Raw genomic sequence first — 57,671 nt, forward strand, 5'->3', positions numbered from 1 at the left:
GCGTGGAGCGGTCGTCGCCCCGGCCGTCACGGTGCTGCGACGCGGACGCGTCGGCCGTGGACGGCGCGGCCGCGGAGGCGACCGAGGCGCCGCCCATCACGACGACCACTGCCACGCCGAGCGTGGCGGCAAAGCGGGAAACACGCATAGGAAATCTCCTGTCGGAGCAGGCGCGGTCGGCGCCTGTACGGGTCGAACACGCCAACCGTCCCGCCCGGTGGCTGCGTTGCCGCCGCGGCACGCCCGTAATGACACCTGTTGTGATGGAATATCGGCATCCGTGGAACCGAGGCGCTAGGCGATCCGTGGACCGGACACCCCCACCCGGCGCTGTGTACGGAGGGGCGGAGCAACCGTCAGGCAGCCGGGGGCGGTGGCCGCGGGCCGGAGGCGGGCAGCAGCCCATGAGGCAGATGGATTTCGCGCGGGTCAGCGGTGGAGCAGGGCTGACGCGCGGGCGGCGGCGCGGGCCGCGTCGCGAGGGCGACCGGCGGCTGTGTGCGCCACCGCCAGGGTGTTGAGCGCCATGGACCGGCTGAGCGCTTCGGGCGCCGTCGCTGCCGCCCGTGCGGCGAGCGTGACGGCCCGCTTGTAGTCCCCCTGGAAGTACGCCTCGCGTGCACCGAGGTCCGTTCGGCGGAGGACGGCAGGCGCTGCCTGCGCGCGCAGCGCGGCGGCGGCTGCCGTGAAGTGCGGCATGGCCTGGTCGGCGGGCCACAGCCCGGTGCGGATCCCGTCGCTGAGCGCGCAGGCGTAGAGGTGGAGTGCCTCCGCCCGCAGCGATGGTGCGGTGGACCGCCCGAGCAGGGCCACCGCCTCGTAGGTGGCCTCGCCGTACCGGCCCTCGGCCAGGGCGAGTCCGGCCCAGAGGGCCTGCCGCCGCGGGGAGCCGGACGGCGGCGCGGCCGTCAGGGCGGCACGCATCAGGTCGAGGCGTCCGCTGGACTGTGCCCGCGCGGCGGCCAGCGCGGCGGGGTCGCAGCGCCATTCGTCGAGCCTCGCCTCCTCCTTCCCGAAGGGCAGCCGCAGCAGCCGCCAGGCCGGAGAGGTGACGCGGTGCGGGCGGGAGGTGAAGGTGAGGAGGGTGACGGCGCCGAGACCCCAGCCGAGGGCCGCGGCGGGGCCGCCGGCCAGGACCAAGGCGGCGCTGATCGCGCTCTGGAGCAGGAACTGGACGGCCGTGGCCCGCCACAGCCGGCGCCGCAGGTCCGGCAGGTCGGCCACGGCCCGGCAAGGGGCGAACAGCACCAGCGGCAGGAGGCGGAAGACGAGCAGCTGCCCGCCGACCGTGAGCGACCCGATCCAGCGCCCCACGCCGACGTGGCTGTGGATGGACGCGAGGCCGGACCGGCGGGCCAGCAGGCCTGCCAGCAGGCCGTGCACGCTCACGGCGAGTACCGCACCCAGCGCGACGAGCGGCATCGCGCGGTCATCGAACGACAGCCCGCTGGCGGCCAGGAGAAGGCCGGCAGCGACGCCGATCAGCAGGGCGACCAGGTTCCGGGGCAGCCGGTTCCAGAGCCCGGAGGCGCCGGACGGGCCGGGCGGGAACGGTGCGAATGCGTCCTGGGGCAGGACGGGTGGCGGATACACGCCCCGGATCATGGCACACGCCCAGATCGCCCCCGACGCCGCAACCGCCCGACCCCCGACCTGCGCACCGGGCCGGCAGGCCCCTTGAGCAAGCGATCCCGCCTCAGCGGAACTCGTGCACCACCTGGATCTCGCGAGGTGGTCGCGGCCGTCCCCGGCGCGGGTCCCGACGCAACGCCGCCGGCCACGCCGAGGGTGAGGCCCGTGAGAAAAACGTGTCGAGGAGTCCGGCCCGGCCGCTCGCGAACCTCAACGCGACGGCGTGGACGGGGACCACATGCCGAGCCACTGCTCGGCGTCCCACGCCTCGAACCGCTCCACCTCGGTGAACCCCAGCTTCGCCGCGAGGCGCATCGAGCCGGCGTTGGCGGTCTGGGTGGCGAGCACCACCGGCTCGCCGGGAAAGACGCCGCCGAACCAGCCGAGTGCCGCCCCGCACGCCTCGGCGGCGTACCCGGATCCCCACGCCCGCGGCAGGAACAGGTAGCCGAGGTCGGCCTTCCCCGCGGCGGCCGGGCGCCGCTGCCCGGTGGCCCTCCTGAGCAGGATCTGGCCGATCATCGCCCCGTCGAGGTCGACGACGAAGCTCCCGGGCCACCGCTCCGGCACCTCGGGCGTCTCGCGCTCGACCTCGTCGCGCGGGCGGGGACCGCCGAGATAGGTGTTCACCTCCGGCGAGGTGAGCAGTTCGACGAACGCCGCACGGTCGCGCGCCTCGGACGCGCGGAGCACGAGCCGCTCGGTCCTGATCGGCTCGGGCGGCCAGGCCACCTCTCCCAGGTATTCCATCCGCGGCACGCTAACAGATGGTCAGATCAACCGAGGAAAGGGCTGCCCCGGCCGATGAGGGCCGCACGGCCATCGGCCGGGCGCGCCACCCCGGGCCGCGGTTGCGGCGCCCGGTGGGTGGACCGGACGCCGCAACCGTGTCCGTCAGGACGTCACCGCTCCGCCGAGGTGCCGGGCGAAGAACCGGACCGCGCTGTCCGCCTCGAACCTGGGCAGCTCCTTGTGCCTGCCCGAGTTCACGTGCAGCGACTTCTCCTTCGAGGCGAAGGCGTCGAACAGCGCGAGGCCCTCCTCGCGGGAGATGTGCTCGTCGTCCCACTGCAGGTCGAACTCGATCGGGACGGTGATCTGCTGCGCCTTCGCCGCCAGGACGTCGGGCCAGTGCTGGCCGAAGACCGCGGCGGTGACCCGGGGTTCGACGGCGACGAACGGTATGCCGATCGCGGTGCCCATGTTGATGCCCCAGAAGCCGACCGGCCCGCCGGTGCCGATCTCCGGGAGCGCCTGGAGCGCGTCCAGGGTCGCCCGGTACTCGGGGACGGCGAGCTCCGCCAGGTGGTCGTTGTAGCGGACGACGATCGGGCCTTCCGGCTCGCCCGCCGCCCGTGCCCGGAACAGCTCGGCGATCTCCGCCTCGTCGTGCCCGGTACGCGGCCGGTCGCCGTGACCGGGCGCGTCGATGACGGCGACGTGGTACCCGCAGCCGGTCACCAGGAGGCGGGCGCGCCCGGACATCGCCGGGTGCTTCTTGTGGTTGCCGCCGCCGTGGCCCATCAGGACCAGGGGCGCGCGATCGGCCGCGGTGGAGGCCGGGGACCAGAGGACGCCGGGGACACCGTTCACGGTGAAGTCCCGTTCGAGCACGCCGTTCGACGACGACTCAGCGGTGAACTGCACAGAATTCATGGGGTGTTGCCTTTCGGGAGTGCCTTGTTGTCGAGGCGCTCCCGGCGACACCTATGTCAGTCGCCGGCCGTGATCCGAAGGGGGAGCACCCACGTCGATACAGCGTTCATGGGTCTCACCTCCTCGGGCGGTGTCACGGGCAACTGCAAGGTAGCAGCCCTCATGATCGTCCCTCAACCTGTTTCTCCCGCCACGGGATCGCCGCCCTCGCGTCGTCGGCCGCCGTGCCTTCGCCGGGGGGCCTGGCCGCACGGGCCGGGGCAACCGGCCGCATCGCCTCAGCCAAGGCTCGGCACGGCGCCGCCCTCCACCCACGCCACCTGGACGTTCGGCAGGCCCCTGGCCCACGGGCGGGCGAGGTGGGCGAGGCGCTCGGGGTCGGGCGGGGCGGCGCCGAGGCCGATCGCGTAACGGGCCTCCTCCGGGGTGGTGCGGAAGGGGCGGGGCCAGGCGTGGGTGCCGGCGGTGCCGTCCTGGTCGAGGGCGGCGACCAGTGCCCTGACCCGGCCCCGGAAGCGGCCCTGCGCGGACGCGAAGTCCTCGCCCGCGCAGGCCCGTACGGTCAGCACCGCCCATGCCGCGTGCCGGCGGTGCAGCGGGGGAGGGGCGAGCAGCCGGGACCAGGGGGCGGTGCCGGACCGTACCGCCGTGTCCGTGACCTCCCAGGCCCGGTACAGCTCCTGCGCCAGCAGGTCGTGGAAGCCGGCGGTGACCTGCTCGGTGCAGGAGCGGACCGGCGCGGTCGGGGTCAGGACCGTCACCGCGGCGTGCGACGCGGGATCGGGGACGGGGCCGCCCGGCGAGAGCGCCACCGGGTCGCGCCAGTCCCAGGCCGCCCAGGTGCCGAAGAAGCGGCCGAGCAGCTCGGCGGCGGGCAGATCGCCGGCCTCCCGTACCGTGCGCGCCGCCAGGACCGTCCAGGCCAGGCCGGGGAGCCCGCCGAACGGTGCCGAGTCCAGGCCGCGGCACTTCGCCCACGCCTTCACCTGCCGGGCCAGCCGGTCGAAGGACGGGCGGACGCCCGCGGTCGCCGCGCGGACCGCCTCGGCGTCGCTCACCGCGCTCAGCGCGACCCCCGCCGCCTCGCCCAGCTCCGCACGCCGGGCGACCGCGTCGCGCACGGGCAGCCCGCCCGCGGCGACGACCACCACGTCCACGTCCAGGCCGTCCCGGGTGAACCGCAGGCCCGGCACCCGCGCCCCGCGTACCTGCCGCAGCCGGGCCGCGTCCGGCAGCGCCGCCGCCACCCGGGCCGTCACCTCCGCGACGCCGGTCCCGCCCGGTACGACGGCCACCAGGTCGAGGTCGGCGCCCGCTAGATGGCCGCCCATGGTGCGCGAGCCCACGACGTGCACCACCGCGTCGGCCTGCGCCCCGCTGACCAGCTCCGCGGTCCCGCGGGCGCGCGCGGCGAACGGGGCCTGCTCGGCGGCGGGCTCCGCGACCCGCGACGCGACCCCGGCACCGGCCGCGGGCCTGTCCCACTCCCGGCTGCCGCCGTCCAGCAGGCGCACCTCGCCCGTGCCCAGGGCGACGGTCGCCCGTACGGCCATCGGCCCGTCGCCCCGGCGGGACAGGAGGGCCAGCTCCCCGACCCGTACCGTCGCGCCCTTCCACCGCGCCGCGCACGCCGCGGCCGTACGCTCCGGGTCCCGGCCGCGGCCCAGCGTGAGATGGGGCGTGAAGCCCTCCGCACGTACCCGGCAGCCGGGGAACCGCAGGGCCAGGGCGCGGTGCAGCGCGGCCCAGGGCTCGCCGCCGTCCGCGGCCGGGTCGAGCCAGACGGTGCCGTCGTCCGCGTGCGCGAAGGTGCGCACGCCGTCGAGCAGGGCGGTGAACGCGGGGATCCCCGCGACCGCGGCGGCCAGCAGCGGCGCGGCCTGCTCGAACCGCGCCTCCGGCACGAAGCCGAAGAGCAGGTTGACGTGCGGCGGCCAGCGGTCCACCTGCGGGTCGTGGGCGCCCCGCAACTCCTGCAGCGCCGGCCACAGTTCGGCCGGCGGGATCCACGCCACCGCGGTACGGGCCGTGGGCCGCACGTCGAGGACGTCGAAGAGGGGCGCGTCCGGCACCTCGTCCCAGCACAGTTCGGCCTCGACCCCGTAGTGGTCGGAGGGGAACAGGCCGTCCGCGGCGGGGGAGTTGCCGCGCAGCGCCGCCCGCGTCACGCGTACGCCCGGCGCGCGCAGCAGGACCCGGTCGAGACGGGAGGCCCGGCCGGTCAGCGAGGAGACCGCGGCGAGCGGGTTGGCCGCCGGGTCGAAGGTGGGAGTGCCGTCCTGCGGACCGTTCGCGTCGTTCCAGGCGTCCCGCATCCCGAGCGCGGCCGCCGGTCCCTCGGGTCCTTCGCGGCCGTCGTTGAAGTCCCCGAGCAGGGCGACGGGGGCGTCCAGGGCGGCGAGCCCCTCGGCGATGACCGCCAGTTCGGCCCGCCGGCGGGTTGCCCCGTCGGCGGAGTGGTCGCTGCTGAGGTGGGTCGCCGCGACCACCAGCGGGCCGGCCGCGGTGTCCACGGCCAGCGCGGACACCGCCTTGTGCGGCCCGAGCGGGTGCCACCCGGCCTCCCGCACCGGCAGCCGGCTGAGCAGCAGCAGCCCGTGCTCGTGGACGTCCCGGCCGGCCGGCGAGCAGTCCAGGACGTAGCGGTCGCGCACCCACGGCGTGTCCATGAGCATCCGCAGCAGCCCCGTCTCGACCTCCTGCAGCGCGACGACGTCGGCGTCGGCGTCCCGCAGCGCTGCCAGCAGCAGCGGGCGGCGCCGGGCGGTGTCGACCAGCGCGCTGTCGTAGCGGTCCCACAACGTGTTCCACGTCAGCACGCGCACCGTCCCCGCCGTGCCCGGTGCGGTCCCTGCGCCTGCCGCACCGTCCACCGGCTGCCAGGCGCCTGCCGCCGGGTCCCACGCGTACGGGGTGCGGGCCGTGAAGAACGGCGCGCGCAGCAGCCGGGGCCGCCGGGCACGGCCCGCCTGGCAGGAGTCGAGGCGGTCGGTACCCGTCGCCCGGTCCCAGACCACCTCCCCGTCCGCCTCGATGAACAGCACCCGGTGCCAGGGGACGTCGCCCCCGGGGACGAACGCGGGCAGCGCGATGCGCTTGGGCGTTGCGCCGCGCTGGTGGACGCCGATGACGAACCGGGCCGGGTCGAAGCGTGCGTCCCAGCGGACCCGGTGGTAGATCTCCTCGCTGGTACGCATCACACGCCGCCCTCGCTGCCCGTCCGGGCTGTTCCGTCCGTTCCGTACGCACCGTACGAGGCGGCGCCCGCCACGTCCTCGACCGTGCCGCTCGCGCCGACGTACCAGGTCCTGTGCGCCTCGCCCGGGTACGGCGGGTCGAACCGGCGCAGCTGCGCGCTCTGCACCTGCGGCGGCACCGGGTTCCGCCGTGCCGCGTTGCGCCGGGCCAGCTCCTGCCCGCCGGCCAGGAACACGGCATGGGTGACCAGGGCGTCGCGGCGCCGCGCCACCGAAGCGACCAGGGAGCGTTGCTGACCGTTGAGGGAGGTGGCGTCCCACACGACAGTGCCGCCCGCCGCGAGCGCCGCGTCCAGCCGCGCCAACCCCTCACGTAGAACAGCGGAGTTGGCGCTCTGGTTCGCGCGCGAGCCGCGTGCCTCGCGCAGGCCGTCCAGGGAGACCGCCGTGTCCACGCCGGGCAGGCCGGCGGTGAACGTGCTCTTGCCGCTGCCGGACGGCCCCACGAGGTGGAGTAGCCGGGGGAAATCCCCGCCCCGCCACCGCCAGGTCGCCGCGACCGCCTCCTCGACCGTCACGATCCGCCCCCTGGCGCACATCTCCCGCGCCTGCGCCCAGCACCGGTCGGCGACGTCGGAGCCGCCCGCGGCGCCGGGACCGAGAGCCTCGCCCAGCCCCCGGCGCAGCCCCTCCAGCGGCGCCTCGCCCAGCAGTCCCGCGTCCTCCGCGTGCAGCGCGGACCACTGGACCTGCTCGCGCGCCTCCGCGTCCTCCCGCCCCGCGCGCCCGACCAGCACCGCTCCCGCCACCGCGTGCAGGACGCCCAGGTCGGCCGCGGCGGCCATCCGGATCAGCCCGCCCGCACGCGCCTCGTCGGGAAGGGGGCGGTGCAGCCGGGGGTGCAGCCCGACCAGGTCGCCGACCCGCCGGGCCTGCCGCATGCCGAGCGGTGCGGCGAGCCGCGGCACCAGGGCGGCCCTGCGGCCCTGGTGGAGCACCGCGGCGAGCACGCCCTCCAGCCGTGCGTCCCCGGTCCGCCCCAGCACGTCCAGCCGCGCGGCCGCGTCGGCGGCGAGCTCCGCGACGACGTCAGCGGCCCCGACACCTGCGGCCACTGACGGCACGTCACGGAAGCCGGTGTCTGCCCGGTCCGCCAGGCCCACGGCCGCGAGCAGGGCCGGCACGTTCGCGTCGGCCCCGGACCGCACCGCCCACAGCGGTGCGGCCGGGCCGAGCCCGTTCTCCCGCACGGCGGCGTGCATCCAGTGCGTGTCGGTCTGTACGTGCCCGGGACGCACCCACTTGGCGACCCGCTCCCCGAACCGCCCGCCGTCGAAGCCCTCGACGGTGCGGACGACGTACCCCTCCCGCCGCGCGGTGTCCCACCGCTCGGTCAGGCGGCGCAGGGCACGCTCGTCGTACACCCCGCGCCACAGCACCCGCGGGACGGGGACGCCGAGCCGGCGCAGGAAGCGCACGGTGGGGTCCCAGTCGAGGCAGCGCCCGTCGGCGTCCCACACCGAGAAGCCGTAGAACCAGCTCTCCAGGTCGTCGTACGCGATCGAGTGGCGGGCGTGGACGTTCTCCCCGCACACCCGCCAGCCGACCGGAATCCGCGGGCCGACCCGCCCCTGGAGGGCCTTGACCCAGGTCCGCGACGGGTGGTGCGCCGAGTCGAGCGACCGGGCGTGCAGGCCGTCCGCGTAGAGCGTCGTGTTCTCGCCGTCCAGCTTCTCGGTGACGACGACCTCCCGCCCGTGCAGCCCGGCCAGACCGCCCGCGCGCACGTCGTCCGCCGCGACTCCCGGCGACCAGGGGAGGTGCGGTGTGCGGGGATAGTGCGTGCGCATGACCGGGCGGCTCTCCTGTGACGGCTGGGGGCTCCACCACTGTAGGAAGCCCGCGGGAGCCGGTACCAGTCGTTTACGGGTGGCGCCGTGCGAGCCGCGGGGCGGTGCGTACTTCGCAGGGGGCGTCGGCGGCCGGCCGGCCGGGGCTGAGCGATGCTCACCCCCCGATTGGTCCAGACCTATTGACGCGCCTTGCCGCCGCTCCTACGATCCCCGTCGGTCACAGCACCGGTCGTCCCGCGTCGCCCGGAGCCGGCCCCATCCCCCCACGACTCGCGTGTGCCCTCGGGCACGTGGCGAGAAGGGAGCACACCATGTTCCGTCACACGAGCCGTGCCCAGCACAGATCGACCGTCAGGAAACGGACCGTCGCCGGCCTGAGCGCCGCCGCCGTCATAGGTGCCACCGCCACCCTGGCCACCTCCGGCGCGGCCGGCGCCGCCACCACGAACCTGCTGGCCAACTCCGGTTTCGAGAGCGGGCTGTCCAACTGGACCTGCACCGGCGGCTCCGGCACGGCGGTCAGCAGCCCCGTGCACTCCGGCGCCTCCGCGCTCAAGGCCACCCCCGCAGGATCCGACAACGCCCAGTGCACCCAGACCGTCAGCGTGCAGCCCAACTCCCAGTACACGCTCAGCGCCTACGTCCAGGGCAGCTACGTCTACCTCGGCGCCACCGGTACCGGCGCCGCGAGCGAGCCGTCCACCTGGACGCCGGGCGCCACCTCGTACACCCAGCTCAGCCTGAACTTCACCACCGGTGTGAACGCCACCTCGGTGACCGTCTACCTGCACGGCTGGTACGGGCAGCCCACGTACTACGCGGACGACGTGTCGCTCACCGGCCCCGGCGGCAGCGGCACCACGCCGCCCACCTCGCCGACCACCACCCCGCCCACGACACCCCCGACCACACCCCCCACCTCGCCGACCACGACACCTCCCACCACCCCGCCGACGAGCACCCCGCCGGGTGCCACCTGCGCGACGAAGCCCAAGCCGTCCGGCAAGGTCCTCCAGGGCTACTGGGAGAACTGGGACGGCGCCGCCAACGGCGTCCACCCCGGCCTCGGCTGGACCCCCATCACCGACAGCCGGATCGCCCAGCACGGCTACAACGTCATCAACGCCGCCTTCCCCGTCATCCTCTCGGACGGCACCGTCGAGTGGCAGGACGGCATGGACAGCGGCGTCAAGGTCGCCACACCGGCCGAGATGTGCCAGGCCAAGGCGGCAGGCGCGACGATCCTGATGTCCATCGGCGGCGCGACCGCCGGCATCGACCTGTCCTCCAGTACGGTCGCCGACCGCTTCGTGGCGACCGTCGTGCCGATCCTGAAGCAGTACAACTTCGACGGCATCGACATCGACATCGAGACCGGCCTGTCCGGCAGCGGCAACATCAACACGCTGTCCGCCTCCCAGGCCAACCTGGAGCGCATCATCGACGGCGTGCTGTCGCAGATGCCCGCCGGCTTCGGCCTGACGATGGCCCCCGAGACCGCGTACGTCACCGGCGGCAGCGTCACCTACGGGTCGATCTGGGGCGCGTACCTGCCCATCGTGAAGAAGTACGCGGACAACGGCCGGCTGTGGTGGCTCAACATGCAGTACTACAACGGCAGCATGTACGGCTGCTCCGGCGACTCGTACCAGGCCGGCACGGTGGCGGGCTTCACGGCCCAGACCAGCTGCCTCAACAGCGGCCTGGTCGTACAGGGCACCACGGTCAAGGTCCCGTACGACAAGCAGGTCCCCGGCCTGCCGGCCCAGTCCGGCGCGGGCGGCGGCTACATGGCGCCCAGCCTGGTCAGCCAGTCGTGGAACTCCTTCAGCGGCTCGCTGAAGGGCCTGATGACCTGGTCGATCAACTGGGACGGCTCGAAGGGCTGGTCCTTCGGCGACAACGTCAGGTCCCTCCAGGGCCGCTGACCTCCACCCCGGTGCCCCGGCCCGCGTGACGGGCCGGGGCACCGGCGTGGGGCGTTCAGGTCTGCCCCGGGTGACCACGACGTTCCCGACGGCTGCTGGCACGGCTATCGCGGTTGACGCGGCACGGCACGCACCGGTTTGCTGAGCCGGTGACCGATCTGCGCATCCAACCGGTGGGCGACGACGCCTCGATCCGCGACTGGCAGTACGTCCACAACCTGATCATCCCCGGCGACGTGCTCTCGCTCGCCGACGTGCGCGAGCGCGCAGGCCGCAACCGTATGGAGGTCGCCCACCTCGGCGACGTCCTGATCGGCTGCACCACCGTGCGCCCGCCCAGCGAGGACAACGGCGCCACCGCCACGGTCATCGCCCGTGTCCTGCCCGAGCACCGCCGCAACGGCTTCGGCACCCGACTCTACGAGCGCGCCCTGGGCCAGGCCCGTGCGCTGGACGCCGAGGTGATCGAGACCGTGGTGCTGGCCTCCAATCCGGACGGGCTGCGCTTCGCCGAACAGCACGGCTTCGTCGAGCTCGAACGCTATCTCCTGCGCGAGGGCGACATCGTGCCCTGGATCGACCTGCGCCTCGCCTGATCCGTGCTGCCGACGGCCCCGGGCCTCCCGGTGCTGCTCGTGAACCTTCCGCACACGCCACCGCCTCCGCACCGGCCGGCGTGGGGCCGGTGACGTCCGGTATGGCGGGCGAGTGCCTGGACGACTTCGGGGGATCGCCCGCGAGCGGCACCACGGTCGAGCTGTGGGACGGCAACGGCGGCTGCAACCAGATCTGGCGCGTTTCCTGAGGTCAGCGATGACCCCTGGCTCGTTGCGTGCGCCCGTCTCGCGTGGTTCCATCGCCCGATGGAACTTCTGCTGACGGCGAGCGGCCTGCGCAACGAGACACTGCGGGACGCGCTGCGGGACATGCTGGGAAAGCCGTTCGGTTCGGCGAACGTCGTGTTCGTCCCCACGGCGTCCGTCGCCGAGCCCGGGGACCACGGGTGGTTCGTCGGGGACATGAACCGGCTGCACGGTCTCGGCTGGCGGGAGTTCGACGTCCTGGAGCTGAACGGCCTGCCCCGGCGTACGGTGCTCGACCGGCTGCAGCGCGCCGACGTCATCTACGCCGAGGGCGGCAACCAGTACCACCTCGCACGCAGCATCATCGGCAACGACCTGGCCGACGGCTTCCTGGAGGCGCTGGAGAGCCGGGTCTACGTGGGGGTGAGCGCCGGATCGATGATCTTCAGCCGGAACCTCACCACCGAGTCCGCCGACGTCATGGGGGACGCGAAGGACCTCCAGGTGCTCGACGCGACGACGGTGACGCCGCCCTTCGGCCTCTTCGACTGGTACCTCAAGCCGCACCTGAACTCGCCGGATTTCCCCGAACGGGACGACGCCTGGGCCGAACGCGTCGCGTCACGGGCGGACTTCCCGATCTACTTCATCGACGACGAGACAGCCGTCCGGGTCAGGGGCGACGCGGTGGACGTGGTCTCCGAAGGCCGGTGGCGGCTCCTTCCGTGACGGGGACGAGCGGCGGGGGAGCAGCCCTGCCCCCGGGGCTCGGACCCGCGCAGGTGAGCCACCCCTGTCACGGCCGGACAGGCGGCGCCAGGCGCGCAGGACGTGATCGATGAGCGCATCGAGCTCGGCGGCACTGTGCAGGTCGCCCTGGTGGAGCAGCAGCCCGTAGGAGACGGGTCCGTACAGGAGTTCCAGCTCCAGGTCGGCATCGGTGCCGGGTCCGGGCTGCCCGGCGTCGCGGGCCGCCGCCGGCCGGGCGCGACCGTCGTCGACGCGCGGCTGGAACACCACCTCTTCGAGGCCGTGCGCGAGTTCGACGCGCGGGCGCTCGGAGCCGGCCCGCTCGCCCCGGGCGAGAACGCGACGGGGCATCCGGAAGACACGAGCGAAGGAGTGTGCGCGAAGTGCCCATGCATGACGACCAGATCGACGTGACCGCCGAGACGGTCGCCGTCCTGGTCGGGGAGCAGTTCCCCCGATGGGCCGGCCTAGAGGTCCGGCCCCTGCGGTCGAGCGGAACGGTGAACGCCGTCTTCCGCCTCGGGGACGGCCTCGCGGTACGGCTGCCGCTGCGCCCGGCCGATCCGGCCGCGGTGCGCTCGGACCTGGAGCGCGAGGCGCGGGCGAGCGCGGAGCTGGCGCGGCTCTCCCCGTTCCCCGCCCCCGAGCCGGTGGCCCTGGGGGAGCCGGGAGCGGGCTACCCCCTGCCGTGGTCGGTGCAGACCTGGCTGCCGGGGACGGTGGCCTCCGACACGGACCCGGGCGGATCGGAGGCGTTCGCCCAGGACCTGGCGGCCTTCATCGCGGTGCTCCGCACGGCCGACACCGGGGGGCGGCGCTTCGAGGGCGAGGGCCGCGGTGGCGTGCTGACCGACCACGACGCCTGGATGGACAAGTGCTTCCGGCACAGCGAGGGCCTGCTGGACGTGGACCGGCTTCGCGGGGTCTGGAACGGCTTGCGCACGCTGCCGCGCGCGGGCGCCGACGTGATGAGCCACGGCGACCTGATCCCGGGCAACGTGCTGGTCGGCGGCGGCCGGCTCGGCGGAGTCCTCGACACCGGCGGCTTCGGTCCTGCCGATCCCGCGCTGGACCTGGTCGGGGCCTGGCACCTGCTGCAGCGCGGCCCGCGGGACGTCCTCCGAACTGCCCTGGGCTGCGGCGACGTGGAGTGGGAGCGGGGCAGGGCGTGGGCGTTCCAGCAGGCGATGGGCGCCGTGTGGTACTACGCCGAGAGCAATCCGGTGATGGCCCGGATGGCACGACTGACCCTCACCCGCGTTCTGGAGCCGGGTTCGTGAAGCCGCGGCCCCGGGGCACGGGTTCGTGAAGCCGTAGCCCCGGGACCTCCCGTCTGACGCGGCGTCACGCGACCCGCCTCACGGCCGGCGCGTCCCGTCGGCCGCCCCGGCCTCCCGGCGCTCGGGCCGGTCGCGGTCCCGGTGGGCGTCGACGTTGTCCGCCAGGGCGGTCAGGAGGCCGGGCAGGCCGGCCCGCAGCCGGCGCCCTTCACGGACGACCCGGCGGCGCCGGCGGCGGCAGAACGGGGGAGATTACCTCATACGATATATTCTGCGGCGCATACAAGAGTCCGGCTGCCGTCGGCCGTTCGAAGACCGCACCGAGGCCGGTGCGGGGACGTCCTAGTGGCGGATCTTCCTGCTTCCGGCGGCGGTGGCCTTGCCGTCCGTGACGGCCGTCAGTACCGCCAGCGCCTCAAGGGTGACCTTCTCGTTTTCCGACAGGTGTGCGCTGATGGCCAGTCGGGCCTCGGCCGGTGAGCCGGAGCGGGCGGCGGCGAGCAGCGGCCGGTGTGCGTCGGTGCGGGTGGCCAGGTCGTGCGGGCTGGCGGCGTACGGGTCGAAGACGATGCGGGTGTAGCGGTCGCAGGCGTACGAGAGCTGGCTCAGGATGCGCAGGTCCCATTCGGTGGCGGCGGGGCGGAGCAGGACCATGTGCAGGTCGCGGTGGGTCGCCCACAGCTCTTCTGCGTTCTGCGCGCCGGTGGCGTACGTCTCCAGCAGGGTCTCGGCGCGTGCCAGGTCGTCCGGGGTGAGCAGCGGGCAGGAGCGGGCGGCGAGGTCGGGCTCGATCAGCTGGCGCAGGTGGTAGATCGAGCGCAGCTCGTCGCGGTGCAGGGGGCTGACCATCGCGCTGCGGCCCGGCCGCAGCACCACCAGGCCCTGTGCTTCGAGTCGGCGCAGGGCTTCCCTGACGGGAATGTGGCTGACTTCCAGTTGGGAGGACAGCTCGGCGATGCGTCGCTGCACACCACCGAGGGCACCGTCACCGTGGCGTCCGCGCAGGAGGACGTCTTCCTGCGGCTGTTCACGCCCGCACAGCCGGCGGACTCCCAGTACGCGGCAGCCCCCTTCCCCGGCGGGAACATCTCCTTCCTCGACGGCATCCCGGCGATCGGGAACAAGTTCCACCCGGCCACATCCGTCGGACCCGCGGGCCAGCAGAACAACGCGGCCGGGACCTACGCCCGCACGCTCTTCCTCCACTTCGGGGAGTAGCGAACACCCGCGGATCCCAGGTCAGTCGAGGGTGCTGTCCGAGACGTCCGGCTTTCCCGCGCCGATGTAGAACACTCCGGGGTAGCCGGCGGTGGAGAAGCCGTGGCTCGGGTTGGCATGGAGCGTCGAACGGCGCACGGTGAGCGTGCCGGTGCGGTCGTTGCTGACGAAGAAGAAGGCGCCGCCGCCCTCTTTCGCGTCGTTGTGCGCGACGAGCGAGCCCTCGACCCGGACGGTGTAGCGGTTGCCGTCGGTGTAGACCGCGCCGCCGCTGCCGCCGCCCGGGGTGCCGCCGCGCGCGGGGTTGGCGCCCACGCCGACCGCCGAGTTGTAGCTGATGACGCTGTTGAGGACCACCCACGACACCCCGATGCTGCTCAGCGCACCGCCGTTGGAGCAGGTGCCGCCGAGGCCGGGCGCACCGCCGAAGGTGCTGCCGGTGACGTAGACCGGCAGGCCGTGGTACTGGTCGAGGACGCGGATCGCGGCGCCCCCGAGGTCGGGTCCGCTGCTGTCGCAGCGGTTGCGTACGAAGCGGTCGTTGACGGCCTTGAAGCGGCCGCCGCGGACGAGGATCGCACCGCCGCCACCGCCCTCGGCCCGGTCGCCGGTGGAGTTGCCGTCGGCGAAGGTCAGGTTCTGCACCGTCAGTTCCGGTGTGCTCTGGTCCTGGCAGTGCGAGGTGGTCCATCCCTGGACCTGGTCGCAGGTGTCCATGGAGAGGATGCGCCGACGGCCGCCGCCGCTCAGCGTGACCAGTCCGCCGCCGTCGAGGACCACGCGCGCCGAGGCGTTGCGCACCTTGGCCGTCGCCTTCATGGTGATCACCACCGGACGCGGTCCGCAGGAGAACGTGATGACGCCTCCCGCGGCGACCGCGGCCACGACGGCGGCCGAAGTGCAGCTCGCGGACGTCCCGTTGCCGACCGTGCGGGTCGGCTTCGAGGTGTCGGCCGCCCGTGCGGCGGCGGGGACCGCCGCGTGCCCCGCCGGGTTGCCCGCGAAGGCCGGGCCGGCCGTCCGGGGCGCGCTCGTGGTCCGGGCCGGTTGGGGCCGGTGTGTGCCGGCCGCGGTGGGCGAGGGCGGCGGTGCGGTACTTCCCGAGGCCGAGGCTGCGGTCGCGGGCGTGGTCGCAACGGGCGCGGGGGAGTCCGCGGTTCCGCTGCCGGAGGCACCGCAGCCGGCCAGCAGGGCGCCGGTCAGCAGGCAGGCGAGGACGGGTATCGCGGCGGGCGTGGAGCGCATCGCCCGATGCTATGCGACGGTGCGGTCCGCCCTTTGCCGCGGTCGGGGCCATCGGCGGTGCCTGCGATCGTCGCAGACGGCATACTCCCGGAGTGATCCTTTCCGCGCGGCAGCTCGCCCTGGCCACCCTGGACCGCCAGTTCCTGCTCGATCGCCGGCGCATCGATGCGGCCGAGGCGGTCCGCCGGGTCTGCGCTCTGCAGGCGCAGACACCCGCCTCGCCGTACCTGGCGCTGTGGAACCGCGTGCAGGACTTCGTGCCGGAAGATCTCGACACGGCGTTCGCGGACCGCCGGATCGTCAAGGCGACCCTCATGCGGATCACGCTGCACGCCGTTCATGCCGAGGACTACGAGCCCTACCGGGCCGCGATGCTGAGCTCGCTGCGCGCGGTCCGGCTGTACGACCGCCGTTTCACGGCGACCGGGCTGGCCCCGGCCGACGCGGACGCCCAACTCCCGGAGCTCGGCCGGTTCCTGGAGCGCCCCCGTACCGGCGCCGAGGTGCAGGCCGAGATGGCGGGGCGGTTCGGCGAGCACGCACACCACGTGTGGTGGGCGCTGCGTACGTACGCGCCGGCTCACCACGCGCCGACCGGCGGCCCGTGGTCGTTCACGCAGCCCAACGCCTACCTCGCCTCCCCGGCGGCAGCCGAGGCCGAGCCGCACGAGGCGGCCGCCGGTGTACGTCGGCTGCTCCTGTCCTACCTGCGGGCGTTCGGGCCCGCCTCTGCCCGGGACTTCGCCCGCTTCACCCTGCTCACGCGCCCCGTGATCACGCAGGCGCTGCACGAACTCGGCGACCGGCTGGTGAAGCCGGCAGGCCCGGGGCGCGCCCCCCTGTTCGATCTGGCGGACGCCACCGTGCCGGCCGAGGACACCCCGGCGCCGCCGCGGTTGCTGCCGATGTGGGACAGCACCCTGCTGGCCCACGCCGGAGCCGGTCGGCTCGTCCCCGAGGAGTACCGCCCGCTGGTGGTGCGGCGCAACGGCGACACCCTGCCGTGCCTGCTCGTCGACGGGCAGGTCGCGGGAGTGTGGCGGGCGGGCGACGACGGACTGGAAATGACCGCCTTCCACAGGCTCGGCAAGGCCGCCTGGCAGGGTCTGCGGGAGGAGGCGGAGCAGCTGTCAGTGCTGCTCGCCGACCGCGATCCGGCCGTCTACCGGCGCTACGGGCACTGGTGGCACAAGGGCTTTCCCGCCGCCGAGAGCGTTACGGTCAAGGGCTGACCGAGTCACCCCTGGCCCGTACGACGAACGGCGTGACCGGCAGGGCGGCCCATCCGGCGGACACCGCCCGGCGGCAACCGTGCGCGACCTCGTCACAGGCCCGGGACCGTGTCGCCGTTCAGCACCCACAGTGCCGCCGTGTACCACATCAGGGCGATCCCGCAGATCAGGGCGCCGCCGGCGACCGGCAGGACCCAGCCGGGCAGGTGTCTGCTGCGGACGATCACGACCTTGGCGACGAACATCGCGTACAGCACGCAGCCGCCGATGGAGTGGATGGTGACGCGGGTGTCCGAGCTCTCGAAGCCGTACGCGGTGATGCAGTGGAAGGCGATGGGCAGGGAGAGCAGGAAGGCGGAGAGGCCGATGATCCGGTGCGTGGTGCGCACCGGCCGGGGGGCGGGTCCGGTGCCGGGCACCCGGCCGTACATCCACAGCGCGAGGCCGAGCTGGACCAGGGCCAGGGCCAGCAGGGCGGTGCCCAGGCGGGCCTTGAGGCCGTAGGTGTCCAGGCCGTGCACGCCGAACAGGCCCGCGTTGTAGTCCGGGGTCACATGGCTGCTCCACTCGTACACGCCGACGCCCGCCGCGAAGGGCAGCAGGGCCACGAGCACGACCAGGGCGGGCCGGACCGCCGGGTTCCGGGCGGGGCGGTCGGCGTCGGAACCGGGGCGGCCCTTCATCGAAGGGCCGCCCCGGCGCCGGACGAGGGCGGACGGGTCACGACTCGATTTGCTTGCCCGCGGGGTTCAGGACGTACCACAGCGCCCCGAACTGGTTGAGGTCCTGGCCGTTGGTCTGGCCGGGCTTGGAGTCGCCCGCGAAGAAGTACAGCGGGTGCTTGTTGTACGTGACCTGGGTCGTGCCGTCGGACCGCTTGCTGGTCCCGAGCAGGTTGCTCTGGGCGCCGCTGCCCGCCTTGGGCTGCCCCTTGCTGAGGAGTGGCGGCCAGGCGGCCGCACAGGAGCCGTTGCAGGTCGATGTGGAGGTCTTGTCCGCCTGGAACAGGTAGAGCGTGCGGCCCTTCCCGTCGACCAGGATCGTGCCGAGCTGGCCGCCCGCGTTGTGGGTGCCGACCGTGGCCTGGGCGGTGGGGCTGGACGTGGCGGCCACGGCGGCGGGGCTGTCGGCCAGGGTGGAGGCGGTGGCGTCAGCGGCGCCGCTGCCGGACGAGGACTTGGCTCCGCATCCAGCCAGCGCGGTCACCAGCAAGGCGGCCGCGCACGCTGACACCGGGAAAGCGCGTTTCATCAGGACTCCGAGGGGCGAGCGATCCTAAGGGACGCCCCAGCTTGGACGCCCTCCGCTGCCCGGGCCTCCCGGACACCCTGGCGCGGCCCGTCTGTCAGCCGGGCAGCGCAACGCGCACGCGGCCAGGACGGGGACACCGCAGCCCGATCCGACCCGACCCGACCCGGGCCGGTGCGGCGCCGTCCGCCCCGCGCCCGCGCGATCCCGTGCGGGTCACACCGTGCCGACCCCGCGCAGAAACGTGTCGACCACCGTGTCCGCGGCCTGGGCGGCGCTCAGCTGCGGCAGCTGCTCCGCGGCCAGCAGCATCAGCTGGGGCAGGACGAGGCCCGCCCAGCCGGCCGGCAGGTCGGAGCGCAGCAGCCCCTCGTCCGTGGCGCGTGCGAGGAACGTGTCGAACTCCTGGACCCACCGGTCGCGGCGGTGGCGGACCGTGTCCTCGGCCAGCATCCGGTGGAGTTCGACGGGCCATTTCCGGTTCACGTCGATGATGCCCTCGACGTAGCGGTGCAGCGCCACCGCGACGGGCGCCTCGCGCAGCCTGGCGCCCTCGATCGCCTCCTCGATGGCCGCCAGCCGCGATTCGTAGATCGCCGCGAGCAGTTCCTCGCGCGAGGCGAACCGCCGGTAGACGGTACGCCGGTCGACCCCGGCCTCGGCCGCGATCGCGGAGATGGTCGCCGCCGGATCGTTGGCGAGCATCCGTGCCCCGGTGGTCAGGACGGCTTCCAGGTTGCGTGCTGCATCGGCTCTCACCCGCCCCAGCATACCCGACCGTGTGGAGCCTGGCTCGCTTAGTGCCACAGGGGTGCGGCGTCGATGAATCTAAGTGCTACAGTCGAGTGACAGATAAGCGCTCGACACCTTCGCTGACTGGAGCAAGCACGTGATCATCTACGACCGCCTCTACATCGCCGGGTCCTGGACCGAGCCGAGCGACCCGGAACTGCTCGACATCCTGTCCCCGCACGACCGGACGGTTCTGGGCCGCGCCGCGCAGGCCCGGCCGGCCGACGTGGACCGCGCGGTGGCCGCCGCCCGTGCCGCCTTCGACGAGGGCACCTGGCCCCGTACCGCGCCGGCCGAGCGGATCGCGGTCCTGCGGCGGCTCAACGCGCTGCGTGAGGAGAACGCCGCAAAGATCGCCGCCCTGATGTCCGCGGAGAACGGCTCGGCCGGATGGTTCATGCGGGCCGGCCAGGCCGGGCTCAGCCGGCAGGCCAACGCGTACCTCAAGGCCGCGGAGGAACTGGCCTGGGAGGAGACCCTGGCCCCGCTCGACCCCGCCTCGACCGCGCGCAGCGTGGTGCGCCGCGAGGCGATCGGCGTGGTGGCCGCCGTCATCCCGTGGAACTCGCCGTTCTCCGCGTCGATGGCCAAGATCATCCCGGCGCTGCTGGCCGGCAACACGGTCGTCCTCAAGGTCTCCCCGGAGAACTCGCTGAGCATGGGCTTCCTCGCCGATCTGCTGCAGCAGGCCGGTGTGCCCGAGGGTGTGATCAGCGTGCTGCCCGCCGACCGGGAGACCAGCGAGTACCTGGTCTCGCACCGGGACGTGGACAAGATCGCGTTCACCGGCTCGACCGCGGCCGGCCGCCGGATCGCCTCCATCGCAGGACAGCAGCTCAAACGGGTCAGCCTGGAACTGGGCGGCAAGTCCGCCGCCGTCATCCTGCCCGACGCCGACGTGCACAAGGCGGTGCAGGGGCTGAAGTTCGCCTCCCTGCTCAACAACGGCGAGGCGTGCATCGCCCTGACCCGCGTCCTCGCGCCGCGCAGCCGGTACGAGGAGGTCGTCTCCGAGCTCAAGGAACTCGTGGAGTCGCTCAAGGTCGGCGACCCCGCCGACCCCGACACCTTCATCGGCCCGATGGTCCGCCGCGACCAGCAGCAGCGCGTGCGGGACTACATCGAACTCGGCCTGAAGGAGGGCGCCCGCCTGGTCACCGGCGGCCCGCAGGTTCCGGCCGGCCTGGAGGGCGGCTACTACGTGACCCCGACCGTGTTCGCCGACGTCGACAACTCGATGCGGATAGCGCAGGAGGAGATCTTCGGCCCGGTGCTCGTCGTCATCGGCTACGAGGACGAGGACGAGGCGGTGCGCATCGCCAACGACTCCGAGTTCGGCCTGTCCGGCGGTGTCTGGTCCGCCGATGAGGCGCACGCCCTCGCCGTCGCCCGCCGTATCCGCACCGGCACGGTCACCGTCAACGGCGCCTCCATCGGCTTCGACGGACCCTTCGGCGGCTACAAGGCCAGCGGCATCGGCCGCGAGTACGGCGCCGTCGGCCTGAACCAGTACATCGAGTACAAGACCGTCACCCTCTGAAGGCCCCCCGGCGCGGGACCTGTTGATCCCGCGCCGTCCCCGAACTCGCCACTCTCCCCGAACTCCCCCCGAACATCCCGAAAGGCACGTCCGATGCCGGGCACAAGGCAACTGGAACCGTCCCGCACCTCATCCCGCAACCCCGGCGTCGCCGCGGCCATGAGCGCGCTCATCCTCGCCGTACTCCTCGCCTCCCTCGACTCCACCATCGTCTCCACCGCGCTGCCCCGTATAGCCGAGGACCTGCGGGGCTTCGACAACATCGCATGGGTCAGCGCCGCCTACCTGCTGGCCTCCACCGCGGTCACCCCGCTGTGGGGCAAGCTCGGCGACATGTTCGGGCGCAGGCGCCTCTACCTCGTCTCCACCAGCCTCTTCCTCGTCGCCTCGGTGGCCTGCGGGCTGGCCCAGGACCTGCCGCAGCTCATCGGCGCCCGCGTCCTGCAGGGAGTCGGCGGCGGCGGCATGATCGTGCTGACCTTCGCGCTCGTCGGCGACATCGTCAGTCCCGCTGAACGAGGCCGCTACCAGGGCATGTTCGGGTCGGTGTACGGCGTCGCGAGCATCGTCGGCCCGCTGCTGGGCGGCGTCTTCACCGACCAGCTCTCCTGGCGGTGGGCGTTCCTGATCAACCTGCCGATCGGCGCGGTGACGCTGCTCATCGCCGCACGGGTGCTCCCCGCCACGGCCAGGAAGGCGGCGGCCCGCATCGACTACGCCGGTGCGCTGCTGCTGGCGGCGATCGCCACCGGCATCGTGCTCGTCACCTCGTTCGGCCAGCGCTGGGGCTGGGCCTCGCCGTCGATCGTCGGCCTGATCCTCGCGACCGTCGTCCTCGCCGCGCTGGTGGTCCCGGTGGAGCGCCGCGCCGCCGCCCCGATCCTGCCGGTCACGATGCTCACCTCCCGCACCGTGGTCCTGTCCTCGCTGATCGGCTTCGCCGCCAACGCCGCGATGTTCAGCATCCTGCTGTACCTGCCGACCTACCTGCAGATCGTGGACGGGGTGTCCGCCACCCTGTCCGGCGTCCACATGCTGCCGCTGGTCCTCGGCCTGGTCGCCAGCCAGTCGCTGGTCGGACGCTGGTCCGCGCGCGTGGAGCGGCTCCGGCTGATCCTGGTCACCGGCATGGCCCTCAACGTGGCGGGACTGCTGCTGCTGGGCACGCTGGGGGCGGGCACCGGCACCGTGGTGCTCAGCCTGTACTTCCTGGTGGCCGGCGTCGGCATGGGCATGGTGCCGATGGTGGTACTGACCGCCGTACAGAACAGCGTCCCCGCCGAGGACATCGGCGCGGCGAGCGCCGTGGTCACCTTCGCCCGGTCCATCGGCGCCGCGTTCGGCGTCGCGATCTTCGGCAGCCTGCTGAGCAGCAACTTCGCCCACCGGCTGCACGGCCTGCCGGCGAGCGGCGGCTTCGACCCGGCCAGGCCCGACACGATCACCCTGCTGCCGTCCGGCGTACGGCAGACCGCGCTGGAGGCCTTCGCCCGCGCCACCGGCACCGGCTTCCTGTGGCTCCTGCCGGTCGTCGCCCTCGGCACGCTGCTCGCCGTCTTCCTCGTACCGCGCCGGACCACCGCGGCCGACGCTCCCGTCGCCGCCGGAACCCCCCGCGGCAGCGCGACCCGTGCGCCGGCTGCGTGAGCGGGCGGCAGCTGCCCCGGCGGCTCCTTCCTTCCTGCTGGCGGTGGTCCCTGTCGGGGGCGCCGGCTCAGGTGGGGAGGAGCCGCCGGGGCGCTCGCCGCTGCGGCGCTGCCGGATGACGGCGGCAGCGACCAGCAGGGCGCCCTGGGCGACGTTCTGCCAGCAGGAGTTGATGCCTTCGACGGTCAGTCCGCTGTCCAGGCAGCCGAGCAGGGCGACGGCCAGCAGGGTGCCGCCCTTGCCGCCGCGCACCGCGCAGTTGTCCAGGGCCGCGGCGGCGCCCACCGCTTCCCAGTCCTCGGGACGGGCGACGTCGCAGTGCACGAACTGTGCCCGCCGGCCGAGCCCGCCGGACAGCGCCGCGCGGCGCTCGTCGTCGACGTCTGCGAGCACCACCGAGGCGCCCTCGTCGACGAGGCGCCGCGCCGCCGCCGCGCCGAGCAGGTCGTCCAGGCCGGGCAGCCGCCCGCTGTGCGGCGTCCACCTCGCCTGATTCCCCGCGCGGCGCCCTTCGGTGAGGGTGTGTGAGGCCGTTGGTACTTGTTTCTTCTGGCAGAGGTCTTGACCCTCAATCAAACACGACTCCACACTGTCGCCCACTGCTGTAGGCGGTTCGGCTCAGACGGCGTCGGCACCTCCGACGCCGCGGACGTCCAGCACTGGTCCCAGGCGCTCGACCAGTCCGGCCGCACCATCCACTTCCAGCTGTCCAACTCCCTGGACGTCAACAACGGCGCGACCTGGAAGCAGTACTCCAACGGCTGGCGCGTCGACGGCGACGTCGAGTGCTACTGCAGCACCCTGACCAACTGGAACAACGTCTCCCAGCGCTTCAACGACCTTCCGGCCTGGGTGCGTTACGACAGCCCCGGCGGCTGGGGCGACCCGGACTCCATCGAGGTCGGCAACGGCTCCAGCAACGGCCTGACCGTCGACGAGCGGCGCACCCAGCTGACGCTGTGGTCCATCTCGGCGGCTCCGCTGATCCTGGGCACCGACCTGACCCACATGGACTCCACCGACCTGTCGCTGCTCACCAACGACGAGGTCCTCGGCGTCGACCGGGCCGGCCGCCCGGCCCACCCCGTCAAGCAGGGCGCGCAGCAGCAGACCTGGTGGGCCTACAACAGCGACGGCACCTACACCGTCGGCCTGTTCAACCTCGCCGGCTCGGCAGCGAACGTGACCGCCACCTGGTCCGACCTCGGCTTCACCGGCAGCGCCACCGTCCGCGACGTGTGGAGCCACACCGACCTGGGCAGCTCCAACGGCTCGTTCACCGCCTCGGTTCCCAGCCACGGCTCCCGGCTGCTGAAGGTCACCCCGGCCGCCGGACACGGCACGATCGGCGCCGCCATGGTCAGCAAGCTGTGAGGACGCTGCGTCGACACCCCGCAGGGCACCACGTACAACACCGTGCAACTGGCGGTGTGGGACTGCAACGGCGCCCCCAACCAGAAGGTCGCCTACAACACGTCGGGCAAGTCCCTGGTCATCGAGGGCAAGTGCTTCGACGCCTACGACAACCAGACCGCCGCCGGCACGCCCGTCGAGATATACGACTGCAACGGCGGCACCAACCAGCAGTGGAACAAGAACGCAGACGGCACCTTCACCGGCGTCCAGTCCGGGCTCTGCCTCGACGTCACCGGCGCCACCAACCCCAACGGCGCCGGGCTCGAACTGTGGACCTGCAACGGCGGCGCCAACCAGCAATGGACCCTCGGCTGACCTGAACGCGACCACCGGACCGGTGCGGGGCGGAGCCCCTGTCCCCGCCGGCCCGGTGGCCTCGGCGCTCCTTCCGCGTCCGCCCCAGGACGACGACGACCCCGCCTCCGCCACCGCCAACGGCACCCAGCTCGACATCTGGGACTGCGACGGCGGCGCCAACCAGCAGTGGAACCTGCCCTGACGGCACCGGCGCGGCTCTTCCGTCCGACCCGGGACGGGCGGCTCACAGGTCATCGTGCGGCATCCCGCTGAGGACCGTCGTGGGCCGCCCTTCCGGAGCGGACTGCTCCTCGTGGCGGGGCGCCGGCTCGAAGCGGATCGTGCGCAGCCGGGCGGCGCACCGCCGATCGAGGAGTACGACCGAGGCGTACCCCGGCGGCGGGGCACCGGAGGCCGCCAACTCGCTTTCCAGGGACAGGAAAGCGCGGACATGGCGGCCGAGTGCGTAACGGGTGACCCGACGGCCCCGGGCCTGCTGGCCGGCCACCGCCTCCCGTTCGGTGACCACCAACGTGACCAGGTGCAGCGGCCGTTGACGGCGCCGACCGGTGCGGGCGAGCCAGCCGCGCACCCAGGGCTGCGATCCGCTGTCGTGCACCACCAGCGGCTCAGCGCCGCACAGGGCGCGGCGCAGGCGGGCGTAGTGCTCGACGCGGACCAGGGGCCGGTACACCCCGTACGCCACCCATCCCGGCACCCGGGCGGCCCAACGCTCCCTGACCGTCTGCGAGTCCGCGAGCGCCGCCCGAGCCGCCCGCGCCATCAGCGTGCTCTTCCCCGCCCCCGGCAGCCCGGTCACCACCACGACGGCCCTCGCGCCATACTCCAGTTCCACGGCCTCCGGCCGGGTCCGCAGATCCACCACCCCACGCGGGCGCACGACCGCCGGCCGCTCCGCGGGGGAGCCGGCCGGGAAGGAACCTGCGGAGGTGGTCACACCCCAGATGTAAAGTACTGACAATATTCCGGTCAAGTCGCCGTCCGCCTGACGAGGTTGCCCACCGGGCGCGGCGCGTGTGTTCATCGGTCCCGCGTTCGGCCAGTGCGGGTCCTCGGATGCTGTCGATGATGCGGGTCCAGTTGTCGCTGCCGTGCTTCTTTTGCGGTCAACCCTCGCGACAAAGAAACAAATTCCAACACGCTTGAGCCGTGACAAGCCGCAGGCTGCGGCTCCCGTCCGTGCCGGTATCCGGGGAACGGCTGACGGCGCGTCGGGTCGTTATGCGCTCAACCACGGTTCTTTGTCCGACTGCGCCTGCCCGCCGCCGGGGCCGGATCCTGTCCTGACCCTTGACCCCGACTCACGGGCGGGATCTCATGGGTGCAGGGTTTCGTTGGTTAACGTTCGATGTTGTTCCTGCCCGCCACCCTGAACTGCCGGTCACCGGGACCGGTGCCCGGATCGCGCCGGTGCGCGCCCGCTGACGCGCCCCCGGCCGAAGCGAGGTCCGCTGCACCCCTGCGAACACATCGACGATGCGTAGACGAGGAGCTGACAACGATGTCCATCGAAGACCGGTCTGCGTCGCGTCCGAGCCGGAGGTTCTTCGGCAAGGCCGTGGTGGCCGCGGGCGGTTCGCTCGCGCTGGGACTGTCCGCGACACCCGCGTTCGCGACGTCTTACCCCTCGCCCGGCACCCCTGGGCGGTACGCGCGGCGCGCGGTCACGGCGTACAACAGCCTGCAGCGCACCTTCTACGAACCGCAGGTCAACCTCTACGCGCCGAACTTCCCCGCGCAGCCCGGCGACAACCCCTACGCCTACGTGTACCCCTACGCCGGGGTCGTGACCGCCACGCTCGGCCTGCTCCGGCTCGACCGCCGCTACGCCCCGGCCGTGCGGGACCGGGTCGAGGCGCTCGCCGCCTACTACAACCCGGCGCCGGCATCGGCCAACCCGCTGAGCCCGCCCGCCCCGGCCAGTCCGCCCGGCTACGCCTCGTACGTGCTGCCGCCACTGGGCGGCGGCGGCGACCTCTTCTACGACGACAACGAGTGGATCGGTCTCGCAGCCCTCCAGCAGTACCGGATGACCGGCGACCCGGCGGCCCTGAAGCGGGCCGAGCTGATCAACACGCTGGTCGCCTACGGCTGGGACGACGACCCCGGCCATCCCGATCCGGGGGGCACGTTCTGGACCCAGGCCACGTACAACCACGACCGCAACACGGTCTCCACCGGCCTCGGCTCCGAGATCGCCAGCCGCCTCTTCCTGCTCACCCGCAAGCAGGCCTACCTGGCCCAGTCCCTCAGGCAGTTCGACTGGGTCGACCGCTACCTCAGGGCACCCGACGGCCTGTACTGGGACCACGTCGACCTCAACGGCACGGTCAACACCGCACAGTTGGCGTACAACCAGGGCAACATGCTGGGCGCGGCAGCCCTGCTGCACCTGGCCACCGGCGAATCCGCGTACCTCGCGCAGGCCGTCGACATCGCGGAGAAGTCCCTGAAGACCTTCGGCTCCGGCGGCACCTTCTCCGCCGACGTCCCCGGAGCCGTGACCTTCTTCAAGAACCTCCTCCTCCTGCACTCGATCCACCCCGACGACAACTACCGCCGCCAGCAGCAGAAGTACGCCGACGCCCTGTGGGAGACCGTCGACCCCGCCACCGGCCTCCTGCCCGCCGAGGGCGGCCTCGCCGTCAACGCCCAGGCCGCGCTCGTCGAGACGCAGACGCTGGCGGCGTGGAGCCCGCGCGACTACCACCTGCTGCTGTGACCCGCCCGCCGCACCCGCTCAGCTGAGGAGGAGCACGAGGCCCGCGGCCAGGCCGACGGCCGCGGCGACGCAGAGGAGGACCGCCGCCACGCAGCGCCTCTTCAGGACCTGGTACCGCTCGCCGTATTCGCCGCGCAGCTCGGCGGCCCGGTCGCAGTTGCGCTGGAGCATGGTGCGCGAGGCGGTCACCCGGTCCGCCACGTAGACGCGTTCGACGTCGTCGCGCTGCGAGGTCGTCAGCCAGGGCAGGTGGGAGACGAAGGTGTCGGCCCGCCGGCGGGCCTCTTCGACCTCGGCGTTCCACAGCAGGTACTCGGCCATCTGCTCCAGCCCGCGCCGGCTCTCGTTGTCCGCGGTCATCGGTCGTCCTCGGTTCTGCCGTGTGTCCTAGGCCTGCTTGTCGCCCGGGGCGATGGTCGACCTGTCGGGGCGGTTGGCCGCGTCGTCGATCATGGAGATCTCCGGGTGGTGCAGGTCGAACGCCGGGGATTCGGAGCGGATACGCGGCAGCGAGGTGAAGTTGTGCCGCGGCGGCGGGCAGGACGTCGCCCACTCCAGCGAGCGGCCGTAGCCCCACGGGTCGTCGACCTCGACCTTCTTGCCGTACTTCGCCGTCTTCCACACGTTGTAGAGGAACGGCAGCATGGAAAGGCCGAGCAGGAACGAGCTGATCGTGGAGACGGTGTTCAGCGTGGTGAAGCCGTCGGAGGCCAGGTAGTCGGCGTACCGGCGGGGCATGCCCTCGGCGCCCAGCCAGTGCTGGACGAGGAAGGTGCCGTGGAAGCCGAAGAAGAGCGTCCAGAAGGTGATCTTCCCGAGCCGTTCGTCGAGCATCTTGCCGGTCATCTTCGGCCACCAGAAGTGGAAGCCGGCGAACATCGCGAAGACGACGGTGCCGAAGACCACGTAGTGGAAGTGCGCGACGACGAAGTACGAGTCGGACACGTGGAAGTCCAGCGGCGGCGCCGCCAGGATGACACCGGTCAGACCACCGAAGAGGAAGGTGACCAGGAAGCCGACCGACCAGAGCATCGGGGTCTCGAAACTCAGTGACCCCTTCCACATGGTGCCGATCCAGTTGAAGAACTTCACACCCGTCGGCACCGCGATCAGGAACGTCATGAACGAGAAGAACGGCAGCAGCACACCGCCGGTCACGTACATGTGGTGCGCCCACACCGTCACGGAAAGGCCCGCGATGGAGATGGTCGCCGCGACCAGGCCGATGTAGCCGAACATCGGCTTCCGGCTGAAGACCGGGAAGATTTCCGAGACGATGCCGAAGAACGGCAGCGCGATGATGTACACCTCCGGATGGCCGAAGAACCAGAAGAGGTGCTGCCACAGAAGTGCGCCGCCGTTTGCGGAGTCGAAGATGTGCGCGCCGAAATTCCGGTCGGCTTCCAGCGCCAGCAGCGCACCGGCCAGCACCGGGAAGGCGAGAAGGACGAGGACCGAGGTCAGCAGCACGTTCCACACGAAGATCGGCATGCGGAACATCGTCATGCCGGGTGCGCGCATGCAGATGATCGTGGTGGTGAAGTTGACCGCACCCAGGATGGTGCCGAAGCCGGACAGCGCCAGACCCATGATCCACATGTCCCCGCCCACGCCAGGGGAGTTGACCGCGCTGGACAGCGGCGAGTACGCGAACCAGCCGAAGTCGGCCGCACCCTGCGGGGTGACGAAGCCGCCCATCGCGATCAGCGAGCCGAACAGGTAGAACCAGTAGGCGAGCATGTTCAGCCGCGGGAACGCCACGTCGGGCGCACCGATCTGCAGCGGCATGATCCAGTTGGTGAAGCCCGCGAACAGCGGTGTCGCGAACATCAGCAGCATCGCCGTGCCGTGCATCGTGAAGGCCTGGTTGTACTGCTCGTTCGACAGGAACTGGGTCCCCGGCCTGGCCAGCTCGGCGCGCATCAGCAGCGCCATGACCCCGGCGACGATGAAGAAGGCGAACGAGGTGATCAGGTACATGGTGCCGATCGTCTTATGATCGGTGCTCCCCGCCCAGTTCACGATCAGGCTGCCTGGGCGCCTGCGCTTGGCGGGTACTTCGTCCGCATAGGTGGCTTCGAGATCGGGCCCCGCGGTGTCGCTCGTCGTCACGTTCCGCTCCGCCCGGTCACAAGGGTTTTCCGCATGGGAGCAGACTTCCGGCCCGGAGCCCGCTCTCGCACCAGCCACGCCGCCGCTTCAGCCGATGGGAGGACTGCGGGTGACTCCGCTGACGGATGCTAGGAAAGGCGGCGATGTGCTCGCTGCCGGCAGGTTGCCCCGCAGTAGCGCGCCGGGCGGCCGGTGGACCGGGCTTCGAGCCGGGCACCGCACTCCTCGCACCGCGGCATTGCGTGGAGCGTGCCGGGAGTGTCACGAAAGCCCCGCCCTTGCGTGACGTTCGACGGAGCACGCAGGCTTTCCAGCGCCAACCGCACCATGCGGGCGCCGCCGTTCGGGTCGCGGTGGGCGGCCCATATCGTCGCGCACCCGACGGTGAGGGCTGTGACGTCGTCCGTGCTGACGTCGGTGCGGACCCCGCCGGCCCGCTGGGCTGCGCGGAGCAGTTCGTCGAGGGCCTGGCGGAACCGTCGCGCCGACGCGGCCAGGCTCGGCCGGGGCCAGCTTGTCTGCGTGGTCAAGGCGTCGCATGCGTGCTTGCGGCCGCGGGACTTGTCGACGACCTCCAGGAGGAATCCGAAGAACGCGGCGGCAGGATCGACCCGGGCCGCCCACTGCCGAGCGGCCTCCACCAAGTCGTCGAGCTGCTGGACCAGCACGGCCTCCAGCAGGATCTCCTTGCTGGGGAAGTGCCGGTACACGGTGCCGGCGCCGACCCCCGCCTGATGTGCGATCACGCCGAGCGAGACGTCCGGACCGTGCTCGTCGAACGCCTGCGACGCGGCGGCGAGCACCTTCCTGCGGTTACGGCGGGCATCGGCCCGGCCGGCGTCCTGGGGAGCCGCGGTCATGTCACGTAATCCCTTGTCCGTGCCACTCATCCGGGTGGAGCATTCCACATCGACCCCGGGCGCAATGCGGCAGTACCCACCGACCATCCCGGGGCGGAGGACGATATGACCACTGCCCGTTTGGTTGTTGTGACCGGTGCGACCGGTCGCCAGGGCGGCGCCACCGCACTCCGGCTCCTGGCGGCCGGCAGGCCGGTGCGCGCGCTCGTGCGCGACACGACATCACCCGCCGCCACAGCACTGGAGACCGCAGGGGCGGAGCTCGTGCGCGGCGACTTCGACGACCCGTCGAGTCTGCCCGTCGCGCTGGAGGGGGCAGCGGCACTGTTCGCCGTGCCGCCGGTGGCGTTCGGACCGGCCGGCTCCGACATGGAGCGCGAGTTCGCCCGTGGCCGGGCACTGATCGATGCCGCGGCCGCTGTGGGAGTCGAGCACGTCGTGTTCACGGGCATCGCGTCCACGCCGGGTCGCCCGGGCGGCTCCGAGGGGAAGAGACGCATCGAGGACCACCTGCGTGAACGGATCCGGTCGGTGACCGTGCTGCGCCCGGTGCGCTTCATGTCGAACTATCTCGGTTCGGCGCCCATCGGTCTCGACGGCATCGCGCACGGCGTGCACCGGCACATCTTCCCGCCGGACGAGCCTGCCCAGATCATCGCGGTGGAGGACATCGCCGAGTTCGCTGCGCTGGCCTTCGACCAGCCGGACCGGTTCGCGGGACGGACCCTGGAGCTGGCCGGGGACGCTCCCACCCCTGCCGAGGCGGTCTCCGCGATCAGCGAGGCCACCGGCACCGCAATCCGCTACGAGCAGATCACCCACGCCGAGGCGGCCGCACTCAACCCCGAGATCGCCCGGGTCCGGGAACGCTGGGCAGCCGGATCGCGCTGGCATGCCGACGTCGAGGCGCTGCGCGTCATCCACCCCGGAATGCGTACGCTCACGGACTGGCTCGCCGAATCCGGCGCCACCCTTCTGCGGAAGCAGCTTCTCGAAACCGGCTGAAACGCCGGCAGCCGGCGCAGGCTCAGTCCTCCAGGCCTTCGTCATCCACCCGCAACCCGCACGAGCCACAGACCGTACGGTCGCCGGGCATGGGGCATTTGCACTTCGGGCAGTGGAAAACCGGTGGCCCGAGGGGAGGGACGGTCGGCGGCGGACTTGCCGGCCACGCCCAGCGAGACCGCCGCGCCCTCGTGAAGATCCTCATCGACCCATACTGCGCTCGCACAACGACCAGCACCATCAGGGGACACGGTCTTCGACCGGCTCAACGCTTCGGGTCGCCCACCCGCCCGCACGTCCGCCCGGCCGGCGACGGGGGCTGCGACCGCTGACGGTGATGCCCCCGGCGCCGGCACACAGGCGAGTGGGCGCATCCCGTCGGGATACGCCCACCGCCCGGACCGCGCTACTTCCTCTTGAGCGTGAAGTCCGTGATGACCGCCACTCCCTTCCTGATCTTCACCGTCGCCACGGTCGGCTGGTAGCCGTCCTTGGCGACGATGACCGTCAGCGGGTTGTTGCGGGTGTCCAGCCACAGGGCGTACGTGCCGTCGGACGCCGTCGTCAGCGTGTACGTCGACGCCCAGCTGTCGACCTGGACGGTGGCTCCGGCCAGCGGGGCGGTGCCGCCGGTCGCGGTGACGCCGTAGACGGTGCCGTTCGTCTTGCCCCAGGTCTTGGGCGGGTTGACGTGCAGGCCGACGGGGATGGCGGCCACCGGGTAGGGGGTGTCGCTGCCCGCGGTGACCTGGGCGGTGAAGTCACCGGGCTGGGTGACCTCGGGAACCGAGGCGTCCAGCGTGACGGTGACCGTCGAGCTCGCGCCGGGCTGCAGCGTGAGCTCCTGCGTGCTCTCGCTCAGCCAGCTGACGTCGGCGGCGCCTTCCTGCGCGTACCCGGGGAGCAGTTCCACCGCGGCGACCGGCGAGCCGGGGGCGTCGCCGCCGCCGACCTTGTAGAAGCCGGCCGCGCCGCCGCCCCGGTAGGTCGGGACGTTGGCGTTCGGCAGTGCGCTCCACGTGCCGGTCTTCGGGTCGAAGGCGTACCCGCGGTTGGTCAGGGCGTTCTGGCTGACGCCGCTGGAGAGCAGCAGCAGGCCGTTGGCGGAGGCGGAGGACGCGGCCCACTGCGGAGCGGGCAGGTCCGCCACCGGCGACCAGCTGTCGCCCGCCGGGTCGTACACGTAGGCGTGCGCGACCTCGGAGGCGCCCGAGTAGCCGCCCGCGCAGTACAGCATGCCGTCGATGGCCGCGCAGGACTGCCAGGAGATCGGCTCCGGGTATGCGGCGATGGCGGTCCAGCTGTCGGTGGCGGGGTCGTAGGCACTGGCGTCGGTGGTGCCGCAGGCGGTGGCGCCGCAGCCGCCGACCATGTAGAGCTTGCCGTCGAGGACCGCGGTGCCCGATCCCGCGTAGGCCTTGGGCGCCGTGGCGCCGGTGCTCCAGGTGTCGCCGGCGGGGTCGTAGACCTCCAGTTTCGTGTCGGGGCTGCCGGACGCGCCCCATCCGCCGACGGCGTAGAACTTGCCGTCGATGAAGCCGTGTGCCGCGGCCTCCCGGGTGTCCGCCGCAGAGGCGAGCTTCGTCCAGCTGCCGGCGGTCGGGTCGAGGACGTAGAGGTCCTTGCTGTCGGCGGAGCCGGTGTAGCCGAAGGCGGAGTAGACCTTGCCGTCATAGGTGCCGACGGCGTTGTCCATCACGGCGTTCGGGACGTCGGGGGCGGTCTGCCATGCATCGTCCGACGGCCCCGCGGCCGGCGCCGGGGCGCCGCCGGAGGGGTTCGCCTTGCTGGACAGCGGGGAGAACGTGCCCTTGACCGTCCTGAGCGGGGCGCCCTGCTCCTGGATCTGGAAGCCGCCGGAGCGCTCGCTCAGCTTGATCGTGGCGGGAGCGCCGCCGGTGTTCTGCACCGTGAGCTGCCGGCTGGCCTTCCCGCCCCAGCCGACGGTGGCGTCGACCGTGCCCGGGGTGACCTTGAGCTGCCCGGCCTTGAGCGCGAAGTCCGCCTCGACCGCGCTGTCCGCGCTCACCTTCACCGTCTTGGCCGTGGTGGCGTAGTGGGACTTGGCGGCGTTGAAGGCGTGGCTGCCGAAGCCGGTGGAGAACAGGGAGTAGAAGCCGTCGCCGAGGTTGGGGTCGTCGGGGGTGGCGACGGTGGTGGCGCTCTGCGTGGTGTCGTCCTGGCTGGTGACCTTGGCGCCGACCACGCCGTCGGAGGTGTTGGCGTCGGACACGGTGCCCACGACGAGGGCGCCCGGGACCGTGGTCAGCTCGCGGTCGCCGACGAAGACGTCGTCGACGGACCACCACCAGCCGAAGTGCGAGGTGAAGTGGAACCGCACCTGCACGGCCGCCTTGCCCGCGAAGTCGGTGAGCGGTACCTCGAACCTGGCCGGTCCGTCGATCCCCGAGGCGGTGGCCCAGACCTTGGTCCAGGTCGTGCCGCCGTCGGAGGTGGCGTCCACCTCGGCCGTCTGCCCGCCGATCGAGTGGTAATCGGTGTCGAAGGCGAGCTCGGGCGAGCTCTTGCCGGTGAAGTCGTAGACGGGGCTGATCAGTTGGGTGTCCTGGCTGGCGCCCCCGCCGAAGTGGTCGCTGTCGGCGACCGCGAACGCGCCTTCGCCGCCCGTCGCGTTGCCGCGCGAACCCGGGTCGTCGAACTCCCAGCCGCCGGTGGTGCCTTCGGCGTTGACGACGCTCCAGCCCTGCGGGGCGGCGTCGGTGGAGTCGAACGGCTCGGTCGTGCCGACCAGCTGCTGGCTGTAGCCGCGGGCGGTGCCCGCCCAGGTGTCGACGGGCACGGAGACGTTCAGGCCGGCCGCGCTGTCACCGACCGTGAGGGACTTGGTTACGGCCTGGTAGCCGGGGTCGTTCGCTGCGACGTGCAGCGTGTAGTCGTGCCCCTGGGGCAGCGACAGGGAGTACGAGCCCGTGGCGGGGTCGGTCCACACCGAGCCGGGGACGCCGTCCGCGGTGATCTTGGCGTAGAGCGGCCAGCCGTGTCCTGACCCGTCGGTGACCTTGCCGGAGACGGTCTGGCTCGGCACCGAGGTCAGGCTGTAGTCCTTGGTGAGGGTGGAGCCGTCGGCGACCGCCACGGCCTGGTCGGTCGTGGTGGCGTAGCCGAAGGCGTCCACGGTCACGTCGTAGGTGCCGACGGGGACGGACAGGTCGTAGGTCCCCGCCGCGTCGGTGTGCGCGACGTTGGTGCCGGCGCTGACGGTGGCGCCGGAGATCGGCTTGCCCGTGGCGGAGTCGGTGACGGTGCCGGTCAGTTCACCGTGCGGACCGCTGCGGAAGGCCGCCAGGCCGCTGGGGGTGCCCAGGCCGGTCGGTCCGTCGTAGCCGGCGCCGCCGGTGCACAGGTACGCGGGTGAGCACGAGCCGTTGGAGCCCGTGGTGATGTCGTTGACCCCCGAAGGCGCCGCGTAGGGGTAGGAGTTGGGGTACGAGCCGGACACCGGGGTGCCCGCGTCGGCGTAGACGCCCGCGATGATCGGCGACGAGACGCTCGTGCCGCCGTAGACGGACCAGCCGCCGGCGCCGTAGGTCTGGTAGACCGCGACGCCCTCGGCCACCGCGGAGACGTCGGCGAGCGCGCGGTTGGCGCAGCCGGTGTCCTTCTGGAAGGCCGGCTTGGGCTCGTAGAGGGAGCAGCCGGAACCGGCGTCGCTCCACGCCGACTCCGTCCAGCCGCGGGTGGTACCCGGGTCGCGGGTCAGGGTGGTGCCGCCGACGGCGGTGACGTACTGCGAGGCGGCGGGGTAGCCGACGCCGTACGCGTAGTCGCCGGTCGAGACGGTCACCGCGACGCCGGGGTGGTTGAAGTAGGCGTCGAAGGCTGTCGTCTCCGAGGGGTCCTCGCCGTTGCCGCCGCGGTAGTCGCTGCCGTAGGAGTTGGAGACGAACTTCGCGCCGAGCGCGACGGCCTCGTTCACCGAGGAGCCGAGGTTCTCGAATCCGTTGTCGTCCGCCTCGACCAGCAGGATGTGCGCGTAGGGCGCGACCGCGGAGACCATGTCCAGGTCGAGCGAGATCTCACCGGCCCAGCCGGGGTCGGGGGAGGGGTAGCTGCTCCCGCCGCGCTGGTCCACCTTGCTGAAGCAGCCGTTGGCGGTCGTGCAGGCCGGCAGTCCGTACTGCTGGCGGTAGATCGCGAGGTCGGCCTCCGCGTTCGGGTCGTCGAACGCGTCGACGATGGCGACGGTCTGTCCCGCACCGCCGTCCGTCGGCAGGCTGTAGGCGCTCTGCAGGTCGGGCGCCCCCCAGCCGTTGGGCGTGACCGCGGCCGCTGTGAGGCCCTTGACCGGCTTGATGTCGGCACGGCGCAGGGCGTAGCAGGTGAACTCGTCCTTGTCGGGCGTGGTGCAGGACGGCTCCAGGCGCGGGTGTGCGTCGGTGGCGGCCGCCGGGGCCGCGGCGGCGGGCGCCGCGGCTCCGGCCGGAGCCTGCACTCCCAGGACCGCCAGTGCGGTGGCACTGGCCACAGCCAGGCCGGCGAAGATCGTCCGCCGGAGAGGTGGTCTGGTTCTCGTCGAAATGCGCAACGTGTGACTCCATGCGTTCTTGCAGGGGTCGACCCGTGTACGGATCTGGGGCGACGGTGAATGCACGTGCAATCACCGGGAGTTATTAGGCGAGGCGTGTTCAAGCCATGTCAACGGTCACCCGCCGTGATGTTACGTGACCACGCGTTAGTGGTGTGAGCTGAACTACCCGTGAACGGACGGGAGTTCGTGGGGATTTCTGTGGGAATACGGTGTGAACCGCGCCGCGGCACTCACCGGTTGACGCATCAGTAAACCCCCTGCTTCCCACGTGACCCCGCTCGGGGCGTGAACACGTCACGGCGGCAAGCCGCCAGGGGTCCGCATTGACCGGCGGATCATGCCGGTTGGAACTTTGTGCTGGTCAGTCTGCTTCCGCGCGTCCCCATCGCTCTGCGCCCATCCCCCCAGGATCCACCGATCAGCCGTGAGCCTCCGCTGTCGTCACTTTCTGGAGTCACCTTGCCAGCCCAACGCTCCTCCGCGGGCCGACCGCGCACGCTGCGGCGCATAGCCGCCGCTGCGGTCCTCGCCGTCCTGGCGGTCCTGCTGCCCCAGCAGGCCCTTGCCGCACCACCGCCGGCCACCGCCACCGGGAAGGCGACCGCGGAACCGGCCTGCGGCACGCCCGCACCCGGCCACTTCACCTGCTTCACGCTCCGGCGCACCGACCACACCGCCGCGCTCGGCGTGCGGCGTGACGCCGCCGGGTCCGCCCTGACGCCGGACGGCTACGCGCCCGCGGACCTGCGGTCGGCCTACGGCCTGCCGGCCGACGGCGGGGCCGGCGCGACGATCGCGATCGTCGACGCCTACGACAACCCGAACGCCGAGTCCGACCTCGCGATCTACCGCCAGCAGTACGGCCTGCCCGCCTGCACCGGCGACAACGGCTGCTTCCGCAAGGTCGACGAGCACGGCGGCACCGCCTACCCCGCGGCCGACGAGGGCTGGGCCGCCGAGATCTCGCTGGATCTGGACATGGTCTCGGCTGTCGCACCGCAGGCTCACATCCTGCTGGTGGAGGCCGACGCGTCCGCGTCCGACGACCTGGGCACCGCGGTGAACACGGCCGTGTCCCTGGGCGCGAAGTACGTCTCCAACTCCTGGGGCGCGTACTACGACAGCACGGACAACCTGGCCTACGACGAGGCGTACTTCAACCACCCGGGCGTCGCGGTGGTCTTCAGCTCCGGCGACGACGGCTACGGCGTCAGCTACCCGGCGTCGTCGCCCTACGTCACCGCGGTCGGGGGTACGTCGCTGGTCCGCGACGGCAGCGCCCGCGGCTGGGGCGAGTCCGTCTGGAACGGCGTGACCTACAACGCCGACGGACCGCACTGGGGCGCCACCGGCTCGGGCTGCTCGGACGTGGAACCCAAGCCGTCCTTCCAGTCCGGCGTCGACTGCCCCGGCCGCTCCGTCGCCGACGTCAGCGCGGTCGCCGACCCGGCCACCGGCGTGGCGGTCTACAACACCTTCTCCGACGGCGGCTGGAACGTCTACGGCGGCACGTCCGCGTCGGCGCCGATCATCGCCGGCGTGTACGCGCTGGCCGGCACGCCGGTCGAGGGCACCTATCCCGCCTCGTACCCCTACCAGCAGCCGGGCGCGCTCAACGACGTCACGCGCGGCGACGACGCCAGCTGCTCCGACAGCTCGCTGTGCGGCTACGGCCCGGTGCCGGACTGCACGCCTGCGTTCACCTGCGCCGCGCAGCCCGGCTACGACGGCCCGACCGGCCTCGGCACGCCCATCGGAACGGCCGGCTTCAAGCCCGGCCCGCACGGCGCCGTCAGCGGCACCGTGACCGACGCGGCCACCGGGACAGCGATCTCCGGCGCCACCGTCAGCCTCGGCGACTACCGGGCGACCACCGACGCCCAGGGCCGCTACCGGCTCGACATCCCGGCGGGCTCCTACCCGTTGAGCGTCTCGGCGTTCGGGTTCGCGGACAAGGACCTCGGCCAGGTGCGCGTCGACGACGGCGCGGCGCTCACCGAGGACGCCGGCCTGGCGGCCGTGCCCTCGCGGACGATCTCCGGCACGGTCAAGGACGGCGGGCAGCACGGCTGGGGCCTGTACGCGAAGCTCACCGTGGACGACGTGCCCGGGACGGTGTTCACCGACCCGGCCACCGGCCGCTACTCGGTGCGGGTTCCGATGAACAGGACCTACACCCTGCACGCGACCTCGCTCTACCCCGGCTACCAGCCGGCTGACGCCACCGTCGCCGATGGCACCGGCCCCGACACCGTCGACCTCGCCCTGCCGGTCAACACCACGGGCGCGCTCCCGGCCGGCTACGAGCGGGACTACGGCGGCGGCGGTCTCGAGCCCTTCGCCACCGCCGCGACTCCCGGCGGCTGGACGATCAAGAACAACACCGCCGCCGGCGGCTGGCAGTTCGACGACCCGCTGAACCGGGGCAACCAGACCGGTGCGACCGGCCGCTTCGCGGAGGTCGACGACTACGCCCTCGGCTGGGCGGACGCCGACACCGAACTCATCAGTCCCGCGTACGACTTCAGCGCACAGACCAAGCCCGAGCTGCAGTTCGACACCGCCCTGCCCTCGCTGTACCGGCTGGGCGACCTGACCGCCGACGTCGACGCCAGCACCGACGGCGGCGCCACGTGGACCACGCTGTGGCACCACACCGACATCATCGGCGGCCCCTCGCACCAGGATGTGCCGCTGGACGCCTACGCCGGGAAGTCCTCGGTGCGGTTGCGATTCCACTTCACCGGCTCGCTCACCGGCATCTGGCAGATCGACGACGTCGCCGTGGGCACCCCGACCGTGGTCACCCGGACCGGCGGGCTGCTCGTGGGCCGGGTGACCGACGCCAACACCGGTGCCGGCGTCCTCGGCGCGACGGTGAGCGGCGTCGCCGCCCCGTCCGACGCCGGCCGCAGCGTGGCCTCGCCGGGCGACCCGGCCGTCGCCGACGGCCTGTACTGGCTGTTCTCCAGCCGGACCGGCAAGCAGCAGTTCACCGCGGGCCTGCCGGGCTTCGGCTACCCGGCGGTCACCGCCAAGGCCGACGTGCGGCCCGGTGCGGTCACCTCGGCCGACTTCGCACTGCACCCCGCGCAGCTGCAGTACAGCGTCTCCGCGGTGAGTGCGAACGTGGCCTGGGCGGACAGCAGGACCGTCGACGTCAAGGTGCGCAACACCGGCGGCTCGCCCGCCACCTTCTCGCTCGGCGAGCAGAACCTGGCAGGTCCCAAGGCCGGCGCGGCCGGCCCCGCCGCGCGCAGAACGCCCACCACGCTGACCCCCGACACCCTGCTCGACGCCGCGCAGGGTGCCACCTCCCCGCCGGCCGCGGCCGCGCAGGCCGGCGACGCGCCGGCCGACCAGGCGTGGCAGCCGCTCGCCGACCTGCCCGCCGGCTCCTTCGGCGGCGTCGCCGCCGTGGACCACGGCACGCTCTACGCCGGACTGGGCGAGTCGCCGGGCGGTGTGTGGAGCGGCTCCTTCAGCTCCTACGACGCGGCGACGGGCGGGTGGAAGACGCTCACCGGCCCCACGACCAAGCGCTTCGCCCCCGCCTACGGCTTCATCCGCGGCAAGCTGTACGTCACGAGCGGGCGTGACGCTGCGGGCAACCCGATTCCGGGCAGCGAGGTCTACGACCCGGCGACCGACACCTGGTCCCAGATCGCCGACGTGCCCACCGGCTACGGCGCGTCGGGCTCGGCTGTGGCGGGCGACAGGCTGTATGTCATCGGCGGCTGCGTCCAGCTCGGCTGCGGCTCCAACGACGTGCAGGTCTACGACCCGGCGACCGACACCTGGTCGGCAGGTGCGCCCTACCCGGAACCGATCTCCTTCCCGGTGTGCGGTACCGCCGACGGGGTCGTCTACTGCTCGGGAGGGGTGTACCAGCCGAACGGCCAGGCCCCGCAGGACACCGTCCACACCTACGCGCTCGACCCCTCGGGCACGTCCTGGCGCCGGGTCGCCGACGCCCCCACCGACCTCTGGGGCGCCACCGGCACCGCGGCCGGCGGCAGGCTGCTGGTGGGCGGCGGCGCGCAGGTGAGCACCGGCGCGCTCACCAACGAGGCCCACGCCTACGATCCGGCCACCGACTCCTGGTCGGCGCTGCCGAACCTGGCCGAGCCGGTGCTCGACGCGCAGTCCGCGCCGGGCTGGTACGCGATCGGCGGGACGAACGCCTACAGCGTCCCGCAGTCGTCGGTCCAGAAGCTGAGCGGCTACGACCAGCCGCACGCCGACGTGCCCTGGCTCACCGCATCGGCGGCGAAGCTGACGGTCAAGGGCGGCGCCTCGGTCACGGTGCGGCTGACGCTGGACGCCACGGCGATGACCTCGGCGGACGCGGGCACCCACCGGGCCGCGCTGATCGTCGACAGCGACACCCCGTACGGCTCGGTCTCGCTGCCGGTCGCCATGACGGTGGTCCCGCCCGCCGGATGGGGACTGCTGTCCGGCACGGTGACCGGCCCGCTCGCCGACGGAACGAGCGCGCCCCTGGCGGGCGCGGTCGTCGAGGTCGACTCCAGGAACGGCGACGTCTCCCTCACCTCGGGCCGCGACGGCACCTACGCGCTGTGGGTGCCGGCCAGGAACAACCCGCTCACGGTCATCGTCGCGGCGACCGGCTACCGCCCGGCGACCCGCACCGTGCGCGTCGTCAAGGACGGTGCGGTGACGGCGGACTTCGCCCTGCTGCGCCAGTAGCGGTGCCCGGCGGCCGCACCGCGGTGCGGCCGCCGGCGCATGTCCGCCGGACGGTCCGGCAACCGGACCGTCCGGCACGTGGTCCGGTCCCCGCACGCCACGGCAGGCGGGGACCGGCCAGGACTCAGCGCTCCGGTGCCCGCCCGTCGGCGCCTGCGGCGCCCCTCGGCGGTTCGGGAAGCCACCAGCCGCGGCTGGCGGCGAGCACCCCGGCCTGGAACCGGCTGGCGGCGCCGAGCCGGGTGAGCAGCGCCTGCACCCTGCGCTGCACCGTGCGGTGGCCGATGCCGAGCTGGCGTGCGATGGTCTCGTCCGGCATCCCCATCGCCAGCATCGAGATGATCCGCCGCTCCTCGTCGTTGACGAACTCGTCCTCGCCGACCGGCGCGATGCGTCCCGGCATGTACGGCTGCGCCTGCGCCCAGAGCGACTCGAACAGCGTGGACAACGCGTCGAGCAGCGCCGAGGGGTGGACCAGGATGCACGCGTCGAGCACCTGCGGGGTGGCCATCAGCGGGATCAGCGCCGCCTGGTCGTCCGCGATGATCAGCTTCATCGGCGCCTCGGGCACGAAACGCACCTCCTCGCCCGCGGCGATGTCCTCCTCCGCCCGCTCCATCGCGCCGGGGATGTTGAGGCTGTCGCGGGCGTGGATGAACCGGCTGCGCACGCCGCGACTGGTGATCACGGCCGCGGAATTGACACGTGCGCCGTCGCGGGCCTCGGCGTAGGGCGGCGCGTCGATGCCGCGGATCTCCTTCTCCGCGAGGTTGAACAGCTGCTGCCCGCAGCGGGCGACGCCGTCACGGCCGTTGATGACCTGGATCAGCGAGGTCGAGTCGCGGTCCCGGCGCGCGTCGCGGTGCCGCTCGGTCAGAAGGTCGGTCAGGGCGCGCACCCGGCGGATGTCCCGCTCCCTGGCCAGCATGAGCACCTCCAGGGCGTGCCCGGGTGGCAGCGCCGTGTAGCAGGCCGGGCTGCCGGGCAGCCGGGATACCAGCCCGCCGTCCTCCAACCGGACCATGGCCGCGGCCACCGCGTCCGGCTCGATGCCGGTGCGGCGGGCCAATTCCTCGATGGGCAGGGGCAGGTTGTCGACGAGGACGAAATACAGCGTTTCGGTTGGCTGATCCAGACCGAGAACTTCCAGCATGGCCACCTCCGACCAAACGTTAGCCCAAGGAGACCGTTTGGTTGAAGGCGAGACCTTTGGACGTGATCCCTGGTGGGCGGCGGCGGGCGGCCCCCGGCGGCCGGCGGTGCGGGCTCAGCACGCCCGGAATCGGGCTCGCCCGTCGCACGGAGCCGCCGCCCGCAACCGGCTCACCGGCCCGCGGTCACGAGAGGCCGGACAGCACCGCGGGCCGGTCGAGGACCATCTCGACCTCCCTCTTGGCGGGATCGTCCTTCATCGGGGCGGTCACCCCGGAGCGCACGAATCCGAACCGCCGGTAGAAACCCTCGGCCCGCACGTTGTCCTCGTGGACGTACAACCGCACCCGCGCCACCTGCGCGACGGAGACGGCCCACTCGACGGCCGCCTCGAAGAGCGCGTCGATCGCTCCGCTCCCGCGGAATTCGGAGCGCACGAACACGCCGACAAGGTGCGCCTGGCGCTGCTGGACGGGCACGCCGAACACGTCGTCGCCGCCCGCCTCCTCGACCAGCACGGTCACCGTGCCGCCCCAGACCCCGCCCGGCCCCTCGGCCACGAACTGCCGCACCCGCGTCCCGCCGGCCGCCCCCTCGGCCCGCTGCCGCCAGAAGGACTCCGGCTCCGCGACCGCCCGCTCGTACGTCTCGAGAAAGGCGATCGGGGCCGCCGCATCCTGCAGCGCGAGGAGCCGCAGCTCCTTCACCTGGGGCCACTCGTCGGCATGGATCGGGCGAACGGCGTCGCGCCACGGCTGGTTCATGCGGCCGACCCTACGGCAGGGCCACACCGTGGCACCACGCCATTTCCGCAGGTCCGCGCCCGCTCTCGCGCCGGGCAGGGTGCCCTCGGCGGCTCCGGGCGCGGGCTCACCTCTCGATCAGGCGTGGTCCTCCGGCACCCAGCTGCCGTGGAAGCCCAGCGGGACGGGCCGTGGCAGGTGGATACGGGCAAGCGGGGGCGCCGTGAAGTCCTGTGCCGCGAGCACGACCAGGTCGGCGGCGCCGCGGTCCGGGTTGTGGACGTAGGCGAGCACGTAACCGTCGTCCTCGGCACCGGCGTTGTCGCGCGCGGGAACGAAGACCGCCTCGCTCGCGGGCGAGTTGCGTGGGAAGTGGTGCACCTGGCTGGTGCCGAGCAGCAGGTCGTGCTTGATCAGCGCATTGCCGAAGGAGGTGTCCGGCGGCACCCCGTCCAGCGTCTCGTACGCCCGCCACATCTCGCCGGCCGTCGCCGCGTAGCCGTAGCGGTGCCTGCGGGAGACCAACTCCTCGCGCACCCGCGGGAATTCCTGCGGCCGGTCGTCCACGACCGACGTCCGCAGCCGGCCGTGGCCCAGGTCGACCGTCCAGCGGTGCAGCTTCGGCGTACCGGTCGCCGACGGGCCGTCGCAGCCGCGGCCCGCGGCGAAGAAGGGGGAGGGGAAGCCGACGAAGTCGACCACCACCGAGCCGCCGTCGTCGTAGGCGTTCAGGGTGTGCGAGTAGTACGTGCCGGGGTCCGCGTCGAACCAGCGCACCGGGCCGCCCTCCCGGCGCATCACCCCGATCCGGGCCGGGTGGTGCTCGTTCCACACGTACGGCACCAGCGCTCCGGCCTCGGCCGCCGCCATGTCGAACGTCACCGGGGTGTCGAACAGCACCACGTAGCGGCCGGTGAGCGCGAAGTCGTGCATCATCGGGCTGTCGGCCACCGGGATCCTGGTGGTCCGCGCCACCGTCCCCGTACGGTCGATCACGACATGCCGCACGTGGTCCCACGTCGGGTAGTAGGTGACCGCGTGCAACTCGTCGCGCTGCGCGTCGTATTTGGTGTGCGCGGTGAAGGCCTCGCTCAGCGACCCGCCGAAGTCGTACGTGCCGGTCGTCCGCAGTTCGCCGTCCAGTTCGTACGGCATCGGCCCGCTCTCCTGCAGGGCCAGCACCCGGCCTTTGTAGGGGATCACATGGGTGTTGTTCGCGAAGTCGTTGTCCGGAACCGGACCTTGGCAGGGCTCGCCGAGGCGGGCCGTCACCGACGCGGAGCGCACCCAGCGGTTGCGGTACCACTCCGCCCGGCCATCGCGCAGCCGCACCCCGTGCACCATGCCGTCGCCGAGCATCCAATGGTGCAGGCTCGGGTCCTCCAGGCCGAGCGGGTTGGGGCCGTTGCGCAGGTAGCGGCCGTTCAGTTCGTGCGGGATGCGCCCGGTGACCGGCAGGTCGTAGGCCGTCACCTCTTCCGTCACCGGGGTGAACGCGCCGTGCAGGAAGGGGTAGTTGCCGCCTCCGCCTCCGCCCGCGGCCTGTCCGGCCGCCGCTGCCGTGGGCATCCGCAGCGCCCCCAGACCGCCGGCTGCCGCCAGCGCCGCCGCTGTGCCGCGCAGTGCGCCCCGTCGGGTGAATTCCGCCATGGCCTGGAACCCCGTTCCGTCCTGGTGCGGCCGACCGCGGGTCGCGGCGCCGTCCCCATGAGGCTCCCGTGGCCGCACCCCTGCGGTCACTCCCGCCACCGCCCGTGCGTGCCCGGGGGAAACCCCCACCCCGGAGGGGGTCAAGGATGGCTCCCACCCGGCGGCTGCGCACGCGCTCATGTGTTGCCCGCCCGGCCATGCGACGTGTGGCGTTCGTGCAGAACCCGTCCGAGGACCGCGCCGCCGTAGACGACGAATCCGACGCCGGTGAGCCAGGACTGGACGACCAGGATCGTGCCCACCGGCCCGTAGGTCACGGCGTTCGAGGCGATCAGGGGGGAGAAGACGAGACCCGAGAAGATCCGCAGGCCGATCAGCCCGAGTGTCGTCGCCACCGCCCCGGGCAGCAGCGCCCGCCAGCTCACGCGTCCGACGAGCAGGAACCGCTGGGACCACCAGAAGAAGAGCAGGGAGACGACGACCGTGGCCACCGCCCCGAGGCCTTCTTCGGCAATGGCCGAGCCGTGGCCGAGCGCCGCGACAGAGACCAGGAGGTAGGCGACGAATGCCGCCAGCCAGATGACGTGGCGCCACAAGGAGTGCCAGTGGGCCGCCTTGAGTCCCCACCCCTTCTCATATCCCGTCTGAAGTGCCGTTCCGAAGGTGAGACCGAACGCGGCGAGCACGGCGAGGCCGAACGCCGTGGTGCGGCGCAGCGCCTGCGCGGGATTGACGACCACCTCGGCGATGCGTTCCTGGGACGAGGAGGACAGGCCCAGAACGCGCCCCAGGAACTTCCCCGCGCCCAGGCCGCTGTGGGGGTCGACGGCGCCGACCAGGGTCACCAGGGGCAGCAGGGTGAGCAGACTCAGGGCAGCGAAGCTCAGCGCCCGTGACATCAGTTCCATCTCGACGCCCCGGCGCACCACCAGTGCGGCAGAGGACGAGTCCCAGCGGCTCTTCCACCGGCGCCATCTGCGTCCTCGTCGGGATACGGCCTCGTCCTCGTGACTCACCCCCTCTTCTTATCCCGTTGCCCATGCCCGCTCCCCCCGTCGACACGAGGACTTGCCGGTCACGGGTACACCAATGGCCCGGGGGAGGGGGAGCGCAACTGGCCCGTGCGCGCTCCCCCCTGCGAGCCCAGTGCGCCCTGGTGGGTCCGCCTGACGCGTGCAACGCTCGAAGGGCCTCACCTCAAGAGTGGGCTGGGCCGGGTCGCATGTGCGATTCGGTGGCTGGGGGTCGCCGAATCACCCGGTCGACCCGGCTCATTGAGGAAAAGAGATGAGGTGATGAATGGTGGAAAAGGAACCTGCCCGCAGGCGTATGGGCCCGGTCCAGGAGTTAGCCAAACGGCTAGGCGTTGCCTTGAGTGCGCGAATGCTCTGGACGCTCGCCGTAAGGCTGATCGACCACCACTAGGGAGCGGTGTTCGCACCGTCGGACACTTCGGAGCAACCCCCAGGCCCCGAAGCGAACGGAATCCCGAGGAGGCGCCCCCGCTGCCGGCGGGGGCGCCTCTTTTCTGGCCGGACTCGGACAAGCTGTCCGCTCCTGGCGCTGCCGTCGGCAGGCTCTGCACCAGCGTGCCGTGAGACGCAGACGGTACGTTCCACAAGATCGCCGGGGTCCTGGGGCTCACCCGCACCGACGGCCTTTCTCAGCTGACGGTGTCGAGCAGAAGTTTCGCGGCCACTGCTGCTCCGTCGGTACGGATGCTGTCGGCCACGGCCCCCGCCCGTGCGAGGGTCTCCGTGCCGAGAGCCGTCGCGAGTGCGGCTGACAGCGACTCGGTGGTCGGAGTCGAGCCGTCGTGTGCCGCGCCGATACCCAGGGCGGCCACCCTGCCGGCCCAGTAGGGCTGGTCGACCGCCTGGGGCACCACCACCTGCGGCGCTCCGGCCTGGGCGGCCCTTGTCGTGGTGCCCGCACCGCCGTGGTGCACGACGGCGGCCACCCTGCCGAACAGCGCCTGCTGATTGACCTCGCCGACGACGAAGCAGTCGTCGCGGTCGTCGATCCGCGCCAGTTCGGCCCAGCCGCGGCCGACGATCGCGCGGCGGCCGTGCGCGCGGATCGCCTCGACGGACACCCGGGCGATGTCCGCCGGGACGTCACGCGCGCTGCCGAAGCCGACGAACACCGGGGGTGCGCCCGCGTCCAGGAACGCCAGCAGGTCGTCCGCCAACGGGCGTTCGTCCGGCAGGATCCACGCCCCGGTGTGCACGACGTCGAGCTCCCGGGTCTCCCGCCACGGGCCGAGGACCGGGTCCGACGCCAGCCACGGCCGGCCGGTGAAGATGAAATCTTGGACGTCGTCCACCGGCGGCAGGCCGACCGAGGCCCGGTGGGCGTTGAGCGCCCCGCCGTACAAGGCGTTGACGGTTCGGGTGTGCAGGTCCCACAGCGCCAGGTTGTCGGTCACCTCCGCCGGGAACGACTGTCCCGCCAGCAGCGCGGGCGGTGCTTGGTGCGGCGACCGCAGCATGAACGGACAGAAGGTCACGTACACATACGGGATGCCGAGTTTCTCGGCCGCCGACCGCGAGGAGAAGTGCGCGAGCCCGGTCGCCAGCAGCACGTCGCATCCCTCGGCCGCCGCGGCGACCGTGCTGAACTGCTCGGCCAGCTCGGTCCCACGTTCGGAGGTCGCCGATTCCGTCGACGGCTCCGCCAGCGTGCCCATCGGCTTGCCGACCGCCACCAGTTCCACGCCGACCCTGGCCAGCAGCTCGGCGAAGACCTTGTCCGGCGGCGCGCAGACCCTCACCTGCGCGCCGAGTTCCCGTAATCGCACCGCGAGGGCCACCAGCGGTTCGACATCCCCGCGTGTCCCATAAGTCGATAACAACACACGCACTACGCAACTCCCGTCATGGCAGGTACCGGCCTCGGTCGGCATTCTGCGGCCGGACGGCGGCCTTGCGGCAAGTACCCCGGAGCGCTGTACGTTGGCGCTGCTTTTGACTTTCAGCCGACTGCGGGCAGCGTCCATGGCCGTCCGGCAAAGAGGTCGCATACCGCGGTGAGACATGCCCCGGCGCAGTTCCGTCTGTTGTGGTGTGCCGGCCGGCTCGCCGTTCCGGCCGCGTGGGAGGCCGAGCTTGCAGCGCGCCCGGGCGGGACGGAGTCTTCGCTGGTCAGAGGCGACGTCTCATCCGTCGCGCGGTCAGGTGGGCTTGGTTACGATGCCACGATGGTCGATAAGTCCGAGACCGAACTCGTGGTGGACCTGAGGGGCCTGCCCATCGAATCCCTCGGCGACTTCTGGGATGCTGTGGCCGATCCCTGTGGGCTGCCGGAGTGGTTTGGCCGCAACACCGAGGCATGGCGGGACACCATCCAGGTCCGTGGGATCTCCGAGGTGATTGACAGCCATGACGTCCTGGTCGTTCACGTCGACAAGCGGGGCATCTTTGCTGCCGGCAACCAACAAGCACGAGAATTGAGACGATGCTTCGCCGGGCGGGATTCACGACTCGTCGTACACGAGCCGACCTGACAGCTCACCCCCGCCGTCACCGGCGAGCAGCACGGGCGCATTGCGCACCACTGCGGGGTGAAGCCAAGGTCTGCGGTGCGCCCTTCGGACAGCGACACCATCCGGCTGGCGGGGCTGACAGGGCTTCGGGTGGCGTGCCGTCAGGTGCGCTGGAGCCGCACTGTCTCCTTGGACATGCATCTCGCCGACATCGGCAGCCGATCGGCATTCCTCGTCCTTGAAGAGGCTGACCGCCAGGCGTTTTTCGCCGAGGAGTGTAAGCGGCTGGTCGAGGCTTTTCCCCGCGACGAGGTGGAAGAGACCTACGTGGTCGATCTCCTGGTCGCACTCCGCCGCTGACGTGCGGACTGGTGTATGTACACCTCGTCGCCGACAAGGAGGTAGGCCTGACGCCCGGGAGAACAGACCGCGAGCTGCACCGGATACTTGTCAGAGCCAACCGCGTGATCCGTACGGGCCGCCCGCCCTACGCCGAGTCCCACCGTGTTCGGCCCAAAGCCCATTACCTGACCAGAGGCCTTGACGTCGCATACCTCCTGACAGGACTCCAAGGTTGAGAAGCAGGCTCAGCGATCAGTCCTGGCTTCCGGCCCGGGTCATGGCGGCTCGTACGAGGGGTACGTCGAGTGCGGGTACAGCGATTTCCCAGTTGCGGTCGCCGGCTTGGAAGGTGATGCCCGCCACTCGTCTTGGCCGCCGATTCTCCTACTGCTCCGCAGAATATGGGGGCCGCGCTGGGGCTCCCAGGCTCGGCTGCATGCTTCTTCTTCTCGGCTACCGGTACTCCGGGGGCAGCTGCAGGCAGCGCGCGTCGTCCAGCGCGAAGACGCCGATGCGGTACGGCACCGGCCGGCCCACGACCTCGAACGGTGAGGCGACGAGGACCTGGCCACCGGCCGTACAGCAGCGGGGTAGCCGGCTGATTGGGCGATCGTGACCGAACTCGGAGATGAGGTCGGGGCGATGCTGGCGACGAGCCGTTCGAGGGGGCCGGCGCCGCTGCCGGTGTCGGATGCGAGGTGTTCCGTCTGCCCCTGCGCTGTACCGTATTCGGAGACGATCACCGGGAGGGGCGGAATGACCGATGGTCTCACGTTCAGTTGGGAACTGAGCGGAAGCGGCTGGGCGACCTGCATTATCAAGGACGGCTCTTCGGAGCGGAAGGACTTCGTGAGCTACTGCACGGATGCTCTTGCCGACGTGCTTCACGGTGTGGCGGGTCTGTACGGCTCCACGCCTGTTCACTGCCTCTCTTTTGACCTGGAACCGGTTGAAGTGAGGTGGGTCCTGCGAGGCCGAGGTCCGGAAGTTGACCTGTCGATCTATTGCTTCCCTGATATCTCCGCGAGCTTCGATGCGCCGGACCAGGAAGGCACACTCGTCTGGGGTTCCACGCAGCCGCGAGGCCTTCTCGGACACGTCGTCATGGAGGCTGCGCAGTCGGTACTGCAGATCCACGGCGAGGACGGCTATTTGGTGAAGTGGGTTCAGCACCCCTTTCCTCTCGCCGCGCTGCAAGACCTCCGTCGGCTGCACCTCCAGCACGACAGGTGTGAACTGCACCATGCCGCCGCCGTTTCATAGGCGTTGACGTCGGCTCGTCGTTCCCAGCGGATGCGTTGACGTCGGAAGCCGTGCAGCCACGCGACGGCGGCTGGGGTGACGCAGCTCGGCATCGGCGTCCTCGTTCTCCAGCCGCGGTGCCTACTGCTCGACGAGGGAGATGCCCAGCGGAGTTGGCGCATCTTTGCGGATCCGGCAGGTCACCCGTTCTGTCTCGTCCGGGACTGACAGGAGATACCGCAGGGGTGCGCCTACCGTTGACGCCCCTTGAGCTCCTCGGTCGATACCTTGGATCCATATCTGGAAGCGCCACGGTAGACGCCTGGGCTCAGTGGGGTCTTCTCGGTAACGTCTGGTGACGTTCTGTGATCATTGTCCAGGTGACGCGGTCGTGTTCGAGCTGAAGCAGTACGAGGGGCTCGGTCTGCGCGGTTCGCGTGCTGTACAACCGACCTCAGTCTTCGGAATGGGACGGAGAGGGCATGAATCGTCTGCTCGGATATGCGGTCGTGTGGGCGGCGGTCTACGGGGCGATGGCTCTCGGGGCCGTGTCAGGGTGGTCCGTCAAGGACCGGCTGATGAGCCTTCTCGCATCGCTACCGGCGTGGGGTTACATCGGCTTCCGCGTCAGGCGTGAGATCCAGGGAATCCAAGGAAGACGCAAGGCGCGTGTGTGTGGAGTAAGTCGGGACGAGCGCAAGCACGGGTCGACCACCCCTAGCCAGCGCCACCCTCAGTGAGGTCTTCTCGGAAACGTCACGGTTGCGGTGTGTGATGGTGCGCCAAACGGCAGGACACCTCAACCTGGGCGGCACCGTGATCCGCACCGGCCGCGTGGCCGCCGCCGGCCCTAACGGAGCGGATCCGTGGTGGTCTGGGAAACACAAGCACCACGGAGGGAAGGTGCAGGTCATCTCAGCCCCGGACGGCTGGCCGCTGTAGGTCTAGGCCTTGCGCCGGGTCGGCCTCGACCCCACGGCCATCACCCGAATTGCCCGAGCCGCCCTCGTCATGCTTCAGCTCGAACACGACCGTGCCAGCTGAACAAGGGTTACAGAACGTCACACGGGTTTTCGTACGCGACGAGCGCTGCGAGCGCGCGGCCACCGCGCTCGCGGTCACGGACTCGACCGGCGTCGACCCGGCCCCGCCCGACGGCGACACGGACCTCGCCTATCCGAGTCACTTTCTGACGTTCCGCGAGCGGGAAACGTGCGGTGGGGGTACGTCGATGCGCACAAGGTGGCCTAGGGATCCAAGAGGAGATCAGCTATGTACGCAGTAGTGCGGCGCTACGAAGGGGTGACTGATCCTGCCGAGGCGGGACGCCGAGTGGCGGAGGGATTCGTGTCGCTCCTCCGTCAGGTCCCCGGATTCGTGGCCTACTACTGGGTCGACGCCGGGGGCGGAACGATGGTCTCCACCAGCGTCTTCGACGACCAAGCCGGCGCCGAGGAGTCGGTCAGGACGGCGGCGGACTTCGTTGCAGACAACCTTGCGTCACTGCTCCCCAACCCTCCTCAGATCTCGGCCGGCCAGGTTGTGGCTGCTGGGTAGTGGCCTGCGGAGTGACCCTCGACACCGGGCGGGCGGCTCCTCGCCCACCCCGGTGATGTTCCAGCCCACGCTCATCGACCGGTGCGGGTAGTCCGCATGTGCTCAGCCTTTCGGGCCGCGACAGACCGAGCACCGTCGCCGGTCTGGGCGGGGACATCGTGTGCGTGGTCGCGGTGTCGGCGAGCTGCTGGCCGACGACGTCGTCATCGACTGGCCGGTCAGCGTCGAGCGGATCGTAGGTCGCGACTACTACGTCATCATCAATGCGGAGTACCCGGAGGGTTGGTCGATCCGGGTGCTGCGGATCGTGGCCGCAGGCGAGGAGGCGGTCTCCGAGGTGGAGGTGCCGCACGAGACGACGGGCGTGCACCGAGTGGCGTCGTTCTGGACGGTGTGATCCGGGCGGATCGTTGCCGGCCGGGAGTATTGGAGCGAGCTGAGCTCGGCCCCGCACAGGGCGCGGTCCGCAGGGGATCAGGCTTTGCAGCGCGCGCCAGGCCCGGCAGCACGAGGGTGCCGCCGGGCCTGACGGGTGCCGCCCTGGGGCGGGACGCGGGCTACGAGCCGCCCGCCGCGGCGCCTGCCGCGATGAGCCTGCGGTTGATGTCCCGGACCGGTCCTGGTTCGACCTTCAGGACCGCACGGTCGTAGGTCACCAGGCCGTTCAGCTCGCCCTCGACGTCGCTGATCTGCGTGTAGACCGAGCCGGACAGGCTTCCGGCCGCGCCGGGCAGAAGCAGGCCGGTGTTGGCGACGTACGCTTTGGTCAGCTCCTCGATGGTGGGCACGTCACCGTAGTTCTGGCCGCCGGAGACGCCCAGGATGTGGCCCGGGATGGTCAGCGAGTACCCGCCGTGCTCACCGTCCACGGCCGCCCGGGTCGCGTCAGGGGAGGGTGAGGCGGGGCCGTGGTAGACGTGGTAGTCGATCAGGTCACCGCGTCCCGAGTCCCCCTTCGAGGCACAGCAGTTGACGCCGGAGGCCGGGTCGACCAGCCGGCTGGGGTCCTGCTGCTTGACCGCGTCGGCCAGCGCTCCGGTGGCCTCCTTGGTCTTCTCGCCCCATCCCTCGTTGGTCATCGTCCAGATCACGATGGACGGGCTGCTGATGTGCTGGTCGACGATCTGGTGGACCTGGTCGGTGAATGCCTGGTCGCTGGCCGCGCTCGCGTTCGGCCCGTCGTTGCGGCTGGGCATGTCCTGCCAGACCATCAGGCCGAGCTTGTCGGCCCAGTAGTACCAGCGCGCGGGCTCGACCTTGATGTGTTTGCGCACCGCGTTGAAACCGAGCTGCTTGTGCAACTGCAGGTCGGACTTCAGGGCCGCGTCGGTCGGAGCGGTGTAGATCCCGTCCGGCCAGAAGCCCTGGTCCAATGTGGCCAGCACGTACGTCGGTTTGCCGTTCAGCTCGATCTTGTTCGCGCCGCCCACCTGGGCCACGGAGATCGACCGCATGCCGAAGTACGATCCCACCACGTCGTGCGAACCGCCGCTGGCGAGCGTGACCTGGAGGTTGTACAGATACGGGTGGTCGGGGCTCCACAGCTCCGGGTGCGGAACGCTCAGCCGCAGCTTGGTGCCCACGGTGCCGGTGACCGTGCCCACGGGGGTCTGACCCGCGTACGCGGTGGCGCTCACCCGGGCCGAGGCCGGGGTGCCGGCTGCCGGGCGCACGGTGACGGCCAGCGAGTCGTCGGCCAGGTTCGGCGTCAGGACCAGGGAGTCGATGCTCGCCCCGGCCACCGGCTCCAGCCAGACGGTCTGCCAGATCCCGGAGCTCGGGGTGTACCAGATACCGCTGGGGCTGCGCGACTGCTTGCCGGTCGGCGTGGCGTCGTCGGTGGTGTCCTTGACCTTCAGCAGGACGGTCTGCGGCCCGCGGCCGATCAGAGCGTCGGTGACGTCGGCGGTGAACGCCTCGTAGCCGCCGACATGGTGGGCGACCTGCTCGCCGTTGACGTAGACCCACGTCTCGTAGTCCACCGCGCCGAAGTTCAGGTGCAGCCGGTTGCCCGAGCCGACCCGCCAGTTCTGCGGGACGCTGAACGTGCGCTGGTACAGCGACCAGTCGTGGTGCTCGGCCACGCCGGACAGCGGCGCCTCCATCGGGTACGGCACCAGGATCGAACCGCTCAGGCTGCCCGTCGGCAGCGGGGCGTTCTCGTCGGTGGCCTGGAACTGCCAGGTCCCGTTGAGGTTCTGCCACCGGTCGCGGGTCAGCTGCGGCCGGGGGTAGTCCGGGAGCGCGTTCCCGGGGCTGACGTCCTTGGCCCACTTGGTGGCGAAGTACCAGGTGGAGTTGTTGGCCGCCAGGCCGGACATCAGCGGTACGGGTCCCGCGGCCGTGGCCAGGCCGCCCTGCCCGTCATAGCTGATCCGCACCTTCGCCTTCAGCGGGGCGGGGTTGTCGGAGTCCCCTGCGGTCAGCAGCAGCTGGGAGGAGTCGGCGGGGTTGACGGTGATGCCGGGCGTCCACCGGCTGCTGCCGGCGATGACCGCCAGATGCTTGCCGATGTCGGAGGGCAGCGTGGTGACCGGGCCGGGCAGCTGGACGGTCGCGGTCCTGCCCGAGGAGGTGACTTCGGCGTCGACGGTGGGCGGGGTGAACCCGGCCGGCAGGTGCAGCGCCGAGTCGGGGATCGCCTGCCGGCTGATCCCGGGGCCCGACCACTCGGTCGTGATGTACGCGCCGCCGTTGCCCTGGTTGTAGTCGAACGCCAGGGAGTGCATGCCCGCCGTCAGCGTGATCGGCTCGGACTGCGTCTGCACGTCCCAGTCGGTCTTCCAGTGGTCGATCACGCTCGCCCCGTCGAGCGACATCCGGAAGCCGTTGTCGCCCTTGATGTAGAACGTGTACGTCCCGTCTGCCGGGACGTCGAGCCGGCCCGTCCAGTGCGCCGCGACGTTGAGGGTGGAACCCGCGTAGTCGCGCAGGGTCGGAAGCAGGTCGGGGACGTTCAGGGACGGTTCGATGCCGGTGCTGCTGTACTGGGCGAAGTCCAGTGACGTGGCGTCGGAACTCAGGAAGTAGTCCGCGCGCAGGCCCTGCGGGGTGTCGGCGGCCGGTGCCGCGGACCCGGTGGACGCCGGCGACGTCAGGGCGCCGGCGGTCGACGGGGTGAGCAGTGCCGCGCCCAGCAGCAGCGGCACAAGGGCGGCCAGTCGGCGTCGCTTCGGTGAGCGGAAGTTGCCTGATCTCACTGCGGATACACCTCTCCGTGGGAGAACTCGGCGTCCAGGAGCGGCGGAGGTATATGCCTCCGCCATCTTTCTAACGTTGGAAACCCTGAACGGGAAGCATGAAACCAGGGTCGTGGAGCGCCGTCTACCCCCTGTGCAATGACTGTGCAAAATAGCTTGCACCGCACCACGGCATGGAAGTGCGGGTGCTGCACCTCCGGTGCAGCGCCGAGAAATTCATTCACATGTCCTATAACTCGTCGGCAATGAACACGAAGTCGATTTCGGCATAGTTGACGCCCTTGCCGAAAGTGACGACGTTTTCTCCCGCGATGAGCGGAAGGTCGACGAAGGCGACGTTCCACATGCCGTTGGCGCCCCATCCGCCGGTCGGGGGGAGGCTCGCGGTGTACGCGCCGGCCCCGTTGACGGTCACCATGTGGGTGGCCGGGCCGAGCCCGTTCGCGTAGCGGATTCCCACGGGGTGGGTCCCGGTGGCGTCGGTACGGACGGCCGTGAAGCTCACCGAGCTGCTGGTGCCGTCGATCCCGCCGACGTATCCGCCACCCGAGGCGCCGGCACCTCCGTGGCTCGGGAGATGTCGACGCGTGCACCGGTCAGCGGCCCGCCGGAGACGCTCGGCTCTCCGTCGATCCAGATCGACAGCCCGGTGAGACCTGACCGGTAGCGGGATCCGACGCGGTCGTAGACGACGCTCACCCGATGGCCGTGATAGGCCACGTTCTGCAGCGCGAAGTGGTCGTTGAGGAGGTTGGCCAGGCCGGTGAGGACCTGGCTGGTCTGGAACGGCCATGAGGGCCCGTTCCATTCGCACTCGCCGGGGGACTGGCCGGGCGTGCGGTGCTGCACGAGGTAGTACGGCGAAGACGGGTAGATGGTGTGCAGCCCGTGTGCTCCGGCGAACTTGTCGGGGTCGGTCAGGTTCCGCCACGAGCTGTCGAAGCGGGTGTCGGGAAGGTTGAAGTACCACGGCACGTACCCGGCCAGTTCCGGTCCGCTGGCAAAGCCGAAGTAGCGGGCGGGGTCCTGCGGGCCGAACCTGTCGGTGAACTGCTGGAACTCGGCGTTCTACCAGCATGTCCTGCACGTTGGCCGCCAGTTGGGCGGCACGCTGCGCGTAGCCTGCGGCGGCGGCGCGGTCACCGGCAAGCGCGGCGACCTGGCTGATCGCCCGCATCTGGGCGAACAGGTAGCTGTTGACCGTGGGGCGGAAGGCCTGCCCGCCCCAGCCGTCCCCGACGTCCAGGCCGCTGGTGGAGAACTCCGTCGCGTCGTTGACCGGGACGATCCAGTACAGCCCCTTGGCCTTGTCGAACTGCGGGCTCCAGGCCTCCAGGTCCGCCTTGAGCGCATCGAGGTGCGACAGGGGTACGCGCTTGTCGCCGCTCACTTCGTAGTCGGCCCAGACCGCGTCGCCGATCCAGCTGCTGTACTGGTGGAGGTTGCCCCCGCCGCCGAGCCACCAGTTCAGGTAGTCCTCGACGTAGGTGCGGTCGTGCAGCCATCGCGCCTCGCGCAGGTGGTGCCCGCAGGCCACGTTGATCGTGCCGTTCGGCCCCTCCCATGGCACCGACGGCATGAACTCGGTGATCAGCCGGCCGCTCGTGGTGCTGCGCGGATGCTTTCTGAACGCCGCCCACCGGTAGTAGTACGTATCCGTGATGACCTGGTCGGGGATGTCGACGAACGGGATGTTCGCCGCGAACCAGGCGTCGTCGCTGCCGTAGTGACGGCGAGCCAACTCGGCCACGTCCAGCGGGGGACGGCGCGTGCGACCCGGTGCGGGAGGCCGCGTTCCCGCCGATGCCCAGGCGCTGCCCGCCGAAAGGGAGCCGGGCAGGCCGGCCGTGACGCCCGCGGTGGCCGCGGCCGTCAGCATCCTGCGTCTGCTGAGGCCCCTCGGCCGGGCGGGAGGGATTTCCCCGGCAGATGACGTCTGCTCTGTCACTGCTTCCTCCTTATGCGGTGTGCATACGGGCAATGTGAGGAATGAACTCCCGTCCAAACCGCCTGACTCAGCGGTCGCCGTGACGTCGACTTTCGTTCGGTCAGCCGAAATGTCCTCGATGAAGCAGATGTCCCGGCCACGGCGCGAGGGCTCGGGTCCCGTGTCCTCCCCGTTCGTCGAGTGATCGTCGAACCGGTGTTCTTACAACGTTAGAAACCTTTGGTATGAGAGCACGGCCCTGTGGTCATGTCCACCCCTCGCGCAGGAATCCGGCAACATCCCGGTCGCCCGTCGACGGCACGTCAGGTGCGGACTCCCATGGCCGCCGCGCCCAGGGCGATCCGAGTCCCGGTGTCCCGCATCGTGGAAGTGATCTCGGCAACACCGCAAAGGTCACCGAGGTCTCCGGCAGCACCACCCGCACCTCGACCACCACGTACGACCCGGCCGGCAGGCCCATCCGGGTCTCCGTCACCGGCGGGCCGGGCACCGCGGTGCCCGACACCGTGACCGGCTACGACCCCGCCACCGGCGACATCGCCACTCTCACCGGCGGCGGACAGACCGTCACCCACGCGTACGACACCCTCGGCCGGCAGATCTGCTACGCCGACGGCGCGGGCAACACCACCACCACGGCCTACGACGCCCTGGGCAGCCCGGTCCGTACGGCGGACTCGGCACCGTCCACCACCACCTACACCTACGACAGCGCCAAGGAGCCGCGCGGCCTGGAGACCTCCCGCACCGACTCCGCGGCCGGGACCCTGACGGCGGCCTACGACGCGGACGCCAGGCTCGCCGTCCAGACCCTGCCCGGCGGCTGCACCCTGACCGTCACCCACGACGAGACCGGCGCGACGATCTCGCGGACGTGCACCCGCGACAGCGACGGCACCACGGTGACCGCCGACGAGGCCGGCGAGACCGGCCGCCGCCACGGCGGCGCGCGGCACGACCGGCACGACGAGTAGGACCGCGCTGCCGGCCGCGGGGGGTGAGCACGTCGCTCACCCCCCGCGGTCACTGCAGCCGGCGCGCATCGACGACATCGTCCCGCGAGGGTGCGCCTCGCGGGCCGGCATCCGGGCACGGGCCGCCCTTTCGGGCCTGCTCATCCCGCGCGCCGGTGGCACGCAGCCGCCGGTGGCCGCTCAGCGCTGGGGCAGGACCTGGACGGTGTCGCCCACCGCCCGCTCACCGGTCGCGTCCGACGTGGAGTTGACCAGCGTGCCGTTCACCGCCATCGCGGTGGAGCCGCCGCCGTCCAGGTTGAGGGCCTGGACCGCGCCCAGGGAGCGGATGAAGGACGCGGCCTCGTTCAGCGTGAAGCCCTCGCTGCCGCCGGCCAGCCTGCCGTCGACGGTGGCGAGGATCAGCCGGCCGCGGGCGTCGACACCTGCCAGGGTTCGCGGCTGGCGGATCTCCGACCAGGCGTAACCGTAGGAGAGGTCCTTCGGGTCCATGGTGCCCTCGCGGACGGCGTCGATGCCGACCCGGCCGTTGCGCACCAGGACGGGGGCGGCGCTGACGATGCTGTCGCGGGGGCCGAGGTGGACCCGGCCGCCGTGCTCGTCCCTGATCTCCTCGTCGACCTGGACGGTGCGGCCGACGACGGCGTGGGCGGACAGCCAGTCCCCGGCGCTGCCGATGCCCTGGAGCACGCGGTCGCCCGCCGGAACGGCGCCGCCGCGGGCGCCGACCGACACGACCCGGCCGGCGGCGTCCAGGACGGCCTGGGTGCCGGCGCCGGTGGGCAGCGCGGCGCTGAACCGGTCGGTGAAGAGCACCGCGTCGTCCGCGAGCGTGCAGGTGACGTCCTGCCAGGGCAGGTCGCTGGGCCGCGCGCCGGGGCGCCCGCAGTCGCGCACGGTGCCGGGCACGCGGTTGATGCCCTGCACCGCCAGCGAGGCGCCGCCGACGCGCGCGGTGACCTCCGTGGCCAGGTTGGCGACCCGGAACCGGTGCCCGCCGTTCTGGATGACCAGGGCGGCACGGGTGCCGGACGCCATCGACTGCAGCTGCCCGTCGTACGCTCCGATGCCGGACTGCGTGCCCTGGACGCCGTCTGCGTCGGCGGTGACGAAGAAGCCCGCGTTCACGCCGACCAGCGAGCCGAGCCCGGCGGCGACCGACGACGTGGTCTCGCGCTGGGTGACGCTTCCGTCGTGGGTGCCCTCGACGGTGCCGGTGAAGCGGTGCGGGTCGATGACGGCGACGTGGACGTTCTCGCGGTCGGCCGGAGTCTGCGCGTCGTAGCCCGTCCACTGCACCGCGGCGTGGAAGTGCGCCGCGGTGACGCTTCTGGCGGCGGCCGTGGCCGCTGCCTGCGTGGTGTAGGAGCCGACACGCACCCGCTGCCCCATGGTGCCGTGCGGCAGTCCCGTGTACGCGGGCCACGCGACGTCCTCCACCCGGGCGTCCAGGCCGGCGGCCGTGAGGGTGCCGGCGGTGGCCGTGGCCCAGTCGGCAGGGGCCACGTCGGACCACGAGGCGGCACCGGTCAGGCGGCTGGTCCCCGGGGACTGGACGGTGATCGTCCACACGGGCGCGGAGTCGGCGCGGGTCAGCGTGCCGGTTCGCACCTGGACCCCGGGCGCCACGTCCTGCGTCGTCCACTGCCACCGGCCCGCGCCGGCC

The 57,671-nt window shown here is 71.8% G+C and carries 44 protein-coding genes and 5 pseudogenes (1 of these 49 running past the window's edge); 25 read left to right on the forward strand and 24 right to left on the reverse strand.

The window, feature by feature from the left end; all coding sequences use genetic code 11:
* Nucleotides 1-429 precede the first annotated feature (429 nt).
* The 5 genes from NFU81_RS02485 to NFU81_RS02505 all read right to left on the reverse strand — a co-directional run bounded on the left by NFU81_RS02485 (nt 430) and on the right by NFU81_RS02505 (nt 8,335).
* A complete protein-coding gene (locus tag NFU81_RS02485; protein WP_251484400.1) occupies nt 430-1,593 on the reverse strand; it encodes a hypothetical protein in 1,164 nt (387 codons plus the stop codon).
* A 249-nt stretch (nt 1,594-1,842) separates the two neighbouring features.
* On the reverse strand, nt 1,843-2,382 hold the full coding sequence (locus NFU81_RS02490; protein ID WP_251484402.1) for a GNAT family N-acetyltransferase: 540 nt from the start codon (nt 2,380-2,382) through the stop codon (nt 1,843-1,845).
* Between the two features lie 144 nt (nt 2,383-2,526).
* Nucleotides 2,527-3,288, reverse strand: coding sequence for an alpha/beta hydrolase family protein (locus tag NFU81_RS02495; RefSeq protein WP_251484405.1), 762 nt, complete (start codon nt 3,286-3,288; stop codon nt 2,527-2,529).
* 278 nt (nt 3,289-3,566) lie between these two features.
* Entirely contained in the window at nt 3,567-6,485 is a 2,919-nt protein-coding gene (locus tag NFU81_RS02500) for a poly(A) polymerase (protein ID WP_251484408.1), read from the reverse strand.
* Nucleotides 6,485-8,335 carry an RNA ligase family protein gene (locus tag NFU81_RS02505; protein ID WP_251484410.1) on the reverse strand — a complete coding sequence of 617 codons (1,851 nt, stop codon included), beginning with the start codon at nt 8,333-8,335 and terminating at the stop codon, nt 6,485-6,487. The genes NFU81_RS02500 and NFU81_RS02505 overlap by 1 nt, the downstream gene beginning before the upstream one ends.
* Before the next feature lie 314 nt (nt 8,336-8,649).
* Between NFU81_RS02505 and NFU81_RS41145 the strand changes: the two genes are divergently transcribed.
* The 6 genes from NFU81_RS41145 to NFU81_RS02535 all read left to right on the forward strand — a co-directional run bounded on the left by NFU81_RS41145 (nt 8,650) and on the right by NFU81_RS02535 (nt 13,099).
* Nucleotides 8,650-10,266 carry a carbohydrate binding domain-containing protein gene (locus NFU81_RS41145; RefSeq protein ID WP_251484413.1) on the forward strand — a complete coding sequence of 539 codons (1,617 nt, stop codon included), beginning with the start codon at nt 8,650-8,652 and terminating at the stop codon, nt 10,264-10,266.
* A 149-nt stretch (nt 10,267-10,415) separates the two neighbouring features.
* Entirely contained in the window at nt 10,416-10,862 is a 447-nt protein-coding gene (locus NFU81_RS02515; RefSeq protein WP_251484414.1) for a GNAT family N-acetyltransferase, read from the forward strand.
* An 89-nt stretch (nt 10,863-10,951) separates the two neighbouring features.
* Nucleotides 10,952-11,071, forward strand: coding sequence for an RICIN domain-containing protein (locus NFU81_RS02520; protein ID WP_251484416.1), 120 nt, complete (start codon nt 10,952-10,954; stop codon nt 11,069-11,071).
* A gap of 58 nt (nt 11,072-11,129) precedes the next feature.
* Nucleotides 11,130-11,798, forward strand: coding sequence for a Type 1 glutamine amidotransferase-like domain-containing protein (locus NFU81_RS02525; RefSeq protein WP_251484419.1), 669 nt, complete (start codon nt 11,130-11,132; stop codon nt 11,796-11,798).
* A gap of 102 nt (nt 11,799-11,900) precedes the next feature.
* On the forward strand, nt 11,901-12,233 hold the full coding sequence (locus NFU81_RS02530; RefSeq protein ID WP_251484422.1) for a hypothetical protein: 333 nt from the start codon (nt 11,901-11,903) through the stop codon (nt 12,231-12,233).
* Nucleotides 12,209-13,099, forward strand: coding sequence for an aminoglycoside phosphotransferase family protein (locus NFU81_RS02535; RefSeq protein ID WP_422665132.1), 891 nt, complete (start codon nt 12,209-12,211; stop codon nt 13,097-13,099). The genes NFU81_RS02530 and NFU81_RS02535 overlap by 25 nt, the downstream gene beginning before the upstream one ends.
* A 342-nt stretch (nt 13,100-13,441) precedes the next feature.
* Here NFU81_RS02535 and NFU81_RS02540 read toward each other — a convergent pair whose 3' ends face one another.
* Entirely contained in the window at nt 13,442-14,068 is a 627-nt protein-coding gene (locus NFU81_RS02540) for a GntR family transcriptional regulator (protein WP_251484427.1), read from the reverse strand.
* On the opposite strand from NFU81_RS02540, the gene NFU81_RS02545 reads away from it, so the two are divergent.
* Nucleotides 14,036-14,317: a hypothetical protein gene (locus tag NFU81_RS02545; protein ID WP_251484432.1), complete on the forward strand. Its 282-nt coding sequence runs from the start codon at nt 14,036-14,038 to the stop codon at nt 14,315-14,317. The two genes, NFU81_RS02540 and NFU81_RS02545, sit on opposite strands and share 33 nt — an antisense overlap.
* A 21-nt stretch (nt 14,318-14,338) precedes the next feature.
* Here NFU81_RS02545 and NFU81_RS02550 read toward each other — a convergent pair whose 3' ends face one another.
* Nucleotides 14,339-15,562, reverse strand: coding sequence for a hypothetical protein (locus NFU81_RS02550; RefSeq protein WP_251484436.1), 1,224 nt, complete (start codon nt 15,560-15,562; stop codon nt 14,339-14,341).
* A gap of 92 nt (nt 15,563-15,654) precedes the next feature.
* Here NFU81_RS02550 and NFU81_RS02555 point away from each other — a divergent pair, with 92 nt between their 5' ends.
* Nucleotides 15,655-16,794 carry a winged helix DNA-binding domain-containing protein gene (locus NFU81_RS02555; RefSeq protein ID WP_251484437.1) on the forward strand — a complete coding sequence of 380 codons (1,140 nt, stop codon included), beginning with the start codon at nt 15,655-15,657 and terminating at the stop codon, nt 16,792-16,794.
* 92 nt (nt 16,795-16,886) lie between these two features.
* Here the strand turns inward: NFU81_RS02555 and NFU81_RS02560 are convergent, their stop codons facing one another.
* From NFU81_RS02560 to NFU81_RS02570, 3 genes are all read right to left on the reverse strand, one after another.
* Nucleotides 16,887-17,477 (reverse strand): DUF6529 family protein, encoded by a 591-nt coding sequence (locus NFU81_RS02560; RefSeq protein WP_251484439.1) that lies wholly within the window; start codon nt 17,475-17,477, stop codon nt 16,887-16,889.
* A gap of 37 nt (nt 17,478-17,514) precedes the next feature.
* On the reverse strand, nt 17,515-18,045 hold the full coding sequence (locus NFU81_RS02565; protein ID WP_251484440.1) for a COG4315 family predicted lipoprotein: 531 nt from the start codon (nt 18,043-18,045) through the stop codon (nt 17,515-17,517).
* 213 nt (nt 18,046-18,258) lie between these two features.
* Nucleotides 18,259-18,747, reverse strand: coding sequence for a TetR/AcrR family transcriptional regulator (locus tag NFU81_RS02570; protein WP_251484580.1), 489 nt, complete (start codon nt 18,745-18,747; stop codon nt 18,259-18,261).
* Between the two features lie 184 nt (nt 18,748-18,931).
* On the opposite strand from NFU81_RS02570, the gene NFU81_RS02575 reads away from it, so the two are divergent.
* From NFU81_RS02575 to NFU81_RS02600, 6 genes and pseudogenes are all read left to right on the forward strand, one after another.
* Nucleotides 18,932-20,374 carry an aldehyde dehydrogenase gene (locus tag NFU81_RS02575; protein ID WP_251484442.1) on the forward strand — a complete coding sequence of 481 codons (1,443 nt, stop codon included), beginning with the start codon at nt 18,932-18,934 and terminating at the stop codon, nt 20,372-20,374.
* Between the two features lie 93 nt (nt 20,375-20,467).
* Nucleotides 20,468-22,021 (forward strand): MDR family MFS transporter, encoded by a 1,554-nt coding sequence (locus NFU81_RS02580; RefSeq protein ID WP_274038166.1) that lies wholly within the window; start codon nt 20,468-20,470, stop codon nt 22,019-22,021.
* A gap of 318 nt (nt 22,022-22,339) precedes the next feature.
* Nucleotides 22,340-22,549 (forward strand): hypothetical protein, encoded by a 210-nt coding sequence (locus tag NFU81_RS41060; protein WP_340188945.1) that lies wholly within the window; start codon nt 22,340-22,342, stop codon nt 22,547-22,549.
* Nucleotides 22,550-22,582: 33 nt separating this feature from the next.
* Nucleotides 22,583-23,395: an alpha-galactosidase gene (locus NFU81_RS02590; RefSeq protein ID WP_251484444.1), complete on the forward strand. Its 813-nt coding sequence runs from the start codon at nt 22,583-22,585 to the stop codon at nt 23,393-23,395.
* A gap of 12 nt (nt 23,396-23,407) precedes the next feature.
* Nucleotides 23,408-23,752: pseudogene (locus tag NFU81_RS02595) on the forward strand (RICIN domain-containing protein); the annotation flags it as partial.
* A 22-nt stretch (nt 23,753-23,774) separates the two neighbouring features.
* The gene (locus NFU81_RS02600) at nt 23,775-23,936 is read left to right on the forward strand and encodes a hypothetical protein (RefSeq protein WP_251484447.1); all 162 of its coding nucleotides are present in this window, start codon (nt 23,775-23,777) and stop codon (nt 23,934-23,936) included.
* A 42-nt stretch (nt 23,937-23,978) separates the two neighbouring features.
* Here NFU81_RS02600 and NFU81_RS02605 read toward each other — a convergent pair whose 3' ends face one another.
* Nucleotides 23,979-24,692, reverse strand: a complete 714-nt coding sequence (locus NFU81_RS02605) for an ATP-binding protein (RefSeq protein ID WP_251484449.1) — start codon at nt 24,690-24,692, stop codon at nt 23,979-23,981.
* Nucleotides 24,693-25,256: 564 nt separating this feature from the next.
* Here NFU81_RS02605 and NFU81_RS02610 point away from each other — a divergent pair.
* The gene (locus tag NFU81_RS02610) at nt 25,257-26,477 is read left to right on the forward strand and encodes a glycoside hydrolase family 76 protein (RefSeq protein ID WP_251484452.1); all 1,221 of its coding nucleotides are present in this window, start codon (nt 25,257-25,259) and stop codon (nt 26,475-26,477) included.
* 18 nt (nt 26,478-26,495) lie between these two features.
* Here the strand turns inward: NFU81_RS02610 and NFU81_RS02615 are convergent, their stop codons facing one another.
* The 3 genes from NFU81_RS02615 to NFU81_RS02625 all read right to left on the reverse strand — a co-directional run bounded on the left by NFU81_RS02615 (nt 26,496) and on the right by NFU81_RS02625 (nt 29,449).
* Complete coding sequence (locus NFU81_RS02615) at nt 26,496-26,837, reverse strand: hypothetical protein (RefSeq protein ID WP_251484454.1); 342 nt, start codon at nt 26,835-26,837, stop codon at nt 26,496-26,498.
* 27 nt (nt 26,838-26,864) lie between these two features.
* A complete protein-coding gene (ctaD, locus tag NFU81_RS02620) occupies nt 26,865-28,589 on the reverse strand; it encodes an aa3-type cytochrome oxidase subunit I (protein WP_251484457.1) in 1,725 nt (574 codons plus the stop codon).
* 128 nt (nt 28,590-28,717) lie between these two features.
* On the reverse strand, nt 28,718-29,449 hold the full coding sequence (locus tag NFU81_RS02625) for a TetR/AcrR family transcriptional regulator (RefSeq protein ID WP_251484460.1): 732 nt from the start codon (nt 29,447-29,449) through the stop codon (nt 28,718-28,720).
* A 105-nt stretch (nt 29,450-29,554) separates the two neighbouring features.
* Here NFU81_RS02625 and NFU81_RS02630 point away from each other — a divergent pair, with 105 nt between their 5' ends.
* Nucleotides 29,555-30,454, forward strand: coding sequence for an NmrA family NAD(P)-binding protein (locus NFU81_RS02630; protein ID WP_251484463.1), 900 nt, complete (start codon nt 29,555-29,557; stop codon nt 30,452-30,454).
* Between the two features lie 406 nt (nt 30,455-30,860).
* Here the strand turns inward: NFU81_RS02630 and NFU81_RS02635 are convergent, their stop codons facing one another.
* A complete protein-coding gene (locus NFU81_RS02635) occupies nt 30,861-34,922 on the reverse strand; it encodes a carboxypeptidase regulatory-like domain-containing protein (RefSeq protein ID WP_422665133.1) in 4,062 nt (1,353 codons plus the stop codon).
* A 540-nt stretch (nt 34,923-35,462) separates the two neighbouring features.
* Here NFU81_RS02635 and NFU81_RS02640 point away from each other — a divergent pair.
* Nucleotides 35,463-39,713, forward strand: coding sequence for a carboxypeptidase regulatory-like domain-containing protein (locus tag NFU81_RS02640; RefSeq protein ID WP_251484469.1), 4,251 nt, complete (start codon nt 35,463-35,465; stop codon nt 39,711-39,713).
* Between the two features lie 124 nt (nt 39,714-39,837).
* Here the strand turns inward: NFU81_RS02640 and NFU81_RS02645 are convergent, their stop codons facing one another.
* From NFU81_RS02645 to NFU81_RS02665, 5 genes are all read right to left on the reverse strand, one after another.
* Nucleotides 39,838-40,866, reverse strand: coding sequence for a helix-turn-helix transcriptional regulator (locus NFU81_RS02645; RefSeq protein WP_251484472.1), 1,029 nt, complete (start codon nt 40,864-40,866; stop codon nt 39,838-39,840).
* Nucleotides 40,867-41,050: 184 nt separating this feature from the next.
* Nucleotides 41,051-41,629, reverse strand: coding sequence for a GNAT family N-acetyltransferase (locus NFU81_RS02650; RefSeq protein ID WP_251484475.1), 579 nt, complete (start codon nt 41,627-41,629; stop codon nt 41,051-41,053).
* Nucleotides 41,630-41,746: 117 nt separating this feature from the next.
* On the reverse strand, nt 41,747-43,258 hold the full coding sequence (locus NFU81_RS02655) for a carotenoid oxygenase family protein (RefSeq protein ID WP_251484478.1): 1,512 nt from the start codon (nt 43,256-43,258) through the stop codon (nt 41,747-41,749).
* A 176-nt stretch (nt 43,259-43,434) separates the two neighbouring features.
* Nucleotides 43,435-44,166, reverse strand: a complete 732-nt coding sequence (locus tag NFU81_RS02660) for a YhjD/YihY/BrkB family envelope integrity protein (protein WP_308208261.1) — start codon at nt 44,164-44,166, stop codon at nt 43,435-43,437.
* Nucleotides 44,167-44,921: 755 nt separating this feature from the next.
* Nucleotides 44,922-46,121 carry a glycosyltransferase gene (locus tag NFU81_RS02665; RefSeq protein ID WP_251484480.1) on the reverse strand — a complete coding sequence of 400 codons (1,200 nt, stop codon included), beginning with the start codon at nt 46,119-46,121 and terminating at the stop codon, nt 44,922-44,924.
* Between the two features lie 336 nt (nt 46,122-46,457).
* Here NFU81_RS02665 and NFU81_RS02670 point away from each other — a divergent pair, with 336 nt between their 5' ends.
* The 7 genes and pseudogenes from NFU81_RS02670 (at nt 46,458) to NFU81_RS02700 (ending at nt 50,280) form a co-directional block, all read left to right on the forward strand.
* Nucleotides 46,458-46,763, forward strand: coding sequence for a barstar family protein (locus tag NFU81_RS02670; RefSeq protein WP_251484483.1), 306 nt, complete (start codon nt 46,458-46,460; stop codon nt 46,761-46,763).
* Between the two features lie 24 nt (nt 46,764-46,787).
* Nucleotides 46,788-47,102, forward strand: a pseudogene (locus NFU81_RS02675) (SAM-dependent methyltransferase); the annotation flags it as partial.
* 738 nt (nt 47,103-47,840) lie between these two features.
* On the forward strand, nt 47,841-48,347 hold the full coding sequence (locus tag NFU81_RS02680; protein ID WP_251484484.1) for a hypothetical protein: 507 nt from the start codon (nt 47,841-47,843) through the stop codon (nt 48,345-48,347).
* 123 nt (nt 48,348-48,470) lie between these two features.
* Nucleotides 48,471-48,554 (forward strand): annotated as a pseudogene (locus tag NFU81_RS02685) (VOC family protein); the annotation flags it as partial.
* 567 nt (nt 48,555-49,121) lie between these two features.
* Nucleotides 49,122-49,265, forward strand: a pseudogene (locus NFU81_RS41150) (IS5/IS1182 family transposase); the annotation flags it as partial.
* A gap of 333 nt (nt 49,266-49,598) precedes the next feature.
* Nucleotides 49,599-49,883: an antibiotic biosynthesis monooxygenase gene (locus NFU81_RS02695; protein WP_251484487.1), complete on the forward strand. Its 285-nt coding sequence runs from the start codon at nt 49,599-49,601 to the stop codon at nt 49,881-49,883.
* A gap of 160 nt (nt 49,884-50,043) precedes the next feature.
* Nucleotides 50,044-50,280 (forward strand): nuclear transport factor 2-like protein, encoded by a 237-nt coding sequence (locus NFU81_RS02700; RefSeq protein ID WP_251484490.1) that lies wholly within the window; start codon nt 50,044-50,046, stop codon nt 50,278-50,280.
* Nucleotides 50,281-50,440: 160 nt separating this feature from the next.
* Here the strand turns inward: NFU81_RS02700 and NFU81_RS02705 are convergent, their stop codons facing one another.
* From NFU81_RS02705 to NFU81_RS41160, 3 genes and pseudogenes are all read right to left on the reverse strand, one after another.
* Nucleotides 50,441-53,083, reverse strand: a complete 2,643-nt coding sequence (locus tag NFU81_RS02705; protein ID WP_251484493.1) for a PA14 domain-containing protein — start codon at nt 53,081-53,083, stop codon at nt 50,441-50,443.
* A 501-nt stretch (nt 53,084-53,584) separates the two neighbouring features.
* Complete coding sequence (locus NFU81_RS41155) at nt 53,585-54,058, reverse strand: MGH1-like glycoside hydrolase domain-containing protein (protein WP_422665134.1); 474 nt, start codon at nt 54,056-54,058, stop codon at nt 53,585-53,587.
* A gap of 154 nt (nt 54,059-54,212) precedes the next feature.
* Nucleotides 54,213-54,962 (reverse strand): annotated as a pseudogene (locus NFU81_RS41160) (MGH1-like glycoside hydrolase domain-containing protein); the annotation flags it as partial.
* Nucleotides 54,963-55,255: 293 nt separating this feature from the next.
* Here NFU81_RS41160 and NFU81_RS02715 point away from each other — a divergent pair.
* Nucleotides 55,256-56,005 (forward strand): hypothetical protein, encoded by a 750-nt coding sequence (locus NFU81_RS02715; protein WP_251484499.1) that lies wholly within the window; start codon nt 55,256-55,258, stop codon nt 56,003-56,005.
* A gap of 180 nt (nt 56,006-56,185) precedes the next feature.
* On the opposite strand, the gene NFU81_RS02720 is transcribed toward NFU81_RS02715, so the two are convergent.
* Nucleotides 56,186-57,671, reverse strand: the 3' portion of a protein-coding gene (locus NFU81_RS02720; RefSeq protein ID WP_251484503.1) for a phosphodiester glycosidase family protein. 170 nt of this gene lie beyond the right edge of the window; 1,486 of the gene's 1,656 nt are visible here — the last part of the coding sequence; the start codon falls outside the window, past its right edge; its stop codon occupies nt 56,186-56,188.

The sequence above is a fragment of the Actinacidiphila cocklensis genome, assembly GCF_907177275.1.
GTDB lineage: Bacteria > Actinomycetota > Actinomycetes > Streptomycetales > Streptomycetaceae > Actinacidiphila > Actinacidiphila cocklensis.

Bases quoted from the DNA above. Each gene is read 5' to 3' on its own strand.
- NFU81_RS02490 (WP_251484402.1), bottom strand. From the start codon at position 2,382: ATGGAATACCTGGGAGAGGTGGCCTGGCCGCCCGAGCCGATCAGGACC.
- NFU81_RS02495 (WP_251484405.1), bottom strand. From the start codon at position 3,288: ATGAATTCTGTGCAGTTCACCGCTGAGTCGTCGTCGAACGGCGTGCTC.
- NFU81_RS02500 (WP_251484408.1), bottom strand. From the start codon at position 6,485: ATGCGTACCAGCGAGGAGATCTACCACCGGGTCCGCTGGGACGCACGC.
- NFU81_RS02505 (WP_251484410.1), bottom strand. From the start codon at position 8,335: ATGCGCACGCACTATCCCCGCACACCGCACCTCCCCTGGTCGCCGGGA.
- NFU81_RS41145 (WP_251484413.1), top strand. From the start codon at position 8,650: ATGTTCCGTCACACGAGCCGTGCCCAGCACAGATCGACCGTCAGGAAA.
- NFU81_RS02525 (WP_251484419.1), top strand. From the start codon at position 11,130: ATGGAACTTCTGCTGACGGCGAGCGGCCTGCGCAACGAGACACTGCGG.
- NFU81_RS02535 (WP_422665132.1), top strand. From the start codon at position 12,209: ATGCATGACGACCAGATCGACGTGACCGCCGAGACGGTCGCCGTCCTG.
- NFU81_RS02550 (WP_251484436.1), bottom strand. From the start codon at position 15,562: ATGCGCTCCACGCCCGCCGCGATACCCGTCCTCGCCTGCCTGCTGACC.
- NFU81_RS02560 (WP_251484439.1), bottom strand. From the start codon at position 17,477: ATGAAGGGCCGCCCCGGTTCCGACGCCGACCGCCCCGCCCGGAACCCG.
- NFU81_RS02565 (WP_251484440.1), bottom strand. From the start codon at position 18,045: ATGAAACGCGCTTTCCCGGTGTCAGCGTGCGCGGCCGCCTTGCTGGTG.
- NFU81_RS02570 (WP_251484580.1), bottom strand. From the start codon at position 18,747: ATGCTCGCCAACGATCCGGCGGCGACCATCTCCGCGATCGCGGCCGAG.
- NFU81_RS02580 (WP_274038166.1), top strand. From the start codon at position 20,468: ATGCCGGGCACAAGGCAACTGGAACCGTCCCGCACCTCATCCCGCAAC.
- NFU81_RS02610 (WP_251484452.1), top strand. From the start codon at position 25,257: ATGTCCATCGAAGACCGGTCTGCGTCGCGTCCGAGCCGGAGGTTCTTC.
- NFU81_RS02615 (WP_251484454.1), bottom strand. From the start codon at position 26,837: ATGACCGCGGACAACGAGAGCCGGCGCGGGCTGGAGCAGATGGCCGAG.
- NFU81_RS02625 (WP_251484460.1), bottom strand. From the start codon at position 29,449: ATGACCGCGGCTCCCCAGGACGCCGGCCGGGCCGATGCCCGCCGTAAC.
- NFU81_RS02630 (WP_251484463.1), top strand. From the start codon at position 29,555: ATGACCACTGCCCGTTTGGTTGTTGTGACCGGTGCGACCGGTCGCCAG.
- NFU81_RS02645 (WP_251484472.1), bottom strand. From the start codon at position 40,866: ATGCTGGAAGTTCTCGGTCTGGATCAGCCAACCGAAACGCTGTATTTC.
- NFU81_RS02650 (WP_251484475.1), bottom strand. From the start codon at position 41,629: ATGAACCAGCCGTGGCGCGACGCCGTTCGCCCGATCCATGCCGACGAG.
- NFU81_RS02655 (WP_251484478.1), bottom strand. From the start codon at position 43,258: ATGGCGGAATTCACCCGACGGGGCGCACTGCGCGGCACAGCGGCGGCG.
- NFU81_RS02660 (WP_308208261.1), bottom strand. From the start codon at position 44,166: ATGGAACTGATGTCACGGGCGCTGAGCTTCGCTGCCCTGAGTCTGCTC.
- NFU81_RS02670 (WP_251484483.1), top strand. From the start codon at position 46,458: ATGGTCGATAAGTCCGAGACCGAACTCGTGGTGGACCTGAGGGGCCTG.
- NFU81_RS02680 (WP_251484484.1), top strand. From the start codon at position 47,841: ATGACCGATGGTCTCACGTTCAGTTGGGAACTGAGCGGAAGCGGCTGG.
- NFU81_RS02695 (WP_251484487.1), top strand. From the start codon at position 49,599: ATGTACGCAGTAGTGCGGCGCTACGAAGGGGTGACTGATCCTGCCGAG.
- NFU81_RS02715 (WP_251484499.1), top strand. From the start codon at position 55,256: ATGAGAGCACGGCCCTGTGGTCATGTCCACCCCTCGCGCAGGAATCCG.